We start from the raw sequence: 57,671 nt of genomic DNA, 5'->3' as shown, positions 1-57,671 counted from the left end.
GTGAAGTAGCGAACCCCTACGGCATAGGGACCGTTGATGGCATACTTGGGCGCATCGAAGCGCAGGCCTTGCGGCGGTGATGGCTCCGGCGCTGCCGTCGGTGGAACTGGTGTTGGTTGGGCCGGCGCTGCCGTCGGTGGAACCGGTGTTGGTTGGACCGGCGCTGTCGTTGGTGGAACCGGCGTCGCTGCGGGCGGCGCCGGTGTGGCCGTCGGGCCGCTGCACGCGACCAGGAGCGCTGTCAGCAAGAGAATCGAGAGAACACATGAGCGATGGATGGGTGACATGTTACTTTCTCCTATACGAGACAACTTCGAGACTAAACTGAGGTGGCTTCAAAGGCACGTTTGGGCCGCGTTCGTTCAAGCGAGTCTAGATTAGCACAACATCGCGCGCAAATCGCGCGCAAAATGTCCGGACAAGTCACGAGAATTGTGGTACAATGAAAGCGGTTTTTGCATAACCTGGTTTGCTGTGCGGTTTTGAGGAGGGAGCCCGATGGCCCATCTCGACCTGACCCTGTTCGGTCCTTTTCAACTGACCCTCGATCACCAGGTGATCGAACGTTTCGAGTCCAATAAGGTGCGTGCCCTGCTGGCCTTCCTCGCCGTGGAGCACCGCCGTCCCCACTCGCGCGAGGCGCTGGCCGAGCTGCTGTGGCCGGGGCACACCATCGAAGCCGCGCGCGGTAATTTCCGCCGCGCCCTGGCCAACCTGCGCGCGGTGCTCAACGACCAGACCGCACAGCCGCCCTATCTCCACATCACACGCGAGGCCCTGCAGTTCAACCTGGCCGCGGATGTGACCGTAGATGCCGTGCGCTTTCTGGCGCTGGCGCAAACGCCGGAATCGCAGCCGGGGTGGGCGTCCAACCTGGAACAGGCGCTGGCGCTCTACCGCGGTCCTTTCCTGGAAGGGTTCCACGCCGACGATTGCCAGGAGTTCGAGCAGTGGATCACCGCCGCGCGCAGCGAGTTGGAGCAGCTTGCCGCCCGCGCGCTCTTTCGGCTGGCGCAGCATGACCACGTCCAGGGGGATCTGGCGCAGGCGCTGCCGCGTTACCGGCGCTGCTTGGCGCTCAATCCGTACGACGAGGCCGCGCAGCGCGGGCTGATGCTGGCGCTGGTGGACAGCGATCAGCATGGCGCCGCGCTGGCACGCTATGCAGCGTATCGGCGTGAGCTGCAGCAGGAGTTGGGCGCGGAGCCGGAAGCGCAGACCGCGGAGCTGGCCGCAGCCATTCAGCAGGGACGCCTGGCCGCGGCGGCCAAACCGGTTAGCGCGGCCGGGCCAACCATAGCCGCTTGGTCCGCACGGGGAACGCAGGATGCTCACCCCTTTGTCGGCCGCGAGCAAGAGCTGGCCGCGCTGCATGCCGGCGCCAGGCAGGCGGCGCTCGGTCGCGGCCGCGTCGTCCTGGTGATGGGCGAAGCCGGCAGCGGCAAGACGTATCTGCTGCACGAGATCGCCCGCCAGCTCGGCCGCACCAACCCGCCGTGGCTGGTCGTCCGTGGCAATTGCACGGCGCTGCTTGGGATCGGCGATCTCTACCAGCCCTTTGTGGATGGTCTGCGCCTGTTCGTGGCGCACGAGAGCGGCCTCCCCAACACCCGCCCATCTGCGCACAACCATCCTGCGGCGGCGCCGCCAGCCGGCGGCGAAGTCGTCCGCCTGCTCTGGGAGCAAGCGCCGGACTGGGCGCGCCGGGTTCTGGTTGGCGCAGGCGTCAATGCGGACGCGCCGCCGGCCAACCGGCAGGCGCTGCCGCCCATGTCGCAGGCGGCGCTGTTCGACCAACTGGCGCGTTTTATCGAGCAGGTGACGCGGCTGCGGCCGCTTCTGCTGGCGCTGGACAATCTGCATTGGGCCGACGCCGGCACCGTCGCCCTGCTCTTCCACCTGGCGCAGGCTTTGACCCACAGCCGCGTCCTCATCGTTGGCGCTTACCGGTCAGGCGCGCTCGCGCTGGCGCACAGCGAGCGCAGCCATCCCCTGGGCACCATGATCCAGCCGCTGCGAAATCAAATCGGCGCGACGACGATTGACCTGGACCAGACCGACGGCCGCGGCTTCGTAGACGCGCTGCTCGACCGCGAGCCTAACCGGCTGCAAGCGTCGTTTCGGGAGACCCTGTATCGTCACACCGAGGGTCACGCCCTTTTCACGGTGGAACTGCTGCACACACTGGCCGCGGCCGGGTGGCTCAGCCAGGACCCGGAGGGACGTTGGGTGGACCGCAGCGCGCTGAACTGGGACGCGCTGCCGCCGCGCGTCGAGGCGTTGATCCGGGAGCGCATTGACCGCCTGCCGCCGGCTGATCGTACGCTGCTGAACGCAGCGTGTGTTCAGGGCGACGAGTTCCGCAGCGAGATCGTCGCCGCGCTGGTGGGCGAGAGCGAGCAAACGGTCATTGCCCGGCTGAGCGGCGATCTGGCGCGCGCGCATCGCCTGGTGCTTCCCGGCGGCGTGCTGCCCCACGCGGGGACGCCCGGCGCGGTCTATCACTTTCGCCATCATCTGTTTCAAGCCTATTTGTACGGCGCACTGGACGAGGTGCAGCGCGGCCATCTGCATCGAGCCATCGGGCTGGAGCTGGAGCGGCTCTTTGCCCGGCACGGCGCCGCGGCCGGCGTCACCCTCCAAGCCCTGGCCTGGCACTGCGCGCATGGGGGCGAGCGGATCAAAGCACTGAATTATCTGCGCACCGCCAGCGAGCAGGCGCTGGCCTGGCACGCGTACGCCGAAGCCGTTGGCTATCTGACGCAGGCGCTGGCCCTGGCGCCGCCCGCGCAGCCTGCGCTGCGCTTCGAACTGCTGGCGGCGCGGGAGCAGGCGCACAGCCAACGGCGCGATCCCCAGGCCCAGGCGGCCGACGTTGGCGAATTGGAACGGCTGGCGGAGCTGACGCACGACCCACGCCAGCGCCTGGTCGCGGCCTTGCGCCGCGCGACCCTGGCCGAACAAACCACGCACTACGCAGAAGCCATTGTCGCGGCCAACGCCGCGCTGGCGCTGGCCGCGGCGCTGCACGATCCGGCCGCCGAGATCGAGGCTCATCGCATTGCCGGTCGCAGTCACTGGTGGCGCGGCGAGCTGGATCTCGCGCGGCGCTACTATGCTTATGCGCTGCGCAAGGCGCGTGCGCAGCCGGCGCCGGACGCAGTCGCCGACTGCCTGCTGCACCTGGGCATCGCCTGTTGGTCTGTGGATGATCTGGCCGGCGCGAAAGCGGCTTTCGGCGAGGTGCGAGACAGCGCCCTTGGCCGCGAAGCGCCGCTCTTGCGCGCCGTGGCGCGGATGGGACTGGGCATGGTGGCCTGGACGCGTGGCGACTATTCCGAGGCTGAGGGCAGGCTCGACGCGGCGCTGACCACAGCCCGCGATCTGCGCCATCCCTGGCTGGAGGGGCAGGTGCTGCTGAACCAGCTCGCGCTCTACCGGCTGTCGGCGGCCTACGACCGTTGTCTTGCGCTCTACGACCGGTTGGCGCCGCACTGCCAGGCCATCAACGATCGCTGGACCGCCGCGGCCGGCCAGGTGGAGGCGGCCGAGATGTTCGTGCAACTGGGCGCCTGGGCGCAGGCCAAGAGTCTCATCGAGGCCGCGACCGTCGCCGCCGATGCCCTGGCCGCGTCGCTGCTCAAGGTGCGGCTCCTGCTGCTCGCCGCCCGCCTGCACCTGGATGGCGGGGAGCCTGGATACGCCGACGCGGCCGGCCAGGCGCTGCCCATCGCCGCCAGGCTGGGCGTCGCCCATATTCTGGCCGAAGCGTGGCTGCTGACCGGCCTGCTGCGCCAACGGCAGGGCCGATGGGCGGAAGCCGGAGATGCCCTGCGCCAGGCGCGTGCGTCCGCGCACGGCGAGGTCGCGGCGCGGCTGCTGCCTGAAATCGTGGGCGCGCAGGCGCACCTGGCGTTGGAGAGGGGTGAGACCGGCGAGGCTTGCGCGTGCGTGGAAGAGCTGTTGACCGGCGCCCCTCTCCCCCTGATTGACCAGGCGGCCGACCCAAGCTCGCTCTACTTGATCTGTTATGCTGTGTTGGACGCTGCCGGGGAGCCGTGGGCGGAGCAGATGCTGGTGCGCGGCTGCCGCTGGCTGCACGAGCAGTCCGCCTTGATCGCGGATGCTGAGCTGCGACGATCGTTCTGTGAGGATCTCCCGCGCCACCGGGAGTTACGGGGGATGGGTGCGGGCCTCACCTCAACCCCCGGCCCCTTCTCCTCTCCGCATAGCGGAGAGGAGAAGGGGGGATGAAGTCAAAGATTTTTTCTCCCATGTTTCGGATTCCGGTCAGAGATAGCGCAGTTCACTACACAGGTAATTCCACCGACGAAATACTTCCAGCGCGTTCTGCTGTGTTAAGGCCAACGCTGTTCGACTTTTGGCGACGCGTTGAAAGAATGGCTCGACCGCGTCGGTCGGTTTGCACGCGGCCATGATACGCTGGAATTTCGAATGAGGGCGGCGCAGATTAGCCGCATCGCACAGCAGGCCGAGGACAGATAGATTGCCTCGCTTCCGCGTCTCTTGCAGCAACCTGTCTTCGTCTAACTGCTCGACATGACGGATCAACCAGTCGAGCACTACCCATGTGAGGCGGCCCGATGCGCGACAATGCGCCGTGCTTTCGGCGATCACCTGTTCGGAGGCGCGCGACGTCGAGGCGGCATGGGCTTCAGCCAGAAGCACCCGACCACCCAACTGTTGCCATTCCTGAAACAGCCGATCTACTGGGTCTGCCATCCTTGCTCCTGCAAGAAATACTCGATCCTTTGCGCCCAATCGGGCCGGAAACGGGCGACATGGTACATAGTCGCTACGAGAGTTGCCTTGTCGGCTTCGTTCATCGAAGGCAGTAACAACTCCAGGTCTTCCAGGTCTTGCTCGCGCAAGGCGACGATCTTCATCGCGGCCTGTTCTGGCCGCCCCAACACGTAGACATGGAGGCGCTGCAATGGCATCGGCAGGGGAGTGAGGCGATGGTAGAAGTCGGGCGGCAGGATGTCAGCGAAACCCTTGGCCGCATCGCTCAGCCAGTCGTCGGGGAGATCGTGCAGCCTGGCGACGTGCCTGACCGCCCGGCGCAACTCTCCGACGTCGCCGCGCAGCAGGAGCACGTCAATGTCGCGCGTGGCCCGTTGCGCGCCGAAGTGCAAGATCATGGCTGCGCCGCCGATCACGATGATGTCGCACGGCGCAGCCAGACTCACATCCAATTCCTGTAACGCCTGAACAAGCTCTGCTTTGTCCATGTCAACATCTTGTCTGAAGGTAAGTCATGTGAATGGCGAGGAATCGCTCCACACCTTGTCGTGATTGTAACAGGCCTGTAGAAGTCCGTCAACAACGGTCGCGCGGCGCCACATCTGGAATTCCTGAAGTTGTGCATCGCCGTTTGCTATTTCGGCGGCTCCGTTCTATGATAAAGGCGATGTCCTTTACCCATCTCGAAGTCCACTCGCATTTTACCCTGCTCGGCGCGACGCCCTCGGTGGCCGCGCTCGTGGCGCGCGCGACCGCGGATGGCCTGACCCACCTGGCGTTGACCGACACGAACGCGCTCTACGGCGCGGTCGCGTTCAGTCGCGCCTGCCGCGCCGCCGGCGTTCAGCCCATCATCGGCATGACGGTCACGGTGGCCGAGCCTGCTTTCCCCTGGCAGCCCGGCGATGCAGTCACGGCCGGCAAACTGGTGCTGCTGGCCAGGGATGCCGCCGGCTACCGCTCCCTCTGCCGCCTCTCATCGCTAATCCAGGGCAGCCCGCAGCGGGAAGCGCTGGCGGCCCGCGGGCTTGACCTGGACGCGCTGGCCGAACAGCGCGCCGGGCTGATCTGCCTGGGCGGCGGGCAGGAAGGGTGGATCGAACGCTACCTGCGCAGCGGCGACGCGGCCGCGGCGCAGCGTTACGCCGAACGGCTGGCGGACATCTTCGGGCAGAATCTGCACCTGGCCCTGGAACTGCACGCCCCCGCCGATGCCGCCATCGCGGATGCGCTGACCGCCCTGGGCCGGCGCCTGGGACTGGCCACGGTTGCAGTGCAGCCGATCTTCTGCCTGGCGCCCGCGGACGCGCCCCGGCTGCGCCTGCTGGCCGCGATCCGCGCCAATGCACGGTTGGACGAAGATGCAGGCAATGATGCGCCGAACGACGGCGCCGATCCCGATGAGGAATGGGCCGACGACGAGACGCGCTACGTGGCTCGAACAACCACGCGCCGCGCCGCCGCGCCAACGCCCATCACACCGGTCGCCTCGTTCCCACGCGGCCAGGCGGCTCACGGCCCGTCCCCGCACTGGCTCAGCCCGGCCCACATCGCCGAGCGCTTTGCGCGCTTCCCGCAGGCGGTGGCGCAGAGTGGGGAGATTGCGGCCGTCTGCAGCGACTGCCTGCCCGACGGCCGGCCGATCTGGCCCGGCCTGGCGCTGCCCAGTGGACAGACGCCGGACGCGGCGCTGGCCGCCCTGGCACAAGCCGGTCTCGAGCGCCTCTTTCCCGCCGACTCGCCCCGGCGCGGCCAGGCGCAGGAGCGTCTGGCCGCAGAATTGAGCGCCATCAGCAGCCACGGCTTCGCGCCGCTCTTCCTGGTGGTGGCTGACATCGTGCGCTTTGCCCGCAGCCACGAGATTCCGGTCAGCACGCGCGGCAGCGTGGCGAACTCCCTGGTCGCCTTTTGCACCGGCATCACCACGGTGGACCCCATCGAGCACGGGCTGCTGTTCGAGCGCTTTCTGAATCCGGCGCGGACCAACCCGCCCGACATTGACCTCGATTTCTGCAGCCGGCGCCGCGATGAGGTGCTGCGCTACGTGCGCGACGCGTACGGCGCGGACCGCGTCGCGCTCATCGGCACGGTCAGCACGATGCGGCCGCAATCGGCCGTGCGCGAAACGGGCAAGGCCCTGGGGCTGCCGGCCGAGCAGGTCAACCGGCTGGTAGGTCAACTGCCGCACCGTTGGCATCCCGACCCGCGGCGCCGCGATCAACGCACGATGGACGACGTCCTGGCCGCGCTGACCGATCCCCTGGAGCAGGAAACCGTGCGCGTGGCTTACACCCTGGTGGGGCAGCCCGATCATCTGAGCGTTCATCCCGGCGGTGTGGTGATCACGCCCGGCCCGCTGACCGACATCGCGCCGGTGCAGTGGGCGCCCAAGGGCTTCCTGATCACCCAGTTCGAACACGGCGATGTGGAAGCGCTGGGGCTGCAAAAGATGGACCTGCTGGGCATCCGCGCGTTGACCGTGCTGGCCGACGCCGCGGCCTGGGTGCGCGAGGGTCACGATGCGGCCTTTGGCCTGGCCGACATCCCACTGGACGACGCGGCCACGGCCGATCTGCTGGCGCGCGGGGAGACGATTGGCGTCTTCCAGTGCGAATCGGACGGCGCGCAGCGCACCCTGCGCAAGCTCAAGGCCCGCAGCGTACGCGACCTGGCGATTGCCAACGCCTTTTTCAAGCCCGGCCCCGCGATGGGCGGCATGGCCGGCGCATTCGTGCGCCGTTACCGCGGCGAGCAGGCCGTGACCTATCTGCACCCGGCTCTGCAGCCGATTCTTGGCCCCACCCAGGGAGTGTTGATTTTTCAGGAGCAGATCTTGCGCCTGGCGCGCGAGATCGCGGGGCTGACATGGGCGCAGGCCGATCAACTGCGTCGCGGCATGAGCCATTTCGGCGCGCAGGAGATGGCGGCGCTGGCCGGGCAGTTCATCGCCGGCTGCCAGCGACCGCCGCCGACCGGCCCTGGCTTCACTCCGGCGCAGGCCAGCACGCTTTGGGAGCAGGTGATGCCCTTCGCAGGCTACGGCTTCAACCAGGGGCACGCCACCGCGTACGCCGAGGTCAGTTTTCGCTCCGCCTACCTCAAGGCGCACTACCCCGCGCAGTTCCTCTGCGCGCGGCTGGCCGACTACGGCGGCTTTCATCACCCGGCGATCTACATGGCAGAGGCGGTGCGCCTGGGGCTGACCGTGCGCCCGCCGCACATCAACTTCAGCGCCGAGGCGTTCAGCCTGGCGGAGGGGCGATCTGGGCCGGTGCTCTTCATGGGCCTGGGCCAGGTGCGCGACCTGCGCCAGGCGGCCATCACGGCCATCTGCCAGGAGCGCGGCGCCGGCAAATTCAGCGATCTGCGTGACCTGCTGCGCCGCGTCGCCCTGCGGCCGAAAGAGATCGAGCATTTGATCCGCGGCGGCGCGCTGGATGGACTGGCGCCGAGCCGGGCCAGCCTGCTGGCCGAGGCGCAGGAGTTCCGTCACGGTTCTGCCGGCCAGATGATCTTCGATTTTGGCCGGCGTGCGGTCCCCGCGGAAACCTTGCGCCAGCGCTGGGACTGGGAGACCGAATTGCTCGGCCTGCCGGTCAGCGCGTTGACCGATCCGCTGGCGCTGGTGCGCGCAAGTCTGCCGGCGCATGTGCCCCTGGCCGAACTGTCCGCTTTCCCCGGCCGGTCGCTCCTGACCGCGGGCGTGCGTCTGCCCGGCTGGACCGGCGGCCCCGGCTTTTTCCTGGGCGACGGCGCCACGTTCGTCATCGCCCGCGGCGACAAGGCGGCCAAGTCCCCGGCGCCCTGGCAACCGCTGCTGGTGCAGGGGCGCTGGGTTGGGGATGAATGGGGCACGTCCTGGCTGCAGGTGGAGGAGGGGGGAGAAGTGCAAAGTGCAAAGTGCAGAGTGCAAAGCGCAGAGAGCGGAGATTCGTGAGCGAAAATCGAAAATCGAAAATCGGAAAGGAATGAGGGATGACAAAGAAGAAGGATGATTTGCTGGAAGCGCATGTGCGGTTTGAGTTGGAGCGGCTGCGCGGGGAGAAGTTGCCGGCGACGCTGGCGGAGGAAGTGGCGGACGTTTTTGCCTGGCTGGGGCACGTGCGGCTGCACGAGGTGGTGAGCGCAGACCAGGTGGTAGACTGGATCGGGCGCAATGTGATCGAGAGGCCGATTTCGCCCGAACTCGTGGACGAGATTCGGGAAAACGTACTGTTTGTGCATGAATTCCTGACGAACGATGACGCCCGCGTCGCGTCGCTCCTGCCGCGCGGGGTGTTCGATCAGCTCGTTGACAACATCATCGGCCTGGAGGACCTGCGCCGCGAGATCACCCACCAGGTTATCTCAAGCTCCGTTTATGGGGTGCTGATCTCCAATGTCCTCTACCGCGGCATCAAGGCCTTTGTGCTGACCGAAAATGCCCTGGCGAAAAACATCCCCGGCGCATCGTCGCTGCTCAGGATGGGACAGAATGCCTTGAACGCCGGTGCGCCAACCCTGGGAAGGAGTATTGATAAGCAGTTACTCGCTTTCATCAGCGCGAATGTCCAGGAGACCATCCTCGAGAGCGAAACCTTCCTGAACACGACCCTGGATGCCAGACTGATGCGCAAGTGGAGCGAGGAGGTGTGGGCGGCAAATGCCGAAACGGAGATGGCCGAACTGGCCGGCTATGTGGATACCAAGTCCCTGGAGGCGATGGTGCAGATTGGCCTGAACTTCTGGCTGCACTTCCGCGCCACGCCGTTGTTTGCTGAGCTGATGGCGGGGCTGGTGCGCAACTTCTTCCGCGTCCATGGGGAAAAGGACGTCCGCGCGTGGCTGGCGGCCATGGGCGTCACGCAAGCCATCGTCACGCATGAGGTGACGCTCTTGGCCGCGCCGGTCGTGGAAACTGCGCTGCAGAGCGGTTATGCCGAAAAGCGTATCCGGCGCCGGCTCGACGCCTTCTACCGCGCCTACTTCGCGGCCTGATCGCGGCGCATCGGCCTGAGACCATCGTTCTCCCCCCAGTGCTCTGCTGCCAGCCGCAGCGCGGAGTCCGAACGATAGCCATGCAAAACTTTGATTAGATCAGGGACCAGGCCATCCAACTCGCGCAGGGTCCGGACGCGCTGGTCGGCGTCAATCAGCTCGCGTGCTTCCAGGAACCTGAGCCAGGCCGGGAGCATCTCGAATAGGGCTGCGGCTCTGTAAGGCTGCGAGCTGAGGAAACTCAACAGACGAGCCAGAAAACGATCCATCGTGTCGTGGTCGGGGCAGAGGGGATGCACTGGCGCCGATGCGCGCGCTTTGGGCCTGGCCCCCCTCCTGCCGTTCGCATCGTTCAACTCCCCGGCGTGGCGCTTCAAGATGTATCGCTGAATCTGATCGCGCGCAATCTCCCCTTTGGCATACGGCATGCCTTCCGCGCGGCGCAGGTAGCCCAGGAATTCGACGGTCAGGTAATACAGATTGGTTCGGCCATCGTCCGCCGAGAGTCCCGGTGCGCCCTTGCGCTGCCGGTGCGGCGTGAGGGTGAAGTCGTCCAACCTCCAGCGCCGCTCGGCCTGCCCGGTGATATGCGCCAGGAATTGGGCCGCATCCCCTGGCTGCAAAATTGCGCAATCAAAGGCGGCGCTCAGCGCCTCCAGTTCGGCGGCGTGCGGGGCTGCGGTGCGCTCCAGGTAGTCGAGCCTCGCGTACGTCAGCGCACGTTCGGCAAATGCAGTGACCGCCCACTCGAAGTATTCGCCGGCATCCCGCACCAACGGACAGGCGCGGCGCATGGCCTCAGTAACCACCGACAGGTGGCCGTGGTAAGCCAACTGGTCGAGGGTGCCGCTGACGGTGTCGAGATCTTCGCCGGCTGTGTCGGCCAGCTCATGGGCCAGGGCCGGCAGCGCGTCCATGCGTCCGGCGGCCAGGGCGTTCGAGATCAGCCAGCCGGCGTAGAAATGGGCATCGTGGGCGTAGACGTCCGGCTGGCGCTGGCGCAACAGGGCGAGCAACGCATCGAAGCGATCGCGCTCGCCGCTGGCCACGCTGGCTTGGTAGATGACGTTGAGCATCTCGAAGGCGCTTTCGTTATCCATCGCCCCCTCATCCAGCGTCGCCAGGAAGATGGCGATTTGGTCTTCGTCATTTTCTGCCGCTTCGAACTCTGCCCAGCGCGTATCGAAAAAGGAGGAGTCGGTTATGGCGTCTGCCTCAGCTTCCGTCTCTGGCCCATCCCCCAGCGCGTCGTCCGTCCCGGCAGCGGGCGGGAGGTGTTGCACTGCGGGCAACGGTGGCGGAAGCGATGCGGCGGCCGCCTGGCGCACCGCGCGCTCGGCCTCCACTTGAGCCTGCCGGGCCTCTTCATCCTTCTTCAGACAACACTTCTTGTACTTCTTGCCGCTGCCGCAAGGGCAGGGATCGTTGCGACCGACCATGATCCACCTCTTTCGCGCTTGGTATTCTTCGTAAGGCTTCGTGTCTTCGTGATCCAACGGCTCACAGCGCCCAGGCCGGGATGGACTGGGCCGTAGCCGTGAGCGGCAGCGACTGCTCCGCCAGACAGATGACGCCGCCCGGGCCGACAGGCAAACCGAGATGCGCCAGCGCTCCGAAATGCCGGACATCATCCCGACCCGGCGCGGCGGTTTTCTTGATCTGCAGGGGATAAGCGATGCCATCCTGCACGATCAGCAGATCAATCATGCCGCCATGTCATGGGCAAAGGCAATCATTTCAACGCTAACTCCCTCTTTCGCGCTTCGCGATCTTCGTGCTTCGTATGCTTCGTGCCGCTTCGCGTCTTCGTGCTCCAAACACCCCGCGCTCCCCGCCGCTAGGCTGCCCTTCTCAGCCTCGACGCCAAACCTGGTGGAACTCGCCTAGTGTAGTGTTTCTCTCTTGACTTCGCAGCCACCGTTCGGTTATAATGACAGCAATCCAGTTATCTGGAGGTGGAAGGCATAACGCCTTCGGGCCCTTCGGGGCCTCTTTTTATGGCAGCTTCAACTCCAGCTTTTGGCGTCATCGTTTCATTTGCTTTCCGGTAACTGGCTCACATTCCCCAGGTACATCACGATTCTGGAGTCCTCTTTGACGCGCAACCAGACGTCAGTCAGGTCAGGTGACACATCAAATGGCAATGCGATGCCCAATTTTAGCCCCGGGTTAATGTCATCGTACAAGTGCCCAGCCTGGAACTGCCATGCGGCGCCCAGAACCGCATCATCGAACGGATCGAACTTGTAAGTCCGCCCCCGCGTATCTTGCAGGTAGAAATTGAGACTGCGCAGGGGCGTCGCAGTTCCGGATCCCGTATTCCGAAACTCAACGAGCGGAATGAGGTAGGTGCCTTGGGCAAAGCGCGCGTTGCCGTAGTGATAGACTGACTTGGCGCGCTTCACATCGTAAAGGCGCAGTCCCCAGTTCTTCACCGTGAACTCTTGCTCGGGCCGCGTGAGTGGCAGGGACGTTGGCTTGGCCGGCGGAGAAGTTGGTGCAGGGGGCGGTGTTGGAATGTTCTGTGCTACAGCCACCTGCGTCAGCGGACCGCTCGTCTTGACAACCGAAGCCGCAATCCATCCCTGTTTGTCACCATACGAGATTTGCCACCACGACGAATCCGCGTTACGCCCCAGAATATCATAGCGCTGTCCGGCGCTCGCCTTGCCGACAATAGGATAACTCGTGCCTGGTCCCGACCGTATGTTGCTCGCATTGGATGCAACCGCCGCCGGTTTGTCAGGCGTATTTGCCGGCCGCGGGTTAGACGAAACGAGCGAAACCCAAACGCTCCATATCTTACCGCCGATAGCATCGGTCTCTACCCTGACAGCATAGCCATTTACATTGGTCCATGCGACTGCAATTAGGGCTGATTGGTCCGGTGGTTTGGTAATAAAGTCAACCCCAACACGTCTAAGCGCCACAGGCCATTCAGACAAGGCGTAGTTATGCTTTTCCAGCCCACTGAACAACTGCACGCCTTTGGCAATACCGGTCTTGTCGTAATCAACGTAGAGAATATATGTTTGTGCTATGTACATGCGAGACTCGCCACCGTCTGGAATCGCGGGCACCGACCCTCGATCAATTTGGGCAATATCCAGGGGTTCTCCCAGGGTACCCTCGACCTCTGCAACTTTAGCGCCCAAAATCGCTGGTGCATTGACGATCAGGTCGTTCGTATTGTCTGCAGTCGGTGTCTCCGTTACGGTAGGTGTATCAGTCGGTACGGGGGTATCGGTTGGGAGAGACGTCGGAGTGTCAGTTGCCGTTGGCGCCGGCGTCTCGGTGGGAGCAGATGTCGCCGTAGGCGCTGTCGTTTCAGTCGGCTTAGGGGTGTCGGATGGGGCAACTGCGACTGCCGTATTTGCTGCCGACCTTTGAGCTTCAGCGGTTAGGGTTGCCCGCACCTGCTTGGCGACTGTGGCCGCGATGCTTTTTTCGTCACTGGTGCGCGATGTTTGTCCACAAGCCATCTGGAGCAAAATCATCATGCCGAGGGCGATCATAATCGGATAACGCTTTTGGGACAGCATACTCTTCCTCCGTTTCCAGCTACTACTTCTGCACTCGTTCTTGTGATCCGGCAGCCAGCAGCTCGGCCAGGTTGACGCCTTCGACGGCCCCCTCACCCTGGCGCTCCGCCCCGACCCACAGGGATAGCACCAGGCTATGCACTGAGCGGAAGCTGCATAACCCGCTGATCGAACGCCTGCGCGACGCCGTGTGGGCTGCGGTGGATCGCCTGCATGAAGGACCACCGCAGCGCTGAGGCCCTACGCCGCCCCTCTCCGTAAAGCCAGGATGTGGGGGAGCACCACATGACTAGCGCGAGATCCGAACGGTTTCACAAACCTCTCGGATCTCGCAATCTTGGCAGCGCACAGCGGGCAGCGTTCCTTATTTGAGTTCTCGCGCGCCGACATGGTTTCCCCGGGGAAGTGATGCTGTCAGTTTGCTGCCATGGTATCCAAAGCCAGGATTTCCTTCTCCACATAGCTGCGAAACACCTTTACATCGGTGAAACAACGGAAACCCGCTGCGCTCGCCAATTCCAGAGTCTTCATCTGTTCATTCAACAAGAGGGCGACCGGTTCGCTGAAGCCGGTCTGGATGCCCTCGGGCCATGCCAGGTCGAGCAGCGCCTTGAGAGCGCCCGTCTCGGCATCAACAATCTCATAGAGCATTTCGCCTTCAGGCAAGCCCTGTTCTGTCACCCAAATGTTCTCCTCCAACAGCACGGCTTCTTCGCCTTCATCGTCAATGCCACCCGAAACACTGATGATTTCGACGGCGGGCGGCACCGCGACCGACGGCACTGTCTCAAGTGGTCCCACATGGCTGCTCGTCAGCAAGCTATCGAGGAATACGTTGGCCGCTTTCGCCAGCAGACGCTGGCGTTCGGCCAGAAAGTCAGCGTAGTTTTCAATGCGCCACAGCTTGGGGTCCATAGGCACCCACTGCGACGATAATGCGCCAGGGTGGCTGGCCTCAATCTGCGGGAAGTAGACTTCGGGTAGGGTATTGCTGATGTCAAGATTGGTGGCCTGCGTCAGGAAGCAGTAGTTTGCCAGTGAGTTGACCTTAGGGCGGTCATGCCCGCGCGCATAGAGCTGCGACTTGGGAAAGATGTGGTGAATCTCCAGCCGGCTGGTTTTGCCCAATAGATTGGCCTTGAGCGGCAGCCCCGTGTCCCAGTCCCGCGCCTCCCCGACGCGCGTCAGCATGTAGAGCATCGGATAAAAACGGGCGCCCACGCTCCAGTTGGCGAAGTTGTTGGGACGCACCTCGAGATCACCGCGCCAGGTGCGCAGTTGGTCTATGAGCCGGTCCAGGGCCTCGGCGTGATTCTCCATCGCCGTCAAGTCCTGCATCAACATGGATTCGGTGGAACCGGCATAGCGCCCCCACAGCAGTGTATGCACATACCAGTAGAGCAGTTTGTCGCGTTGCTGTGCGCTGGATAATTTGCCGCCGTTTTCCACGACGTAGCGGCTCATGATCGGGAACGCGTAGCGCCCGCCCAGTACTCGCTCGTGATCCAATCCCAAGCGGCCACTGACGATATTGAGCAGATAATCAATGGCCTTCTTCGCTTGCTTCAAGCCCTGCTGGAATCCAGCGGTGTCGACGTCCTTGAGCGCCGAGAAGAGCGCCTTACCCGTCACCACGACGTTGACGTTGCGCAGCAGCCAATCCAGGCTGAAATCAAAGCCGGACCTGGCCCACTTGCCAAGCGCTGAACGCAGTTCTTCGCGCGCGGGAGGCCATTCCGCGCAGACGCGCGCCAGCGCCAAATCACCTTTTGATAGCTTAGTGCCTCCGCTATTGACGCGGTTGAAGATGTCCACCACCACGTCCACCGTCTTGTCCGGTCCAGCGACTTTCTCGATGTGAACCTTGATCTCTCCGATAGTGTAAAGCCGGTTGAGACGGCCGAGGTATACTTGGGCGTGAGGCTTCAGCGCCTCGTTCTGGTAGATGCCGTCGATGAAGGGGCCCATGCTGAGCTTCATCAACTCGGTGACGTTGATCCAGCGTGGGTCGCTGCCCATCTTCACAGGTCCATAGAACTCGAAGGATTCGTCCTCGAGATTGAAATAGAGACCGGTGAAGGCGCTGGCGTTGCCCTCGAAAAAGGAGGGTGGCGCCCCCCGGATGATGCCGTAGAGCGTCGTCACCCGCTGTTGTCCATCGAGGATCAACTCGACGGTGCCGGCGGACAGCGGATGGTCGCCGCGCGCATCGGCGCTCTCGGTCTTCGTGATCCACACCAGCAGCCCACCCACAGGATACCGGCGGTAGAGTGACGCCATCAAGTCACGCACCTGATTGCGGTTCCACACATAGCCGCGCTGAAATTCAGGCAGCGCCATCGCACCAAGATCAATCTGATTAAGAATCGTATTGATTTCCATCTGATCTTCCTTTCACACCAGGCTGGATATTTGTGCCTATACCGGCGCCCAAAACGGGCTCGCCAGCACGTCGAACGTCATGTTCTCCACCATCTCATCCTGCGGAATCAGTGCGATCCTGGTCGTCACCCATCTTGCCCGGCAGGCATTATCGGGTAGCGATCAACTTCGGCGCCTCGTCGTTGGTCATGACGGTGTTTTTGCCCTGGTCTTGCGCTCATCCGCCAAACGCCTCCAGCTTCCCCAACACCTTCTCCCCCTCCTCCCGCGCAACCGCGGACGGCGCCTGCACAATGAACGCCTGCAGCGTCGCGATCACCGTGCTTCCCCCCATCCCCAGCAGCGACAGGCTGGCCAGCCAGCGCAGTTGCTCGTCCTCGTCGCCCAGGGCGGCCACCAACTCGCCGATGGCCTCTGAAGTCTGTTTGCGGCCCAGCGTGAGCAGCCGGCCGAGTCGTTCGCTGCGATTGCCCTGCGGCGGCGTGGGGATCATGACCGGCTGGGCCGCGGGTTCCGGCCGCGCAGCCGGGCGCACGGGTTCTGCCTTGAGCGGCGTGGTGGCAGGGGCAGCCGCTACGCCGAACAGGTCGGACTGCCCGGCGCTCGCCTGGGGCTGCGCCGCAGGCGCCGGCCTGGCAGGTGATCCGGGAGCCGGGGGCCTGGCGGGCTGGGCGATTGCCTGGTACGTGCGACCCGTTTCGGCGACCCGGCCAGGCGTCGCCGCCATTTCCTCCCGGTAGTTGCGCACAACGACCGGCCCCAATTCCGCCTCCAGCCGATCCCACGCCTCCAGCACCAGCCGCCGCGTGCGGTACTCGCCGAACGCCTTGATTTCTTTCTCCTTCAGCACCCGGAACGTCTCGCTGGGGAAATCCGGGCCGTAGACATCCTTGGGGTCGAGGATGTAGCGCAGCTCGTCGCGCGTCAGGCCATAGAGCCGGGCGTAGTAGGCGTCAAGCTCGGCGCGCAGGAGTGCGCGGCGACCGCGTCCCATTTGGCCGGCGCAAACGGCGCGGGGCACGCGTCGCCGCCGGCCCAGTCAGGCGGGTTCCAGGGATGTCCGCCCGTGGCCTTGAGCCAGGCTTCGTGCTGCTCTTCCAGCTTCGCCCGCAGCGCCTCGTCGGCATCGGCCCACAGGTCGGCCGCGAACGGCGCCATGTCCCAGGCGGTGTAGACGGCGCCCATGCCGCCCTGATCAGGCCGCTCAAAGCCGACCATCATCATCGCCCGCCGCCAGCCAAAACGACCGGCCGACCAGGGGGCAACGATCACGGCGACCTGTGCAATCTCCATGCGCCCCATCCGCTTGTTAATCTTCTGAATCACTCCATCGTTGAGCATGGTCTGTCTCAGTTCAGATATCAGCCTCCAACCAAGATCACAGGCGAGTAACTCTGAGGTCGTTGCAACGAGTGCATAGCCGCCCTGCGACGGCTAGAGATATAGGCCCTGGGTCGCCCCGCCTCCTACTCCCACGTCTTAATCCTAAACCCCAAACTCGCTGCATTCTCGGACACCGCGCGCTTGATTTCATCCGATACGCCGCTGGGGAACTCGGCGCTGATCTCGACTGTCACCTTCACGCTCGCCTGCGGATCATTGGCCAACACCCTGATGATCTCATCCGCGATCAGCAGCAGCCGCACCTTCGCCGCGGTTGCGTTCACGTCAACGGTCCCGATGAACGCGTGCGCCTTTGCCGACCCGCCCGGCGTGGGCCCTGTGGCCACCCCAGGTGTCGAGCTTGGAGCTTCGGAAATGATTCCTGGCCCCGTTCCGCCTGTGGCAGTCGGGTACCTGATGCCGCCGGCCGGCGCTGCCGCGGGAGTCGCCTGCGCCACCTCATACGCCTGCGCCGCCTCCGGCTCGATCAGCAGCAGCGTGTCATCGAACTGCACATTAGCATCGCCCAGCTTGAACCCGTCATACTTCCCCTCGTGCTGCCCGTAGGCCGTGCCGAAGAAATCCCGGCTGGCCGCGCCCTTGATGATCGCTTGCTCAAGCACCTTGCGCGTCTTCAAGCGCGGCAGATAGAGGTAGCGCAGCGTATCTTCCCAAAAAACCATGGCGCCGACAGCCGGCTTATCGGCCTTCCAGTACAGTCGCTGCAAGTGACTGCGCAGGTGGATGGGCGACCAGGCGCCGATCACCAGCTCATTGTCCACACAGACGCGCTCGATCTCGCTGCCCAGGGATGAGCCGCCGCTGTTCAGCGGGAAGACCTCAACCGTCGGCTTGGGATCCGTGGCCGCATGTTGCGCGGGGCAGAGCAGCCACCTGTAACACTCGCGGGCGGTCCCCGGCAGCACGTTCTCGGCCGTCTGCAATTCTTTCTCAGCTTGCCGCTTCTGAAGTTGGTCAACGTTCAGGCGGCCGTCCCTGATGTCCTCCACAATCGAACCCCAGGCCAGCGCCACTTTGATGCTGTCGCGCAGGTGCGCCAGCACGCCGTGATCGGGAGCCAGAAAGATCAGCCGGTTACCACGGTAGCGCGGTTTGGCGCCGTTGTTGCGGGCGCTGTCCAGCACCGCGTCGAACGCCACGCGCGGCTCCTCGCGCGCATAGAAAACCTCCGGCGTCAGGATGATGAGACGCAGCGCGCTGTCGTCCGGCACATCCGCATGCGGCGTGAAGATGTGGATGCCGTCGAAGAAGGTGGCGCCGGCGGTCAGTCTCTTGAGCACCTCGGCCAGTTTGACGCGGACGTCAGCCTTGTCGTCGAAGCGCGACTTCCGGTCCTCCATCTCACGCCGCAGATTGGTGCGGGTGTCGAACCAGAAGCGCGTCGAGGCCAGCGCTGTTTCGCCGGAGCTTTTCAGATAGTGCAGTCGGTCGGCGAGCCGGTTGAGCGCGTCGGAGTACGTGGAGGAGGTCTGGCCGGGCTGCAGGCAGCCGAGCAGCACACGCGCGCGGTCAATGCCGCGGATGCCGGCCTTCGTGGACACTGAAGCGGGTGCGCTCCCCAGGAAGATCGTGCGCGCCACGCGGCGGGCCGCATTCACCGCGCCGAAACGCGGCTCCTTGTTTTCCAGTTCGGTCGTTTCGGCCCGCTCGCCGTCAATGTCCTTTTCCACCACCGGGTCCCAGCCCGCCGGCAGGTAGTACATGAGTTCGTTGCGTGTGCTGCCATCATACAACGGCAGGCTGCCGGGCATGATCATCAGGTCCCTGTTGTCGTCCTTCCACAGCCGGTAGATCAGCTTGGCCATCAGCTTCAAAACGCCGCGCGTGCGCTGGAAGCCTTCGATCGTCGTCCAGTCTTCGTAAAGCCGATCGAACACTTCCGGGTGAATCGGGTACGCCTGCGCCAGGCGGTCGAAGTAACGCTGCTCCTGGGTTTCGCTGGGCAGCCTGGCCCCTTCGGCCACATACGCGTCTGCGAACGCGCGACAGACCGCCGCGCGGCCCTGTTCGTCACGGATTGGCTCGAACAGGCGTCGCCGCACGATCTCGAAGGCCTCTTCGGTGGCCACGGGCTTCCACAGCGCCTGCACACGTCCGAAGGTTTTTTCCAGTGCCCGCAGGGCGGCCATGCCGCGCTGGCTGCCTGCTTCCACCTCCGATTCGGGCAAGGAGGCCAGAAGAACGGCGTTGGGCACCAGCTTGCACGCTTCGGTGAGGGCCTGGACGAAGGACAGGTTACTGTCGAACGTGCCGCCGCTCAGCGGCTGGCCGGCCTGAAACTGACGAATATAGGCGAGCAGCTCGTCAACCAGCACCACGCAGGGCGCATAGGCGGCCAGCAGCGTTTGGAGCACAGCCTTGCCGGGGGAAGTGCCGGTGGCGTCGGCGTCCTTGAGCTGGTCGAAGGCTTCTTCGCCGCCGAGCTGCCAGGCAAGCTCGCCCCACAGCGTGCGCACCGTGTGCTTGCCGTGCAGCCAGGGCTGGCCGGGGGCGTGAGCCTGGCCGTCCAGCACCGCGACGCGGGCCTTCGGTACGTCCATCAGGCCGGCCTGGTCGAGCAGGGGCGGGATGCCGGCCAGATCGCCCAGCGCGCAGTGCCGCGTGGCGAGATGGTAGACGGCCAGCATCGTGTGCGTCTTACCGCCGCCGAAGGCCGTCTGCAACTGGATGACCGGCTCGCCACCCTGGCCGTTCAACCGCTGCGCCACCTGGATCAGCAGCAGGCGCATGCCCTCGGTGATGAAGGTGCGCTGGTAGAAGGCCGCCGCATCCTGGTACTCCCGCGTGGCCCCGCCCGTGCGCACCGCGGTGATGTCGGCGGCAAACTCCGATTGCTGAAACGTGCCTTCGAGCACGTCGGGATGGGGAACGGCTACTTCTCGCCAGGGTTTCATAGGCAGTGCTCCTAGGTTTAAAACTCCCGAACTGGCTCGGTCGGAGACCGGCCAGAGCGGGAAGTTATTGTTTGACAAGCCATTAGGCTACGCTCCACGGCACTCCGGCCGCGGGGGTGTTCGCGATATTCAAGACCAGCGGGTTTGGATCAATGGTATTGACCAATTGTTTGAGTTGCTGGAGCACGCTGGCCGAAAATCCGGCCGGAAACAGCACCGAATGAGGCCCCACGTGAGGCTCCAAATGCAGCACGACCCGTTTGGCAGGCGCTGCCAGCGCGTTGGTCGCATGGTTTTTTTCAGCGGCGTCAGCCGCATTGAGCGCAGCGTCTGCCAATCCAGTCACAGTATCCCGCACCTTGTCCGCCACGGTTTTTGGCAGCCCCGCAATGTTCGATGGCCTTGGCGGCTGGGTGATAACCCGGAAGTCTTTCGCTTCGATCAGCCACGTGGTCGTCGAAGCAGCCACACTTTCAACAGCCACCACATCAATGCCCTTTTGCCTGCCGGCTGCATTCCAGACAGTCGTGTAGTGTTGCCAAGTGTCATAACGTTGCGCTACGACTGTTGGTGCGAAGGTGAACCGTAGGGAATCAACTTGAAGATGCGACACGCTGGGTTTACCTTTCGTTCTCGTTGATAGTAACCATGAGGCCCATCTCGGTGTCAATGTATCGCTCCGATTGGACCAGATCTTCATCCAGCGCCGTGATGCTCCCAATTTCATCCAGACTGTCGGACACTTTCACTACGACTGCATCGTCTGCGGCATGAAGACCAAAGTAGCGTGTGTCCAATTTCGAAAATTCTTGGGTGTGCAGAATGTGCAGCTCGCGTAAGAGAAAGAGGCTGTGGGTGGCGACAAAGACTTGAATGCCGTTCCGGCTGATTTGCAGAATTGTGCGCGCAACCAGCCGGATCAGTTTAGGGTTGAGGTTAGCCTCGGGTTCATCCCAAAAAAGAAAGCCCGTGTCCAAGAGCGAACCAGTGGCGACCAAGCGCGCCAGCATTGCCAGCTTGCGTAGCCCCTCGGCGACAAGATGCACCTCCATGCTTCCCGTTTTGGTATTGAGGTAGAACCGCCCTGATCTGTCGAGTTCGACACTGCCGCCCATCGCCATCTCCAATGGTTCCAGCAAATCTCTAATGCGCTTTTCACGAGGACCTTTAGCCAAGAGGGCGCCGAGCAGAATGCAGGTGTCGCGCCATGTGTCATCAAATTCGTTATAGGTGGTTTCATAAAGCGACACAAAGCCTGGATAGACCGTCAGTAGTTCTCGCGTTGGCAAGTAGACCGGCAGTTTGTCGAGCCAGGTCGTAGGCGTCTGCTCGACGCCCACCTCACTCTTGCTGGCCGTGTTGAACGACACCTTGCAATCCAGTTCTGGTCGGAAGAAGGCCCAGCTAATCTCACAACGACTGCGACCAGCCTGCCGTCGCGCCAATCGTCCCAGCGCATCAGGTTTGAATACGTCACGCAGTTTTTTGGCGATGGCACTTTGTAGATAGGCTTTGGTGGGTGTACTGGAAGCAGATTCTTTTTCACCCCGTGCACTGACATACGCCATGACATAGGCAGCCTTCAGAATCTGCGTCTTCCCCAGTCCATTTTCGCCGACAATGACATTTAGGTTTCGACCAAACTCCAACGGCGTGTCTGGAAAAACGGTGAAGTTCTTGAAGGTAAGTGATTTCAACATAGTTCCTCTCCGGATTACTCGAACAGCCTGCCCTGCTTCGCACCGGTTTCCTCCCGGTTGACCGCGGCTTCGATCCCACTCCAGCTCGTGATCAGCTCGTTATACGCCCGCGCATCCTCCGCCCACCCCTGGCGCTCGCACAGCGTATACAGCCGATACGCCAGTTGCCGGGTCGCTTCCCCCTTGCCCCTGACCGCGCCCAGCAGACGGCCCGCACCGGTGTCGCCCTCTTGCTTCAGCGTGCGGATCAGGTGGTGCAGCGTCTCCCACACCGGGTTGCGGGTGTCGGTCTGTGGATCCCACCCGGCCGGATATTCCGACCACTTGCGCAGACGCACGCTGCCGCCGCCGGCTTCCAGCACGCCCGCGGCCTTCATGCCGTCCACACTCGTACCCTTCGCCCGCGCCAGCACATCGGCCTGCCCGAATACTCCATCTTTCCAACCGTACTGCTCGAACCAGTGCAGGCAGAACTGCGTGTCCACGTCGAAATCGTCCTCGGCCAGGAAGCGGTTGATCAGTTGCAGCGCCGTGCGCACGCTCATCGGCGTGCCGTCCGCCTCCAGCACCGCGACGTACTTGGAAAAGACCGCCATCCCCGGCCCGATGATCGCCTGCGACAGGTCCACCGGCGCCACCGGCGAACGGTCGTCGCCGGAGCCTTTGGTCATCTCGTCGAGGGCCTCGGGTAGCACCGCGTTCAACTCACGCAGGAACTCGCGGCGGGAAATGGTCGGCGCATCGTTGGGGCGGTTCCGGCACACGAGGACGATGCTAGATGCGAGGGCATTTGTGCCAATGCCGACTGAACGCGCACTCCGTTCGGTCCGCATCGGCCAAGTACCGGTAATCGCAAAGCCAGCGCGAAGCACTGCATCGAGAAAGGTCTCCCAACCAGCACTCGTTGTACCTGCCCCGCTATCACTCTCGGACTGCTTGAAAGCGTAGTAAATGGTGACTGGGAAGACTGGGTGTGTCTGCTCGGCGAGGCGCTGCATGGCTTGCGTCATTCCTTCCAGGAAGAAGGTTTCAGCCATCTCCTTGCTGCCGTGACGGTAGGGTGTTGCCACCAGTTCCTCTGCCTTGGGTACTGCTAACGTAGCGAACAAGTCAGGAAAGATGGGCTTCAGCGCACGACGTAGCCAGACATAGAAGAAATCGGATAGATCGGCGTAGCCAATGTTGTCGTAGTAGGGTGGATCTGTTGAGAAGACATGTCCGGCACCCGTACGCAAGGCAATGGCGTCAGCCTGCCTCACATGACCTGGAACGCCCGTTTCCGGGCAGCCACTAAGAGCATCCGCGACTATCTCATTCGAAGCCGCGAATGCACCTCCGATCTCGCTAAACAGATTCAGTTCGGCGAAGTCCCAGACCATTGGGATAGCCTGCCTTGAGAAAAGATGGCCGGGACGATCTTCCTTCGTGTACCAGGGCACGAGTGTACTGTTGTAATCGGTTGTCTTGGACAGGATGAACGCTAAGTAGACTACCATGCCTTCGGCATAGGCCGACGCATCTACACCGCCGGAGTCGAGGCCGCGACCGTCGTCGTGCCATGCGGCAACGAGGGCGTCAAGACGGACTTTCTCTCGCGCCTCCGTAACCAGATCACTGAACGTCGCTAACGCCACCAATTGGCGGGGAGTGAAGAGGTCACCCCATTTCAGCATGCCGTATTCCCGAACACGAAAGCCCAATGCTCTTTCAGGGAGCGATGTCTCGGGTTTCCAATTCGGTCTGGCAGTTTGAGCGACTTCTTCCATCTCCGGTGTTGGTGACAGATAGATACGACCCCTTGCTGTGTCGGCCACCACAGCCATGAGCTTCTGTCCCATGCGTCCCTGTTTTGCCTCTTCCCGTAGGTAGGAGAAATCCATTGGAGATCTTGAAAGCATGCACAGAAAAGGACTCCCGCTCCCACCGGATTTTGTGCCGTTTTTTGCCATTGCTGGCGGCGTACCAATCTTGACGGTGAACCGATAGCGGTCACCTTCCACGACCGGCTGCACGTACGCTTCTTTGCCCGCCTTGCTGGAGAGAATGAAGCTTGCAACCAGCGGTACATCCACATGCGAGAATACCGGGTTGGGACTCTTCACCGTGCGCGCCCACAGCCACGCGATCACGGTGAGTTTCTGGCCGATCAACGGCTTCAGGTCGGGCCGTTCACGCGCCATCTCCGCCGTGATCTCTACCGGCGGATACAGGTGCCCAATCCGCTTCTGCGCCTCCTCCCGCATCCACGCCCCGTAATACCGCACATCCTCCGCCAGCCCCGCTGCCCCCTTCCACTGCTCCCCCTCGCCCGCTGTCGGAGAGGGGGCTGAAATGAGGGCCGGATGCACCGGTTTTCTGCCCGCAAACTTCGGCGGGATCTCGATCAGCGCTTTGTTGATCAGCACGGCCACCGGGTTCAGGTCGGAAGCGTACGCTTCCAGCCCTAGACGCTGCGCCTCCAAGGGGATCGTCCCACCGCCGGCAAACGGGTCGTGCAGTGCGGGCAATTTGTCCGGGTCGAACAATTCGGCGGCCTGTGGGTGGTCCCGGTTCAGCTCGCAGACCTCGCGCCACGAGCGGCGAATCTCGGCGCGAGCACGTTCCAGCACATCTTCTTTGGTGGTGCTTTCCCACTGCACGAGATCCTCGATGATCTTGAAGAGGCGATTGCGGCTGGCCGCCCACGAGGCCTTGAGATGCCCCGGTGGGACTTGGCCGGGGTTTTCCATTTCCCATTTCCACGACGGATCATTTACTAACTGCGCAAAGATTACGGCCCGCGCCGCGGCCAGGGGCCTCTGTGCCCACCACTTATGTATGGAAGAGGGATTCCCGCGATAGATATAGCCCTCGCGTATTGATGCCGTGTTGATCGCGTCCAGCGGCAGCGCCACTTCGATGAGTTTCTTTGGGGATTTGACGGGATAGGTCATGACATTGTCCTATTTTGGGTCATCCGGCGTAATTGAGCGACTGCAGATGGGCTTCTGCTGGATCGCCCAGACGCCAGCGAACCAGGGAGAAGTACTGCGGCCACGGAGAATCGGCGTCTTGTGAGAGCAGGCGGCGCGCCAAGTCGAGCATCACGCTCTGCGGAGGAACGCCAGGCGCCGACTGCTGCGCTTTCCTAATCTGCTTTTCGAGTTGGGCTTTGGCGATACAACGATTTCGGTTGAGTCGCGGACACCCGAGATTGAGATGCTCGATGGTCTTGGAAACAAGCGTGGTCGTGTTCGGGTAGTGGCTGCCTGGTAGAGCCAGGGCCCCGCAATTCTGTGGGTGAGGCTCTGGAGTTCCATTCGGGGCAAATTGGAAGAGGAGCGGGAAAGCCGGGACTTCGTCGGACGCCAGAAGCCAGCCCTCCGGGCTTGCAGGCAGCTTGCCAGCCTGAATCTGATGATCTTTGAAGGCGTCGCAGCTCAGATTCGCTGGCAACGGCGGCAGGTAACGGCTTGGGTCAAAAGGAATGCCGTCGGGAGGGCGTTGAGAGCCGCCGGGACAAACCGCCCACAGGTTGGACCAGTGGAGCGCCCAGTTAAGGGTACCACTTCGATCTTCCTTGGGATGAAAATGCTCGACGCGTTGTTCATGTTTTTTCGCATTGATCCCTGCGTCGTCCATGCCACCAGCGATCTCGATTTCGCAGTATGCACACAGACAGCGTTGTCCCCTGACAAGAGTGCGCTTGACATCGGTGTACGCCTGTTGTCCTCCGTAAAACGAGTCATTTCGCATCTGGTCCCAAGAACCCTGAGGCTGAGCCAGGCGGTAGGCCTCAAGTGTGGGTGGTTCGGAGAGTTTCCTACATTTCTTCATTCTCCGGCCTCCCACTTCATGTTGGCGATCTGCAGATCGGCTTCGAAGAGCCGCGGTTCGTGTCCCTGACTCCACTTATCAAGCACTTGCCGGAGTTCCAAGGCGCGTGGACCCGCCCATTCACGGGCATCCACCAGTCGAAGATACTCGTCAAGCGCGTCAGACATGCGAGTTTTCGGGCGCGGCGAAACCTGAAACACATCCTCCAGGATGCGCTGCGCCTCGGCGCCGTCCGTGCCGGGTGGCGCGGCGTAGACAGTACCTTCCTTGATAATGCGGATGCTTTCCATCGGCACGGTGCTAAGCACCTGGGGGCTATGGGTGGTGACGATGAACTGCGTTTTGGGAAAGGCGCGCATGAGGTCGCCAAGCACACGTTGCTGCCAGGAGGGATGCAAGTGCAGGTCTATCTCGTCTACGAGCATGATGGCCGGCGCGTCTGCCGGAGCAGGCAGATGGCTATTCGCGAGGGCGAGACGGCGAGCGAAGTCCATTCCTAGCGCCAGCATACTTTGGTAACCCTGGCTGAGTTGGGAGACCTGGAGTACGCTGCCGTTCTGCGACTCGACGACGAATTTGTGCTTCCTGTTGAAATGTGGGGTCTCGTAGGCGCCGCCAAGAATTGCGCTGATGGCCGAACGAACTCCTGAGAGCGCAGCAGACGCATCGTGGTCCGCCGATCTAAGCCCCTTATTGGCTCGCAGTTCGGCGGCTTCCTCCACGTCAAACCACTTGAGCATCTCTTTGAAGTCGCTGAGCGATTCCAGCGCCCCTACCAGTGCAGAAGTTGGGTGGGTGTAATTCACCTTTGACTCCCGCAGCCGCTCCGGGATGACAAGCCAACCACGACGTGCGCCGTAATAGGCAAAGACGGGCAGCAGTTGCGGAGTTGCGGTCTTGAGACTGTCAAGAACCCCGACTGCGTAAGCAGTAATCTCACTTTGCCCAACCTTGGATTCTGGCTGTTTTCCAAGGGCAGAGGCGCGCCAGTTATCCCATTTTGGCCCGGTCAGGGTCTCGATCACCACCTGGGCGTAATCGCTCACCCCCCAATCGTCATCCCCGCCGAATTCGGGCATCAATGGGAGCGTAGAACGCTTCAATTCGAGGCGGAAGTCAGTATCTTCGATACCGGGACCGGAGAGACGCTGGTTAGCGGAGGACAGATAGCGCAGGACTGGAGAAAGGCCGATGGCGATACCATCCAATACGGCCGTCTTGCCGCCGCCGTTCTCCGCCACCAGCACAGTCAGGCGCGGATGGATATCTATCTCGAACTCCTCAAAGCAGCGAAAATCCCTGAGGACAACCTTCTTTAGATGCATAGTCTTGGTCTCCGGATCATCGTCTCACAACTGCTGGACGGGTTTATCACGTATAGGAACGACTTCATCAGTCTGCGAATTTCTGGTGCGCACGCGCCAGCAGCGCACCCAGATCATAGTTCACCGACGCCACGCCCCAGCCCGGCTCGGCGTCGAATGGGTTACGGAGATAGTAGGGGCCATCAACCGAGTCATCATCGCCGACCAGCACAATCGCCAGCAGAAACTTCTCGGCCTGGTTGAGCGCGTACAGCATCTCGTTGCGGGTGATCGTAACAGTACTCGCCCCCTTCGCCCGGCCTTTCACTTCGATATGCCGCACATCAGGCAGAAGGTTCATCCTTCCCCCTTCATCCTTCACCCTTCCATCCTTCCACGACGTGATATCCCAGCCGCATTTCTGGGCTGACACATCCACCACGGTGCATCCGTGCGCCTGCTCGGCCCGTCGCACCGCGTCCATCGCCAGCCTTTCGATGCGGGCGCGGGCCGCGGCGTCTGCAGAAAACGTAGCCGCATCCTCGGCGGGTGCTTCCCCGCGCAGCCGGCGCAGCAATCCCGCTGGCGCCACCAGCGCGCCTCCCAACGCCACCGGCGTGGCCGAGGTGACGTGGCGCATGGTCATCAGTTCCCGTTTGCGGTTGTCCAGCCGGCCTTCGAGGTCGGCGACGGTGCGGCGGGCGTTTTCCAGGTTCAGACGCACGTCTTTCCCGGCGCCCTGGTCATCCTTCAGCTTCAGCCAGCGGTCCGACCAGAAGTTGATCTCCTTACTCAGCCGCTCATGCACCGCAACCAGGGTCTTGTCCACGTGGGCGATGCGCCGGGCGGCCACTTCCGCGTAGTGCTCCGGCACCAGGGTCGCCGCGGCCAGCGCCAGGGCGCGCTGTTCCTGGTCCGCACGAATCCAGGGCGCCGTCAGCAGTTCACCCAGCAGAGGCCGGTCGGCGGGCGCCAGCGGTTCCAGGTCCAGGTGCGGCGCCCAGCCGGCAAAGCTGGCCGAGCCATCGAGCGCGACGCGGACGAACTGAAGACGTTTGGAAAGCACCTGCCCGTCGCCCGATTTGATCTCGTGCGTCAGCATGAACAGTAGGTGCGGTTCCTCGCCGTCGTCGGCCGGGTCCACCAGGAGCGCGCCCTGGCGCAGCAGGTTGCCGTGCTGTTCCAGCAGGATGTCGCTCAGGGCCAGCAGCAGCGGATGGCCGGGGTGCAGCAGCGCCGCGTAGGGTAGGCCCGGCTTGTCCAGCGGGCGAATCGCTTCCCTGGTGAAGCAGACCCGCTCGTAGCGTTTGAGAACGGGGGCCAGATCGCGGCGGTTGCGGCCGGTGATCTGGCGGTCGCGCTCGCGAATGGTGGTAGGCACGTGCGTGATCTCGAAGCGGCCGGCCTCGCGCGCATAGATCGAGCCGCCCAACGCGGCAAAGGCCCTCATGAAGAACGCGCGCACGAAATAGGGTTGCAGGCGCCGCGCCTCGGCCTTCTCCATCTCCTCTTTCACGGCGAAGAGCCGTTCGGCGCTCATCGTCTCCTGCGCCAGCGCGTCACGGTCCAGGATGGCGCGTAGCTTGTCATGATCGAAGGCGTTTTCAACGCGCTGTCCAAGCCGGGCGCGCACGTCAGGCTGGTCGCCGTAACGGATGGCTTGCAGCAGCAGTTCCTTGAGGCTGACTTCTTCGAAGACCTCACCCAGGATGTCGAAGACCCGACCGTGCAGAGCTTCGCTCTCCACTTCCAGTTTCTTGAGCAGTCGGTGATAGACAGCGCCCTCGCGGGTCTCCTTGGCAACGAGGTTCCAGAGGTGGCACACCTCCTGCTGGCCGATGCGGTGAATGCGGCCGAATCGCTGTTCCAGGCGGTTGGGGTTCCACGGCAGGTCATAGTTCACCATCAGGTTGGCGTTTTGCAGATTCACGCCTTCGCCCGCAGCATCCGTGGCGACCAAGATCCTCACGTCGGGGTCGGAGAGGAACAGGGCTTGCAGCCGCCGGCGCTCATCGCGATGGGTGCCGCCATGGATGGTCACGATCGCATCGGAATTGCCCAGCACGCCAGCGATTTTCTGATGCAGGTAGTTCAGCGTGTCGCGGTGCTCGGAGAAGACGATCAGCTTGCGCAGATGGCCGCCGGCATCGCGCATGGCGGGGTCGTTCTGCAGGATGCGGGACAACTCCTCCCACTTTCGATCCTGGCCGGAGACCACCACGGCTTTGGCCTGCGCTTCCAGTCCCTGCAGGATGATGATCTCCTGCTCCAGCTCGGCGATGGTGCGGGATGCAGTCGCCTCGTCAATCAGAATTTCCTCCAGGTTCTCCTGCTCCTCGGCATTCAGGTCGTCGTCGTCCTCCGGCAGATCAACCAGCGTCTCCGCCAGAATTTGCTGCCCCCGGATGCCCAGCTTCTCCTCGCGCAGCCGTGTTTCCAGGCGTTCCTTGCGATGCTTCAGCGATTGGAAAATGGCCTCCGGGCTGGACGCCAGCCGCCGCTGCAGCGCGGTCAGGGCAAAACCGACCGATCCCTTGCGCGCGCCGACGAGCTGGTCTGCCTTGCCCATTTCCGTCTGCACATAATGGGTCACCGATTCGTAGAGTGCGGATTCGAGGTCGGACAGCGTGTAGTTGACCGTATACGCCCGGCGTTCGGGAAAGAGCGGCGTACCGTCGAACCGCACCATCTCCTCTTTCACCATGCGGCGCATCAGGTCCGACGTATCTACCTTATGCACGCCATCACGGAACTTGCCATAGAAGCGATCGGAATCCAGCAGCGACAGGAAGAGCTGAAAGTCCTCCTCCTTGCCGTTGTGCGGCGTGGCCGTCATCAGCAGCAGATGGCGGGTTTGGGCGCCCAGCCGTTCAGCGAACTGAAAACGCCCGGTCTTTTCCAGTTTTGTCCCGTAAAAGTGCGCCGAAAGCTTATGCGCTTCGTCGAAGACCACCAGGTCCCATGACGCCGCGCACAGCTTGTCCTGCAATTCCGCGTTGCGCGCCATCTGGTCAAGGCGGACGATCAGTTGATCGTGGTCCTCGAAGGGATTGCCGCTGGGTGAAGCGGCTTCGAGCTCCCTTGAAAAGATACGAAACTCCAGGCCGAACTTCTCATACAGCTCATCACGCCACTGCTCCACCAGGCTGCCCGGCGCCACCACCAGCACCCGGCGGGCATCCGCACGCATGAACAGCTCACGAATGTAGAGGCCGGCCATGATCGTCTTGCCCGCGCCCGGATCATCGGCCAGGACATAGCGCAAGGGCTGCCGTGGCAACATAGACTCGTAAACCGCTGTAATCTGGTGCGGCAGCGGGTCAATGTTCGAGGTATGCACCGCCATCATCGGGTCAAACAGAAAAGCCAGATCAATGCGCTTCGCCTCGACCGCCAGCTTGAAATTCTCGCCGTTGCCGTCGAAAGCCCACGGCCGCTCCTGAGTTGCCACCGCGATGTGCGTCTCAGTCTCATCCACCCGGCCCAGCAAGCGATCCTTGAGCGTGCCGTCCGGCGTCCGATAGATGACCGTCACCGCGCCCTCAGCGATGGGCACAACAGCCACAATCGTAGCCACAGCCGCAGGCTCCAGGCCAGTCAGCGAACTACCGGGTTTCAGATCTTCAAGGCGCATACCAGGTTCCTTTCGAGTGGCTCTCAAGCGCTCAGAACAGACGCCCGTTCCCCGTTTTTCTCATTCCCTGTCTCGTCCACACCCCTGTCATTCTGGGCCGAAGCACTGAGTCTGCTGCAGAGGATCATTCAGTATAAAACAGGATGCTTTACCTGTCAATGTGGCCGCGCCGCGGACAGGGCCAGCCCGCGCAAGAGGTTTCGCATCATCATGGGTAATTTCCCACAGTCGGCGCGGCCGGGTATACTCTGATGGCTTGGAGTGAAGCCATGAACATCTCGAAGCCGCGGCCGCCCTGGTAAGACATGCGCTGACCAGCTGGGGCAAGCATCGGGTGGTCGCCCACTGCAACCCGGACAACATCGAAAGGAAACCTACCTCATGTCAGTCAACTCACCACGCGTCGCCATGATTACGGGCGGGAATAGTGGCATTGGATTTGCCACCGCCAGCAAGCTCGCGGCGCATGGCTTTCATGTCGTCATGGCCTCGCGCAACCAACAGACCAGCGCGCAGGCCATCGCGCGGATGCACGCGCGCCACCCGCACGCCAGCGTCGAGTCCATCCCGCTCGACCTGGCGTCATTCGCATCGGTGCGGCAGTGCGCTGCTGCCTTTCAGGCCAAAGGCTATCCGCTGCACGTCTTGATCAACAACGCTGGCGGATCAATCCCAGGCAAGCAAGCCAGGTTCACGGCCGACGGGTTCGAGCTGACGTTTGGCACGAATCACCTCGGGCACTTCCTGTTCACCAATCTCTTGCTCGACGACCTGACGCGCTCAGCCCCGGCGCGCGTGATCACGGTGTCTTCGCAACTGCACATCCCTGGATACGCGGGCGGGAAGCCGCCGGATTTCGATTACGATAATCTGAAAGGGGAAAAGTACTACGACGCCAATGTCTTCTACCGGAACTCCAAGCTGGCGAACATGTGGTTTACGTATGAGCTGCAGCGCCGGCTGACGGGTACGGGCGTCACCTCGAACGCGGTGTGTCCGGGCTTCGTGCCCGCAGCCATTGCCGAACGCAGGACGTCGCTGGCCGATCGCTTCCTCTACAAGCAAATCCTGGCGCGCATGCCCTTTGCACGTTCACTGGAGCAGGCTTCCACATCGTACATGGTCGCCGCCACCGATCCTGACCTGGAAGGCGTCGGCGGCAAGTTCATCGTGGATGGCAAAGAGAGACGTTCAAGCGAGGAATCCTACGACGAACAAAAGGCACGGCGTTTGTGGGATTCGAGCTGGGCCTGGTGCGGTGTCGGTGCCATTGATCTCTGATCATCTGAGTGCTTGATGTCCTCCTCCAGCCGGCCGGGCAGGTCGCGCAGCGTCCGGTCGCGCGTCCACGGTTCGGCTGCATCCAGAAGCCACGGCATCCGACTAATGTACGACCGGCGGTATTCGTTATCAAGCGCGGGTGAAGCCTGTGGTCTTGTTTGGGTTATGGCGTAGTGTCAAGCCCACGAGAATGCGCGGCGCCCTTTCCAGGCGCCAGAGCCTCAAGCTCTGCGGGTGTCTCGCCGTGCCAACTACCCGGAGCATGTTCCTTACGAAGTCTGCTTTCCGTTGCTTAGTCGCGTCATTGGAGGCACATCAGGGAGGTTGGAATCCCGACACGAATCCCGACATTTTTTTGCGAATCCCGACATTCACGTGGCGACATAGAGAATTTTGCGTCCTTCTCCGACCCGCCGCACGTACTTCGTAGCTACGAGAGCGGTAAGGTCACGCAGCGCAGTGCGGTCGGTGACTCCAAAGAGTTCTCTAAACGTCTGGTTATTGAACTCTTTTCCTTCGTTCACCATCAACGCCAACGCCTGTACCTGGCGCTCGTTGAGGCCCAGGGCGCGCAGGTCGGTGACGCCGGCTTCGGGGATCAGGTCCAGGATGTTGTCGCCTGGTCCGAGGAAGGTGACGCGGAAGGTCTGGCGCCGCAAGCCTCGCCTTTAGCTCGTGGCTCAGAGCGCCCAGACCGGGATGGACTGGGCCGTAGCTGTGAGCGGCAGCGACTGCTCCGCCAGACAGATGACGCCGCCAGGGCCGGCGGGCAAACCGAGATGCGCCAGCGCTCCAAAATGCCGGACATCATCCCGACTCGGCGCGGCGGTTTTCTTGATCTCCAGGGGATAAGCGATGCCATCCTGCACGATCAGCAGATCAATCTCGCGCTGATCCTTGTCGCGGACGTAGTAAAACGGCGCCCGCCGTCCGCTGTGCCAGTAGCTCTTGAGCAGCTCGACGACCACCCAGGTCTCCAGAATCGGGCCGGACATGGCTCCAGCTTCCAGGGTCTCCGGACTGGCCCATTCGGTGAGGTAGGCCGCCAGGCCGGTGTCAAGAAAATAGAGCTTGGGCGCCTTGACGAGTCGTTTGCTGAGATTGGTTGAATACGGCTCCAGCAGATAGACGATCTCGGCGGTCTGCAGGATAGCGAGCCAGTTTTTGGCCGTGTTTGGGGCCACATCCGCGTCGCGCGCGAGATCGGCCAGATTCAGGAGCTGGCCGGTGCGCGCGGCCGTCGCCCGCAGAAAGCGCACAAACGCCATCTCATCACCGACGCGCGCCAGGTCGCGCACGTCGCGCTGCAGGTAGGTTTGCACGTAGGAACCGTAGAACAGATCGCGCTCCACGGCGTCGTCGAGGGCGATTGCGGGCAACGCACCGCGCCAGATCAGCCGATAAAGCTCCCTCAGCGTGAGTTTGCCCCCGGCGCCCATTCGCTGTTGAATCTCTGCAGGCGTTGGCAGGAATGGACGAATTTCTCGCCCTTGCCCCAGCCGCTCTCTTCTGGAAAGCCCCAGCAGGTGCAGCACGGCCACGCGCCCCGCCAGCGACTCGGACACCCCTTGCATCAGGTGGAACTGCTGCGAGCCGGTGAGCCAGAACAGCCCCGGCCGTTGGGCGCGATCGGAGGCCAATTTGATGTAGGGCAACAGGTCGGCCGCGTACTGCATCTCGTCTATCAGCACCGGGGGCGGAAAGCGCTGCATAAACAGCGCCGGCTCCGCCCTGGCCAGACTGAGGACGAGAGGATCGTCCAGGGTCACGTAGGTGCGCTCCTCCTGGCAGAGATGCCTGAGGAGGGTGGTCTTGCCAACCTGCCTGGCCCCGGTCAGCAACACGACGGGAAACTGCTCCGCCGCGCTGAGCACCCACGGTTCGAGTGTGCGAGCGACATACATGCCGTTCTCTCCTGGATTTATCGTCCAATATGCAACACGCTTGCATTATAGACGAGACCCGATTGGTTGTCAACCGCTTGCGTGTTCACTCAGGAGTTCCAAATGTAGCACACATTCAACCACCCGAGAATACAGAGAACACAAAGAAACGGCAGATCAGACGCAAATTGGTAGCCTCTCTGCGTTCTTTGTGATCTCTGTGGTCAAAAACCCAGCCACATTTGGAACTGCTGGAAGCCCGTGGTCTTTGTTCCGGCTGTGGCACGGTTTCAAGCCCACGAGAATGCGCGGCGCCCTTTCCAGGCGTCAGAGCCTCAAGCTCTGCGGGTGTCTCGCCATAAATTGAGACTTCGTGTATAATTGGCGCTGGACAAGATTCGCTGCTTGAGGAGGTGTCACCATGGAAGCCACGATGACGGCCATCGAATTGACCGGAACTGTGAATGAGCGCCGTCAACTGAAACTGGATGAGCTGCTGCCTATCTTCGGCCCCAAGCGGGTGCGGGTGATCGTGCTCTATTCCCCCACAGACGAGTGGGAAGAAACCGAGTGGTTGGCCGCCGCAGCCCATAATCCGGCGTTTGCCTTTCTCAAGGATGCCGAGGAAGATATCTACTCTTTGAGCGATGGGAAGCCATTCCGTGACGAAGCATAAAGTCATTCTCGTCCCGTTTCCATTCGATGATCTTTCCAGCAGCAAGGTCCGCCCTGCCGTTTGTCTCACCGATCCCATTGGGCCGCATAGACACGTGATCCTGGCTTTTGTCACGAGCCGTATTCCAGACAAACTCCTGGAAACCGATTTGGTTATTGACGCACGTAGTACGGACTTCAGAGCAACGGGACTCCAGGTTTCATCCACCCTTCAACTACACCGTTTGATGACAGCCACAACCTCCCTGCTGCAACGTGAACTGGGTGTCTTGTCGCCTGCCATGCAGGCTCAGGTCAAAGCGCGCCTTCGTAAGGTGTTTGGTTTGGCGTAACCGTCACGCTCACAGCTCCCCGTACACTACCCTCCCATCCAGCACCGTCGCCGACACGCGAGTCTGCAAAATCTCCTCAGCCGGGCAGGCGAAGATGTCGCGGTCGAGCACCACCAGATCGGCCAGTTTGCCGGGGGTGATGGAGCCTTTGCTCGCTTCTTCGCCGCTGGCAAAGGCCGCGCCCAGGGTGTAGGCGCGCACGGCTTCCGCCGCGCTGATGCGCTCCTGCGGCTGCCAGCCGGCCGGGCCGGGCGCGCCGTCCGCGCGGCGCCGCGTCACCGCGGCGTGGATGCCGGCCAGCACGTCCGGCGCCTCGATCGGCGCGTCGGAGCCGAAAGCCAGGGTCACGCCGCTGGCGAGCAGGCTGCGCCAGGCGTACGCGCCCTGCACGCGCGGCTCACCCCATGAGCGATCGGCGTTGAGCATATCGCTGGTCGCGTGGATGGGCTGCATGGAGGCGATGAGGCCCAACTGCGCCAGGCGCGGGGCGTCGTCCGGATGGATGATCTGCACATGCTCGATGCGGTGGCGCAGCGGCGGCCAGGGTCGCGCCGGCTGGGCCTGGCCGGTCTGCCATTCTGGTTCGGCCGCGCGCACCAGGCGCAGCGCGTCCAGCACATGGCGGTTGGCGCGGTCGCCGATGGCGTGAATCATCACGCTGAGGCCGGCCGCGCTGCACGCCAGCGCCTCCTCGGTAAACTCCTCCGGGTCCAGCGTACAGATGCCGCGCCAGTCCGGCCGCCCGCGATACGGCTCCAACATCCAGGCTGTCTGCGAGCCGAGCGCGCCGTCGGCAAAGAACTTGACGCTGCCCAGGCGCAGCCAGTCGTTGCCGAAGCCGCTCTGCAGGCCCAGATCAATGGCCGCCTGACGCTGCGCGCGCGGGATGGCTTGGTTGACGCGCAGCCCCAACTCGCCGCGGCGCAGGAGAGCCTGATAGGTGCGAAAGGCCAGCATCTCCGCCGTGTCGTTGGCCTCGTGGATGCCGGTCAGCCCGTTGGCCCAGGCCAGATGGATGCCCTCCAGCGTGGCCGCACAGCTCTCGTCCAGGCCTGGCTGCTCGATGACGCCATCCAGCAGCTTGACGGCGTTCTCGCGCAGGATGCCGGTCGGCTCGCCCGTCTGCGGATCGCGCTCGATCATGCCATCGGCGGGGTCGGGCGTGGATGCCGTGATGCCGGCCCGCGCCAGCGCCAGGCTGTTGACCCACAACGAATGCCAATCTTTGCTGTCCAGGGCCACGGGATGCAGGGGCGCGACCTGATCGAGCGTCTGCCGCGTGGGCAGGCCCTCCGGCCAGACGTTGGCGTCCCAGCCGCCGCCGCGCAGCCAGCGGCCAGGCGCCATCTGACCCGCCTTGCGCGCGATGACGGCCAGGGCCTGCGCCGCGCTCAGCACGCCGGCCAGGTCAACCCAGCGCCGCTGCAAGGCCCAGCCGACGAAGTGGATATGGGCATCAATGAAACCGGGCAGCATCGTGCGGCCGCCCAGATCGTGCGTCTGCGTATCAGGGCCGGTCAGGTGGCTCAGATCATCACCCACCGCCAGGATGCGATTACCGGCCAGCGCGACGGCGCGGGCGGTTGGGCGCTCCGCATCCTGCGTGTAGATGCGGGCATCGGTCAGGAGCATGGTTGCATGCATGGTGGATCACCTCTCCGCGGATAGGGGGCAATGCAGCCGCCGCCGGGCGGCTTGCCCCAGTCGGCGAAGGCCGACTTTGCAGCGGTTGCAGCGGTTTCAACCGCCCGGCTTCACTCCGCGCCGGCGATGGCTTCGATGACCGCCTGCAGTTCTTCGTCAGAGTAGAAATGAATGACCAGGCGCCCGCGCCCGCGCGCGCTGCGGCTGATCTCCACCTTGGTGCCCAGGCGCTCACGCAGGTTGTTTTCCAGGGCTTGCACGTGCAGCGCCTGCGAATCAAGCTCGCCGGCCGCGGCTTCCGGCGCCGCGGCCAGGGTCAGGCGATGTACGAGCTCTTCCACCTGGCGCGCGGTCAGGTGACGGTGGCGGATGATCGCCAGTGCCTCGGCCTGCAAGTCGTCATCCAGGCCGACCAGGGGCCGCGCCTGCGCTTCTGACAGGACGCCGGCCATCAGCGCCTCCTTGACCGGCTCGCTCAGACGCAGCAGGCGCAGCAGGTTGGTCACGGTGACCCGCGCTTTGCCCACCCGCGTCGCCACCTGCGCCTGCGTCAGGCCGAATTCCTCGATCAGGACGCTGTAGGCGGTGGCCTCTTCCAGCGGGTTGAGGTCGGCGCGCTGCACATTCTCGACCAGCGCCATTTCCAGCACAGCTTGCGCGCTGGCCTCCTTGACGATGGCCGGCACCTGGTTGAGACCGGCCAGGCGCGCCGCACGCCAACGGCGCTCCCCCGCGATCAGGTAGTAGGCCGGGCCGCCCGCGTCTGCCTGCCCACCCGCGGCGCGGGTCACGATCAGCGGTTGAATCAGGCCATGCTCACGGATCGAAGCCGCCAGTTCTTGCAGGGCTTCGCTGTCGAACGCCTGGCGCGGTTGACGCGGATTGGGAGCAATGGCGGTGATTTCGATTTCGACCAGCGCCTGGCTGACCTCCGGGGAGGTCGTGGGCGTGGTGGGGATGAGGGCGCTCAGGCCGCGGCCCAGACCGCGTTTGATATGGCTCATGGCGTTTGTCCTGGGTTGACTGGTTTTTCTTGCCGCATCAATTCCTGCGCCAGCGCCTCGTAGGCCTGGGCGCCCGGCGAACGCGGCGCGTAGGTCAGGATCGTTTCACCGAAGCTCGGCGCTTCGCTCAGGCGCACGTTGCGCGGGACGAGGGTGGCAAAGACCGGCGCCGGCGCGTTCTGGCGAATTTCGCTCACCACCTGCTGCGCCAGGTTGGTGCGGCCGTCGTACATCGTCAACACCAGCCCCTGCACGGTCAGCGCCGGGTTGAGGCTCTTGCGCACCAGGTCAATGGTGGCCAGCAGGTGCGCCAGTCCTTCCAGGGCGAAGTATTCGCACTGAACGGGGATGATGACCCCGTTGGCCGCGGTCAGCGCGTTGATGGTCAGCAGGCCCAGGCTGGGGGGGCAGTCCAGAAGGACATAATCATAGCCTGATGCTACCGGCTCCAGCGCCCGGCGCAGCACATACTCACGCGCCCACAGCCCAACCATCTCGACTTCAGCGCCGGCCAGGCGCGGCGCGGAGGGCACCATCTCCAGTCCGACGCGGTAGGTCAGAGAGACCACTTTGCCCAGCGGCATTTGGCCGATCAGGCTATCGTACAGGTCGTAGATGACGTGCTGAGGGTTGATGCCGACGTGGCTGGTGGCGTTGGCCTGCGGGTCGCAGTCCACCAGGAGCACGCGCTTGGACGCCTGTGCCAGGTAGGCTGCCAGGTTGACGGAGGTGGTGGTTTTGCCCACGCCTCCTTTTTGATTGGCAAAGGCAAGGATACGAGTCACAGCGAACTTTGCGCCTCAATTGGGTGTTGGGTTAGCCACGTTTCGACCTGGGCCAGGCTCGGAATGGCATGAGTGGCCTGCCCTTCGACCGAAAACGAGGCGGCAACGTTGGCAAAACGGGCGGCTTGCAGCGGGTCGCCGCTGGCAGCCAGGCGAATCAGGAAGGCGGCGGCAAAGACATCGCCCGCGCCGGTTGGATCCACCTCGTGCGCGGGGCGGGGCGGCATCGCGGTCATGCGGTCGCCCTGCCAGACCTGACAGCCGCGTGCGCCCAGGGTGAGCACCACCAGGGGGCAGAGGCGCCGGTAATGCGCCAGCGTTGCGGTGGAGTGTCCCAGGTCTTCATCGCTCAGGATCAACGCCTGCGCGCCGGCCAGGACTTCGGCCGCGCTTTCCCAGTCCTGACGGCTGACATGGCCCTGCGCGTCCCAGCGGCGCATCCAGCCTTGCGGCACGACGCCGAGGAGGCTGCCGGGAAAAGCCGACGCCAGGGCCGGGTCCACCTCTTGGGCGATGGGGCCGAGCAGCACGATGGGAATTGTGCGCCAGGCGGCCGGCACATCGGCCACGGTCAGCGGCGGGGCCACGGTATGCACGACCTGGCGGCGGTGGCCGTCGAAATAGCGGTTCTCGAAGGTGGTGGTGTCGGCCGAGGGCAGACGTTCCAGCGTGATGTCGTCCAGGTCAGGAGTTAGGGGGAAATCGGGTGCGGCGCGGGTGAGAATGGCGGCCTGTACGCCCAGACGTTGGGCGGTGACGGCCGCGTAGGTGGCGGTGCCGCCCTGGGCAAATCCGCCGGCCGGCAAGACATCGCGTGTGATATGACCAATGACCAGAAAATTTAGCATGACACTCTACTACAACCAGGATGCTGCTGATTGTAGCATAGGCGTCGCGAAAACCAAAAGACGCCTGGGGGAGTCACAACTCCAAACATAACCGCATTTTTTACCGCGGAGGTCGCAGAGCGCAGAGGAATCGCACCCTACTGCTCAATCTCCCAAGGCCTTGAGCAGGGCCTCGCGCGCATCGGCGTAGAACAGGATCGTCAGTTTCATCGCCATCTCGTCCGACAGCTCGTTCAACTGCCGGCGGGCAGAAATGGGAATGAGCAGCATTGCGGCGCCCTTCTCGACGGCCAACTCCGCCACATTGACGGCGTTGTAGATCGGGTCGAGGCCGCCGCCCAGGTTGAGCGCGCCGACCGCGATCAGGCCGCCCTTGAGGCTCTTGCCCAGCAGCGCGCTGCAGAAGGCCAGCAGCGCGGGCAGGCCCAGGAATGCGCCGCTCTTGGCCGCATCGAAGGCGCGTAACTGCACGGTGAACTCGTGCTGCCGCGGGTCGCGGTCGCCGACGAGCTCGCGGGCGCGCATGACCAGGTTCTGTTCGCCGTACTTGATGCTTTCGCGGAATGGCCCCGGCGCGGGAAAGTTGACGATGCGCACGCCGCCGCCCGGCCCCACGTTGACATCCACGCGGTACAGCCCGGCGCCTTCATCCGAGCTGCCAGGGCTGATGGCCCAGACCTGGCCCGGCGGCAAGGGATCGCTGCCGATGGTCTGCGTGCTCTGCAGTTCGGGGGTCACGACGAACTTCTCAACCCCTTCGACGCCGAGCTGATAGCTGAAGTGGGTGTTGCGGAACTCGGCGCTGCCGATGCGCTTCTGTTGCTCTTTGACCCGGCGGCGGCACTCTAGCGCCAATTCCACCGCCCAGGCGAGATCCTCATCGCTGATCACCATCTCGCGGTCGGGATAGAGCAGCTTGAGCAGGCCGTTGACCGTGTGGTTGATGGCGTTGGCGTCGCGGCCGCTGATCGCGCTGCCGTAACGCACACGGCTGGCGACGGCCGGCAGCCGGTTCTCGCTACGCAGTTGTGACCATCCCTCCGACAGGAAGTCGCTGACCAGGCCGAAATGCTCGGTGAACAGGGAACGGTCGAGCTTGGGTATGTCCCAGCCGGGCAGGTAGGCGTGGACGCGGTCCATGAACGCGGTATCGTTGCGCATCTCCGGCGGCAGCGGGCCAAGCAGATGGCCGATCCGCTGCTGATGCTCGACGTCCACCTCGAAGTTGCCCACCATGACGATGCTGCCCGTGGCGCGGATATTCTCGCGGCCGCGGCTGAACTCCCCGGACTCCATGTAGCCCTTCATGATGTTGACGCCGTCCTTCTGATCGAAGGAGATGCCGGACACCTCGTCAAAACACACGACGTCGTAGTGGCACACCAGGCCGCGCTGGCCGGTGGCGTTGTTGACGAACATCTGCGCCACGGTGGCCTTGCCGCCGGAGACCAGGTGCGAGTAGGGGGAGATCTGCTGATAGAGGTGCGACTTGCCGGTGCCGCGCGGGCCAAGCTCGACGATGTTGTAGTTGCGCTCGACGAACGGGACCATGCGCAGGAGCAGGATGTCCTGGGCGCGCGGTGTCAGCCGCTCCGGCTCGAAGCCCACGCTGCGCAGCAGAAGCTGTCGCCACTCCGCGGTGGTGAACGCCGGCCGGCCGCGGGCCAGGTCATCGGATACGCCGCGCTTGGAGAGCTGGATCGGGCGCAGGGCGGTGATGCCGAAGGGGCGGCCGTTGCGCTCCTGGGCAATGGCCGCATCATATTCAAGCTGGATCTCGGCATAGAAACCGCCGGTGAGCATGCGCTCGTTGCCCGCGACTGTCTCCGCAGCGATGCGCACGTCGCGCAGGCGCAGGCTGGGCAGCGTCGCCAGGTAGGAATCGCTGGCGGTGTCCAGCCGCGCAGTAATCAGGTCAATCAGCTTGACCGAGCCGCGCTCGCGCGCGCGTGACTTGAAGAGTTCCTCCTCGCCGGGCCGCACGGTGCGCTCGCGCATCTGCCGCTCGACGATCTCCAGCCCCTCCGAGATCTCGGCCGGGTTCGTGCTGGCGCAGTAGCGCCCCAACAGGAATTCGCCGACATAGGTCGGTACGGGATACTGGCCCCGGAATTTGAGCGCCAGGTCTTTGCGGACAATATAGCCCGTGAACACTTCTGCTGCGAGTTGGTCCAGCCTGTCCAGTTCCATCTTGCCTTCCTGAGAATCGCCTTCGCTGCTCTGGATTTGAGGCTTCAGCCGGTTCGTGTTCCCACCGGACCGCCTGAAGGCTCTATTCCGGTCCGCCTTATAGCGCAATTTGGCAAATTGCGCAGCCAGGCAGTGAGAATGGTCTCGATAGCGCCCGGAGTGCCCCCCTGCCCCCCAATCCTGGGGGAGCCGAATGCTTTTCCCCCCAGGATTGGGGGCAGGGGGGCCGCCTGAGCAGTTACGTAATTTGCCAAATTGCGCTACATCTGCCCGCCCACCGTGGTCGGCATCTGCGCTGCGAGCGACCCGTCTGCCGCCAACACCACGGCGAACGCGGCCGCGCCCAGTTGGTCATCGTCTGGGACCAGCAGCGACGCGGCGCCGGTCTCGATCGGTTTCGGCGCGGCGAGCGATGTCGCCGCGTTGCCGGCCTTAGTGCGGATGTCGGCGGTCATACCTGCGCCGGCCCCAGTCATGTTGACTGTGCAGCGCAGCCCCTTCCAGGTCACACCCGTCACGGCGACTTCCTGCGCGGCTGCGGCAACCGGCTTGGAGACCGTGATGACCGGCACGATGCACTCCTGCGGGCTGATGCCGCCGTGCTCGTACTCTTTGCCGGCCTCGTAGCAGGCGATGCCCGAGGCGACCGCGATCCGCACGTCCTTGTCCCAATGCCAGGGGACCGTATGCTGATCGGTCTGGGCGTTTGTTTTGAGTACAGCGCAGCGGCCTTTGCGCAGGACCGTCAGATGCTGCGGCAGCTCGACTTTGGGCAGGCCGCCGGGCAGTAGGAGCCAACCGTGATCGGTGACAACGATTACCCGCTGCCAGCCGTGACCCAGCAGCGCCTCGATGCGCCTCTCCAGGCTGCGCAGCTCGCCCGCCAAGTGATGCGCCACTTTCCAGCCGTGCTCGTGACCGTACTGATCAATGGCGCCCAGCTCGGTCCACGCCATCCCGTGCGGATCGCCAAGAGCGTCCCCGGTGAGAATCTGAAAGCCGGCGCCTTCGAGCAGCTTGCGCAGCACGGCAACGGTGCTGCTGGCGCCGGTGGCTTCGACCACCGGGGTCAGGCCCGGCTCGCGGCTGCCGGTCATCAGGCCAGCGACGGGCGAGACCGCGGGCTTGGCCGTCGGCGTGACCGTCGGCAGGGCAGCCAGGCGCCATCCGGTCGCACATGACAGACCCCGCCGCTCCAATGCTGCCACCAGCTTCATGCCGGCGTCGAAGCGCAGCGCATCGCTGAACAGGATGCACGTGCCTGCATCGGCTGCCGGCGGCGGACGGTTTAAACCGTCGGGCGCGTAGTTGGCGGCCGGGTTGCCGAGGACGGCGGTTTGCAGCGCGGTCGCGGCCCCTTCCAGCCATGAGCGGTAGAGCGTCGCGATCGCCGACTTGACCGCGGCCACGTCCTCAGCGGCTTCGACTGCCGCGAGCGCGTCCAGAGCCGCAGCATCAGCCTGCCAACCCTTTTGGGTGTACGCCGTTGCGATATCACCAACGGTCGCGCCGCTCAGCGGCTTCTCAGTCGCTTGGGTCAGGGTGACCAGGCGCTGCAGTGCTTTCGCCAGCGGCGCCTGTCCTAACTTGGCCCAAATCCAGCCGCGGCGCGGGCCGTGTTCGGCCTCGAGATGCGCAATGCCCCGGCGCGCGGCGGCCGGTGACGCCGCGGCCAACGCCAAAAGCGCCGCGCGCAGGTCTCCTTCGGCCGCCTCGGTATCCTGCGGCCAATAGGGTTGGCGGGCGTCGAAGAGCGCCAACTGCGGCCGCGCCCGGCGCAGCAGAGCCGGCAGGTTGGGATACCCTTCGGGGTTTTCATTGTAGCGCGCCCAAACGGTTGCCCAGGCGCCCTGCGCCGCGCCCAGGCGTTCGGCGGCGGTCAGCGCGCCGTCGTCCACAGGATGGAAGCCGTACTTGCGCTTGCAGAGGTCGCAGAATGAGTACCACTCGGCCGGCGCCAGCCCGTGGGAATACCCCTCCGGGTCGTTCAGCCAGAGGAGCAGCCGTCGAGCCTGGTCTGGGTTCAAGAGTTCGTCGAAGAACGCGGCCTTGAGCGGCGCTTCTTTTTTCAGGCGCGCGAGCGGTTCGTATGCCAGCTTGAGCAGCGCCCGTTCCAGCGCCTCCCGCGTGGCTGCGTCGCCGCTCACCGCGATGCCCAGCCCGCCGTCGGCGCTTTGCAAGAAGCCGGCCACTGTCCAATCGCGGCCGTTCTTGTGCGTCCACAGTACGCCGCGGTACTGCAGCTCGGCCAACGGCTGCAGCGGCTTGGGGCACTCCTCGATGGCCCGGATGTCGGCGCGGCTGATGCCCGGCAGGTAGATGATCGGCACGACGCCGGCCGGCAGCACATCCTGGGGCAGCGTGGCCGCGATCATGCAGCGCAGCCAGTAGGCCGGGCCGGTGCGCTGCGCGGGCGCGTAAGGTCCCAGGGTCAGCAGCGGCAGGCGCTCGCGCAGCGCCGGCAGCAGCGGCTCCCACTGGCGCTCCTTGTCGGGCCAGAGGATGGCAGCCGGCGGGCATTGGTCGTTCTTGTTGTACTGGCCGGCGCGCGCCAACGCCGCGGTCAGGGCATCGAGGAGTGTGGTGGGTTCACTCATGGCAGGCCTGTTGACGGTAGTTGCGCCAGGATACGGTCAAGTAAGGCAGATAGGTCGGGAGGCGGCAAGATCGGCGCGTCGCGAAATCTCTGCTGCCAGTCGTCGGCACCCTTGCCCGCAAAGAGCCGGTCCAAAACCTGCACAACGACCTGGTTGAAGAACTTCTTGCCGTGGATGTGCTGCCGCAACTGTTCCGGCTTGGGCGACGCACGACCAACGGCCAATTCCACCTGATAGCGCGCCAGGACAATGTCTGGCGCGATTTGTTGATGCCACGAAGCCAGGATCTGGCGAATCTGCGCCTCGTCCGTGATCGGGTGTTCTTCGAGTTGGCTGGGGAAGCGGCTCGTTTCGTGGATCTCGCGTAGCACGCGCCACATGGCGCCGTGAGCCACCCAATCCGGGATGTGCTGGCGAATGACCTCCGTCCAGGCGTCCGCGTCGGTGACTCGGTTCCGCTGGGGCGCAGGCAGGGCGTTCCAAAGCTCGGCTGGATCACACAGGTAGGATTCGATGCAGAACCGCGGCAAGATATGCAGGCGCGACGATCTACCGGCTGCGGCGACAACATCGGCTTCACGCCATTCATCGCGGTCAATGATCCCGATCCACGAAGGGCGGTGGATGGTTGTCCCCTGGATCACATGGCGCTTGCCCTCAGCCGCCGCGAGAAACGTGCGGCTCCGCCAACCGGCCGCGTGCAGGTCCAGAAAATGGCCGAACCACATCACATCTTCCTTGCCCTCAACCAAGATGACCGGCAAACCGCGCGCCAGGTTCTCGATCTCAACGATCCAGGCCGGCAGGGCGCTCATCGCGCCACCTCTTTTCCCGTTGCATCCAGGCGGACGGTGTGCGAGTCCGTAAATAGCTCCCACAACTCCGGCATGTGCGAGGCGATGATGAGTTGGCCGCCTTTATCTGCGACCATTCGGCGCAGATGGCTGACGAACGCCGTCGCCAGGGAGACGTGCAGGTGCAGGTCTGGCTCGTCCACAAGCACGATGCCGCCCGGCCGCAGCCAGCGCGTGATCGTTGCCAGCATGAGCAGCACTTGCTTCTCACCACTGCTCAATTCCTCGATGGGATGGCTCTCGCCAGTTCCGACCTCCACCAACAGGTCGCCGGTGCGCCGGTCGAAGCCGTTCAGCCGTTTACCGACCAGGAACCGATTGAACTGCGCCGCGATCTCGTCGAAGCGGGCCTCATCCACCACCTTGAGGTTGTAGAGATAGTTCTGCAAGCTGCCCCGGCGGCTGGCGACCGGCTCGTAGCGGGCCAGCCATTGGTATTCCTCCGGCTCGGGCTGCACGCTGAACCGCTCGCTCAATGGGCGGAGCAGCCGGCTTTCACTGGCCAGATAGACGAGGTTGGGCAGGTCGGCCCGCTTGCCGAGCTGGTTCTCAGCCAGTTGATCGGCTAAGCGGTTCGTCCAGGCCTCGCCCTCCTTTTGTGTCTCTGCTTTGCTGCGATCCGGGGGGCCGGGAGGTGTGTAGATACCGGTGACTTGTGTGCCGCGCACATCTTCCGGGGATGAGGAGAGGTGGCGCTGTAATTCAAAGCGGTGCGCATCGGCATGAGCAGCCGCAAAGCTCCGGGTGGCATCCTGCCCGCCCGCATAGATCCACATTGGCGCGCCCTCGAAACCGATCACTTCCAGGGCAGCCAGTCCCGCCGACTGCAAGAGGCGCGCCCCGGCCGCGTCGGTCACCGGGTTTGCCCCAGGGAGCGAATCTGCCATGCCCCGCCAGAGGGCCACAATGACCTCCAGCAGCGTACTTTTGCCGCTGCCGTTCGGCCCCATCAACAGCAGCGCGTCGGGCACACGGTTGGTCCAGCCATCCTCGAAGGCGCGGCTAAAATCACGAAAGTTGCGAACTTGCTTGAGAATGATCCTACTAACGTGCATGTTGGGCCTCCTTCCGTGGCTGTACAGATGTCTTGAAACTCGCTTCGGGCATCGCGCCTATTCTACCACAATCGGCAGCAGCGGCTCCCATTGGCGCTCCTTGTCGGGCCACAGGATAGCGGCCGGCCGGCATTGGTCGTTCTTGTTGTACTGACCGGCGTGCACCAACGCGCCGGTCACAGTCTCAAAAAATGTAATTGGTTTGTTCATGGCCAATGCCACTCTTCCTGCTTGAACGGCGTCAGGTTGGATATACAGCAAAGTACACATCTTGCGCGGGCCCACATCAAGTGCCTCAATGCTACCTAACGAGAACATGAATCACGGGGTGCATCTGACTTCGGAATCCATGTATGAGGCAGTCTCAGAATACTGGAGGTTTCGGCGGAGTTGGAGATTATGTGCAGAGCTTGAGGCCAAGGTTTGTTCGAGATGCTGTTTTGCTTCATCGATTTCCTCCAAATGAGTCGAACCAATCCGGCGCAGAATAGTCACACACTGTTGGTAAAATTCTCGCGTATCTTCTGCTCGTCCTTCCAGGGCTGCCACATAGGCAAGGTCATAAAGATTTCCAGCGTACGATTCCCAGTCTCCGGTCCGTGCGTGTATCTCGGCGCTGGCGCTGAACATGTTGACGGCTAAGTCGATATCCCGCAAGTTGATCAACACATGACCCAGGTTACGCAGCGCAAGCGCCCGTCCCTCTGAATTTGTCATATCATTGGACACCTCCAGGCATCGTTCGTAACAGTGGCGGGCTTCGATCCAATTCTCTCGCTCCTCAGCAAGTTCTCCAAGGCTCTGCCAGGCCAGGGCCAGCAGTTCTTGGTCTTGTATTTGCTCCGCAAGATTACGGGCTTTCTCGAACTGATCCTGCGCCTGATCTGCTTTGCCTTGTTCTTGTGCAAGCGTCCCAAGTTGGATCCATGAACGGATCATGCCAGCATAATCACCGATATCGCGACTGACTGAAAGACTCTCTTCAAGCAGGCTATCAATACTCTGGCCCAACTCTTCAGCCGCAAAGACCAGGAGTCGCAAGGTATTGGCTATGGCGGGTTTGCTCTTGCGCTGACGCGCCATTGCCAGGATCTCGCGATAAAGATCACTGGCGAGAGGATAGTTTTCCTGTTTCAACGCAATGGCAGCACGTTCACGCAATGCCTCAGCGTAAGCTTCGGATTTCTGATTGATGGCACTGAGTTTCATTACTTCCTGCAGACAATCGTCAGCCAAAGCGTCTAGTCCGGCAGATCTGGCTACCGAGGCCAAAGAGCATAGCGTCTCGCAAATGGCGTAAATGTCATGCCGCTGGCTGTCAATCTCCATTTTCTCACGCAATAGCTCAAGGCTACGATTCACATCTCCCTGGTCGGCCAGTTGCCTTGCAATCAAGTCGAGCGCGGCACCCCTCATGGATAGGTTCTCGATCTCCCTGATCCTTACCAGCCATTCGTCGTAGAGCACGTTCAGTTCGCGTGACTCTTCCTTTGATTGATTGACCAGGCCTGCAAACAGAAGCAACAGCAAAGACGCAGATTTGTCTTCGAGGTGCAGTTCGCGGAGGAGACATTGAAGAGATTCACGAGCTTCCTGATGCAGGCCCTGTAAAAATCGGGCCATCACAGCAACCACCTGCACTTGCCCCCAGCCGAGTTCTACCTGCTGATTGCCAGTGCGCTCTGAGTGCCAACGATCCAGAAGCGGTCGTGCATGATCAAAGTAGTCCAGTGCTTCCTGCCAATAACCCTGCGCAAGCCAGAGGCTACTGAGAGATGAAATCATCTCTGCTGTCTGCACTGGGGATTGTTGGCGAATGAGCAGGTTAATCGCAATTCGCAAGTTAGGCAACTCACGCTGCAATACATCGTGCTCCTGCCAATGAGTCTCGGCATAGGCTAAGAACTGTTGAGCAAACCGCTGCTGGCTTTTTCGTGAGTGCTTTTCAGCCCAGCCTGTAGGTTGAAAAAAACTCATGTGCCTGCCTCCAAAGCCGCTTCAAGCCTGGCAAGAGCTCGATCCACGTCGGTAACGCGCTCTTGGTCCATATGCATAAAAATCGCACGCGCGCGCAAGAAGCAGTCTTGTGCCTCTTCGATTCTTCCTGTGTTAGCCAGCGCATATCCAAGCCAGTATAGATTCTCAGCCAGGATCCGAGTTTCGCCCCACGCGCTTTCGAGCAGAACGCACTCACGTAGGTTGGGAAGAGCCAGGCTATACTGTTCCTGATAGAGATACAACCGTCCTAAACTGGCATAAATGCTGGCCAGTCCAGTCTGGTCATCCATGCGGCGAGCGATATCTTCACTTTGATGGAGATAGTGCAAAGCCTCATCAATTCTGTCTTGCACGCGAGCAATTTCACCCAGATGGAACATGGCCAATGCCTTACCGCGTTCGTCAGCCAAAGTTGTAGCCAATTGGAGCGCCTCGCAGTACAAAGTGCTGGCATGGGTGTATTCTTTCCTTTGGAAGTGGCGCATCGCTTGCATCTGACACCAAAGATACCGTCGCCAGTTTGCAGACTTGGGTTTGCGAGAGAAGGGCGCTTGTTCGAGACTAACCAGCACATCCGAGTGATTGTCTGGTTCCCCCAGAAAATAGTTGGCCAGGGTTACTATGTCTGGCGCATTGCACTCCTGAGCATTGGCGCGGGCTTGCAGCCAATGATTTCGTGCCAAATCTATTCGACTGGCACCTAGTTGGACGGCACCCAATCCCAAATGGGCAAAGGCTTGCAGCAACGGATCTCCTTCGGTCTCACTAAGCAACCGTTCATAAAGGATCAACGCACGACTGCGCTCACCTGCCGAGTTGAGAGTATTTGCATAGTCATCAATCAAGGCCAGTAGAAGGTCGCGTGTGTTGGTATCAGCAGCAATGGATGTATCTGAGAGTATGAGCTCAAGCCAACGCTGATATTTGTCTTTATGCCCGGCACCCAATAACATCTCTCCAGTAGAATGGATCAGAAATCCTAAAGAGATCAAGTTATGCTGCTTCTCGCAGATCTGAATCGCAATAAGTATATTTGGCAATTCCGTGCCAAGCGTATCCGGAGATGTATTGTGTTCTTGAACATAATTCTCACAAATAGTCACTAAACGTTCTTGAGCTTGTGCAAAGACATCTCTGGCATAGGATGAAGAAACGTAAACATGATCAGAATGTTGTCAATAAATCCCTGCGCTTTACTCGCGGTACAGTTTCAGTCTTCTTTTACGATATCTGATTTGACAAAGTATTGTGTCAATGGGTGAAGGTAATAGCGTGTCTGTTGGAGTGAAACGTTATCTACCTCGACCAGTGAGGCGCGCCATAATTCATCGATTCGCCTGGATACCCGGTTTGTATTTATGCCACTGACACCAGTCACCATGTCCAAGGTACCGCCAAGCCCCGGAGAAAAAACGGCCATTGAAATCAGTAATCTCTGCGCCTCTTCTGAAAGTACACGCCAAGACCGCCAGAAGACACTCTTGTAGAAACCAACATATTCGTCACCCTCTCCTGGTGTAACCGCATCTAGACGGACTGTCTCCAGTGCCTTCAAGACATGTTCAAGAGGTAAGTGATGAAGCTGCCCAACAATTAGTTTGATTGCGAGGGGAGAGCCGCCCGTCGCACTCGCAATCTTGCGTAGCTCGTCGGTGGAGGCCGCTATCACGCGACCTATCCCCTTCATCCTGGCCTCATGACGCGTCAATTGCAAACTGCTTTCTTCATCCAGTCCCGCCAAATGCACTGCATAGACATCGCCTGTGAACCGACGCCGGCTGGTTAGGAGTGCTTTGCAGGAAGGCAGCAACAATGGGGCCAGTCGTTGTGCGAATTCGGCCTGATCAGTTGCCGCAGTTTCTAGGTTATCTAGCACAATCAGAATCCTGGCAGTCTTCAGCAATCCCGCCAGATATTGCATTTGTTCGTCAGCCGACAGACGTTGAATATGGGGAGCACCAAGCTGTCGCCCGACTGCCGAAATGAACGCCTGCCAGGTCAGACGTGTTTCTGCGGCGCCTATCATGCCAGTAGCCCGTGGTTCCCAGATCACGGTATCGAAAAGATGTTCACTCAGGCTGCGCTCGACGAGCTCACGGGCGACCGCGGTTTTGCCGATACCTCCCAATCCGTCAATACCAATCATCGGCTTGACGCTTGGTTCGCGTAGTACCGCCATCAATTCATCCAACAGTGCATCACGTCCCCAGAATCGGGCATAAGGTGCAGGAGGCGGAGCTCCTGCACGGACGGAATCCTTACTGGATGACTCCCGCAGTGAGAGATAGATAGCGACAGGCAAAGAAACGAGAAAGGTCGCTACAAGAGCGCCCCACACCAGCACTTGTCTGTTGGCAACAGCAGGGGTCAGGAATTGGGCTGCCAAATCCGATAGCAAACCAATTATCAGAGTAAACGTACTCGATAAGACGATGGCCACAGCCAAACGACGATTTTTATCCATGCTTTGCCCCTTCGTCTCGCGCCGCCACCTTCTCGGCCCGCGTCAGGTGGCGGTCGTTCAACCGCTCGCTGCCGTCGGGGTTCTTGCCGCGGTCCTTGTTCCAGTTGATCGTGAACTTGCTGCGCAGCACGCCCGCGGTGACAAACGGCCGGATGTTGAGCCGCACGCCGTCGTTGAGATCCGGCGCCCAGCCGATGGGCTGCTGATGCAGCGGCTTCCAGCGCACGTAGATGTCGTAGGGCGGCTCGCCTTCCAGGATGGCGACCAGTTTCTTTTGCAGCGCCAGCGCGGCCACCAGCCGGCCGTCCGCGCCGCCGATGCTGGCGCCTTGTTCGTCCCGCTGCCGGCTGATCCACGCGCCCAGGTACGTGTAGGTCAACTTTTCCAGCCGGGCCCGGTCGAGCTTGTGGTAGTTGACCAGCGCCGCGAAGCCATCCTTGCGGCCATCCCAGATGTGCCAGATGAAGGGCCGGTTGTGGAACAGCCTGCAATGCTGTGAGAAGAAGCCGTCGGCCAGCCAATCGTCCAGCGTTTTGCCCGCGTAGCCCACGGAGGCCAGCAGCCGCTCTTGCTCCGCGGCCGACCAGGCGGGGGATTGCGGATTGCCGATTGGCGATTGCCGATTGCGGATTGCCGATTGCCGATTGGCGAAGGCTGCGGCCAGGAGTGCGCGCAGGCGTTCGGCCGCGGGTTGTTCGCCGGCGACCGCGGGCAGGCAGACGATGCCGTCCGCATCGGCGAAGGCATCCAACGTGTCACCCTGAGGCCCGGCAGGCCGAAGGGTCTCGGCTTGCTGCGGCCAACGGTAGCCCAACAGCCGCGCGACCGCAACCTGCAGCGGCTCGGTCGCGCCCGCGGGGTGGCCGGCGAAGAGCCATTGGGTGGGGTCGTTGGAATGGGGTTCGGGGAGGGGACCGGCTGTGTCAGCCAACCGTTGCCAATGGGGTAGGTCGAACGGGATCTTGACCAGGGAATCGTTTGTGACTGCGAGTGACTTGTCTACCCGACGAACCGCTTCATGATAATCAGGTGACTGGCAAAACGTCCAGATCGCCGCCAAGTGTACAGGATCCTTGGGCACTACGGCTCCCGTATTGTTATCGTATAGCTCCCCAGAATAAAGCGCACACGGCAAGTCACCCATTTGGCTCACAGCAACGCCATGACGACCGTACGCCGGGTTTTCGAGGCCTGGACGCAACATTCCTTGTCCGCCAGATGACCAGTTGATGATATGCTCACGGCCACCAAACTGCTGCGTCGTCTGGACGGTGCTCTGTAAGAATCGCCATCCCTCGCGCGGCAGGTTGATCTCCCAGAAACAGTGAATCCATCGGGCACCATCTCCAGTAACGACCCCACGGGGTGACCAAACATAATCCTGAAGCAGCTTCGCCTGTGTTTGAGTTTTCAGTAGAATCCTGGCGTCTGGATTTTGTGCTTGAGCAGCCTGTGGAACAACCTCAAGGTCCGCGCTCTGAAGCAAGTCGGCCTTCTCTGTAGGCGTTTTTCCGAACGACACGTCCATACCGAAGATTGCTTGACCTGATGGCGCAAAGTCCTTGCTGAAGAGCAAGAGGGCCGGCTGTACAATCTCACCTGTGATCGTCTCAAATGCTCTGGGTCCAAGCCAATTGACAGAGTGCCAGCACTGTTCTCGGAGCATTTTCCGTCGCAGTTTCATGTAGGAACCAAGGGAGAGCCAGTTCTGAGGGGTTACTAGCGAATAGGATCCTCCTGCCGCCGTGTAGCCACGACATCGCTCCACAAAAACTGTCGCAAGGTCCATCTTGCCATCGGGATGATGTTGCTCGCAGAACCTCTTGAGTATCTCTGTCTGCTTTTTGAACCCGATGTACGGCACATTCGTGGCCACCAACATATACCGTCCCGCCAGCAGCTTCGCCGCCTTCGTCACCCCCTCGGCCGCCGCGCCCAACACGGCCGCGGCCGGATCGTCGCGCTCCTTCGCCAGCGCCTTTTCCAGCAGCGGCGCGACCTCCTCGTAGTCGGCGGTGAACATGCGCTCGGCCAGCGGCACATCCGCGGGGTTGATCAGGCTGCCCAGGGTCGGCGCGTTCGTGAAGAGCTTGTGCAGCCGCTCCAGCGCGATGCGCAGCCGCTCATCCCCGCGGGCCAGGCGCAGCCAATCCTCCAACTGGCCCGTAACCGCGATGCCGGAGCAGGCGATGTTCGGGGTCGGCAGGGGCCGGTAGCCGCCGCTCTTCCACGCGGCCAGCGCCAGCGCAAAGGTCGCGATCTGCGTGCAGCGCGGGTCCAGCTCCAGCATGAACAGGTTGTCGCGGATGGCCGCATCGCCGGCCGCGGTCGCATCCAGCCCCTCCTCTTCCATGCGCATCCGCCGCAGCATCTCGAACTCGGCCACGACGAAGTGCCCAGAACCGCCGCAGGGATCCATGCACGTGATCGCCGCGGCGCGGTCGGGCCAGCCGGGGAAGACGCCCGCTGCGGGGATTTTGGATTGCCGATTTTGGATTGCCGATTGCGGATCCCCGTCGCTGACTCCTGACTCCTGTCCCCTGTCCCCTGATTCCTGACCCCTGTCCCCTGACTCCTGGTCTACCCACCGCAAATACTGCCACTCCCGCACCAGCTGGCTATCGGGGTGGCGCGCCGCCCACCAGGCGCCGAGGGAGTTCTCCAGCAGGAAACGCACCATGTAGTCTTCGGTGAAGAGCTGGGTCACCGGCGCGAGGTCAGGCCCCCCGATCTTGCGGCCGCTGGCGTTGACCTCTTTCTTCTTGTCGGTCTGCCAGAACTGGTAAACCCAACCCAGGCCGTCGTCGGCGGTGAAGACCGCAGGCGGCAGGCCGGCCAGGATTGCTTCCAGCTTCTGCCGGCCCTCCGGCGCAAAGACCACCTGGACGGTCGGATCGTTCGCGGGGAAAATGCCGGGCAGCATCGCGCCCGCGTAGCGTGCGGCCAGATCCCAGGCGTCGGCTGCTCCTTCTTCCGGCGCCAGTTCCGCGCACTCTGCCAGCGACACCGGCACGCGGAGGGTGGGGTGCATCAGCAAATGATTCTCGGCCAGGAAGCGAGCGAAGAGCATCCGGTGCCACTGCTGGTAGGCGACCTCATGGGTCAGGAGAGGCAGCGCATCGGACTTGGTGTCATCGCCCAGTTGCCGCGCTTTCGCGCGCAGGCCGCGACGGAGCTGGCGCTGCGGCTCGTCCATGGTGGCGAACGGCTCGCTGCGCGTCACGGCCAGGGTGGTCAGCGCGGCGCGCGCCGCCTCTTCCGCGGCCCGCCGCGCGGCGATGATCGCGTTTTCGAGAGTTTTGCGCAGGTCGGTAGGTAGTGGTGGCATGATGACTTTATTCCCGCAATGCTCAGCTCACGTCTGCTATCTGGCGCATCAGTGCAAATAGATCGGCGATGGGTTCCGGAATCTCAGCGCAGGTGCAAGTCTCGGCAAGTTTTCTACCAAACTCAGGCTTGCTCCATCCTGCGAACGGCTCTCGCCGGTTCTCCCATACAGCTTTGCCGATAGCATCTGAGAACTTGCCCTGCCCGCGAATCGCGGCGATGTCTGAACTCTGCCAGTTGCCTGCGGCCTTGGGCCAATGGCCGTCAAGACAGCGTGCAATGAGTTCATCGATAAACACATCCTCGAACTCGCACGATCCGATGAACCTTACATGTGTTTCTATGAACGTTGGGGAGAAGCCTGCCTCTCGAAGTACATCAGCAGTCAACTTGGCGGCTTTCTGTGTCTGGGTGTCGCTATCGGCCAGGACAATCGTCAGCTCTTGGCGGTTACGGCTCCACAGCTTCAGGAATTCTTTGAAGGCACCATTACCACTGACATTCACGATTCTTATCCCGTCCTCGAGAAGGCTTCGTCCAAACGCCTTGCGATACAGGATCGGAAGCGCGTTCTCTTCAGTCGGGCCTTCGATCAACACGTAACATCGTTCATAGAATATGAGCGAGTTAGTGATACCCAGCTCGTGCGCGATATTGCTGAGGAAGGACTCGATCTCGGGATCGCCATCGGTTTCAAGGAATGAGACTTCGGTGCAACCCTCGCCGCACATTCGGAAAAGCCGGATGCTCTGTGCTGGTGCTCGGTCGATCATGGTGAGCGAATGCGTGCAGAGGATCGCCTGGACGCGAGAGTGCGGCGCGCTCACGATATCGGATATGACCTGATACATGAACCGTTGTGCTTCGTAATGCAGGTTCGTGTCCGGCTCGTCGTAACCGCGGATAATGGAGGGCAAGCCGGCCGCGGCCTTTGCCTCCCGTCGAGTGACATCCCGATCCCAGTCCAGGATGCCCATATACATGCGGCGGCGCGTACCGGCTCCGGTTTTGGAGAGCATGCGCAATCCCCGACCAGTGGTGTCAACTGCGAGCTCGCCAGTTTTCAGGCTGGCGGTGAAGTCGAATTTGGGTTCGTAGCCTATGTCGCAGACCTGCTTGTTATATTTTCGGATATAGGCTTCGAGCTTACTGACTTCGTCTCGTAGGCGTTGGTGTGCCTGTGTTTCTACCTTGCGAAGCGGTTCAATCCACTGGCGGGTTTTCGTCCCGTCCTCGTGGTCGACCTCTTCGTAGATGGTCTGCTCGTAGACCTGTTTTAGGGTTCCGGAAATCAGGTTTTCAGGTGCGTTGTAGTCCAAAGTGTTGTAACGCTCAAACCTTGGCAGGAACTCGCCCCACTTGCCTTGCGTTGGCACCCATTTTTGAACCTTCAAGGCGCTGGCTTTGTACTCTGCCAGCCAAGTAAGGCGCTTTTCGGCGTTGCTGATGTCGGCTTGCGGCACTGTGGGGTTAAGCGTCGCGATCAGGTCTTTTTGATCCTGTACACTGAGCTTCGCGAAATCCTGGTCAAGCCGGTTGTCCTGCGGCACCTCACCCCAATAGCAGCATTCTCTTGTCGGGGGGGTCCGGCTGAAAGTAAACTGCACGCGCAGACAGTCGCTCAGAGCGAAGGGCCGCGCATTGTCATCGCCATCTTCATCGAGCTGGAAAGCCAATTCCGCTTCGGCCGCGTCGACCGTCTTCCCGTTTTCGTCTTGGTAGAAGTCGGAGCTGTCGGGCCGCCCTCCGGATAGACACATGCTGATCAGGTCAAGAACGGAGCTCTTACCGGAATCATTCTCGCCGATCAGTACAGTGAGCGGCGAGAAATCCAAGTCAATTCTCTGGAGTGACCTGAATCCCGTGGCTTTGAGGTTGGTGAGACGCATGTGCCCTCAGTCTCCTGTTGTTATAGAATGACCGGGTTTCCGGTTTCAATGTGCTTGAGGATTTCAGCCCGTAACCCTGCCAAGTATTGATCTACATCTTCTGTAGTGTGTAGCGTCGCCGGCTTCGGCCGCACGCGCACCGCCTTCGGCTCCAACATCTTCGCCGCCTGCTCGCGCGCCTGGCGCAGGCGCGTGGGCACGACCAGCGCCTCGGTGACCCAGGCCTCCAGCGGCTTGGCATCCAGGCTGGTCAGGAGCAGGTCATCGGCGCCAATGCGCAGTTCGTCAATCGGGCCAAGCCCCTGGGCGTGCAGGATTTGACGCCACTGGGCATCGCTCAGCTTCGTCCACTCGGCCGTGTCGTGCAGTCCGGCCAGCTCCCGGTCGCGGCCATCTATCACGCGCTGCCGGGCGTCCTGCAGGGCCCGGCGCAGGTCGCCGGTCATGGCGTCCAGCAGCGGCTTGACCGGGTCTGGTTCAGCCAGGAGCAGGCGTTGCGCGATGATCGCTTCGACCTGCGGTCGCACGGCAGCGGCAATCGGCCGGCTGCCGGCGTGAGTCAAGAGTCGCCGCAGCACGTCCCAGCGCGGCAGGCGCTCATCTCGGGCGGTCCTGGCTTGACCCCAGGCGCGCTGCTGCGCCAGGAGCGTCTCCCGCGCCTCGAAAACCGCGGCGAACTGCTCGTTGCCGCCCAGGGCCTGCAAGTCCTTGATCGCATCTATCGCCGGCTTCTCGGGCAAGGGCGGCGGGCCGCCGGCCTCGGCCGCCAGGCTGCTCAGCTTTTCCAGCACGAGTGGGATCGCCTGTGCTTCCTCGCCGCTCTTGACAGCCAGCCCCAGGTCCTGGATCAGCTTGCGCACGCCGATTCGCTGCGCCGCGGTGATGATGACAGCCTCGTTCTTGAATTCGGTGATGCCGATCTGCGACTGGACGATCTGCCTGGCGGTCAACGGCTGGACGTTGCGTTCGGCCCGCACCGTATTGGCGGCGACCAGCGCCAACAGCGCGCCGTCAATGGCGTCGCCGCCCCAGCCGTAGCCCGCGCCGCCGAACTGCTTACGCACCTCCGCGCCCCTTCGCTTTTGGTTCCCCAGGAAACTGCGAATCTCCTTACACACCGGGTGATCCTCGGCGTTGCCGGCAAAACCGAGGGCCGACAATGGATCTCCCGCACCTTCGCCGGCGCGCCGGACGACCTTGCCCCAGTTGGCGTCATCGGCCATGCCGAAGTTGGGAAAGAGCCGCGCCAGCGCGTTGCCGATGGCTGTCTCGAGCGAGGCAGTCAGGGTGTCCCCGGCGATCTCGTTGCCGCCGCCCTGGTAGACACGGGCCTGAGCGATGCTGGCGCCAATGCCTGCAGCCACGCGTTCCTTTTCCGAGGTCAAACGCGAAAGCATGGCCTGCTGCGCGGCGGCGCCTTCTTGGGTCGTCTTGGGGGTCGGTTCGGCATCCAGGGTTGCCGCGGCCGCTGCGGCCGCGGCCAACGCGGCCTTGAGCATTTCATCGCCCGCTCGCGGCAGGAACACGAACACGATGGGGCTGTCGGCGCCGGCGACCTGGGCCTCGTCTCGGAATGCCTTTTCGGACGTTGACCAGCCGTCGCGCACCCACACCGGCACGGCATCCGATCCAGCCGGCGGCGCGTCTGCGCCAAAATGGGTCTCGAAACGCCGGGTGGTCTTGCTTTGACCCTGCGTCGGCCGGATCCTCTTCAACACCGCCTGCATCGCGTCGCGCAGTGCGGCGGCCCGGTCTGCCGCGATGCGCGCATCATCGGCCTTGATGCGGCTGAAATGGGTGTTGTAGACGCGTGTCCACTCACGGCTCTCCTGCGTTTGTAGGCGGAAAGCGCCTTCGACGGCCATCAGCACACCGCTTTCCACCAGTTCTGCCAGCAGTCCGGGGATCTGCCCGCGCAGGCCCGCGCTGCCGGCGGTCAAGTCCTCCACCAGCAAATCGGCCAACGTATCTGGAGTGGCGCGCAGCCCGGTCGCCCGCAGGCCGGTCCCCGGCAGCTCGCCGATCAAAAAGATCAGGGCGCATAGCCGCGCCTTGAGCACGCCGGCCCCCGAACCATCCTTGCGGAGGTCGTCAATCGCCGCTGCGATTTCCGGCAGGAGAACCCGCCCCAGCAGCATGGCCGACTTCTGTTGGTCGTACAGGGTATCCGCTCCAACCACGACGCCCAGCGGTCGATCGGCCACGCCCCTTGTCGCCTCATGAACCACACGCAATTGGGTACGCAGTTGCGCCGCGGCGCCCGCGCGGTCAATCGCCCGTAAGGTGCGTTCCCAAAAGCGCCGCCGGGTGGGCAGCAGGGGGTAATCCGGCGCTAGATCGCCGCTATCCCCGCTGGCGGCCCCGATCTTACTGCCCGCCAGGTGTCGGTTGATCTCACCGCTGGCCGCGTCCAGCACAGCCTGCAAGG

Annotated in this window: 37 protein-coding genes and 2 pseudogenes (2 of these 39 only partly in view); 6 read left to right on the top strand and 33 right to left on the bottom strand. The window is 62.6% G+C overall.

What is annotated here, in order from left to right:
- A protein-coding gene (locus IPM84_12205; protein ID MBK9093511.1) for a serine hydrolase crosses the window boundary here: on the bottom strand, positions 1–287 show its beginning. Its footprint begins 2,188 nt before the window's first position; only the first 287 of its 2,475 coding nucleotides appear in the window; the start codon lies at positions 285–287; the stop codon falls past the left edge of the window.
- A 211-nt stretch (positions 288–498) separates the two neighbouring features.
- Between IPM84_12205 and IPM84_12200 the strand changes: the two genes are divergently transcribed.
- On the top strand, positions 499–4,254 hold the full coding sequence (locus tag IPM84_12200) for an AAA family ATPase (protein MBK9093510.1): 3,756 nt from the start codon (positions 499–501) through the stop codon (positions 4,252–4,254).
- Positions 4,255–4,290: 36 nt separating this feature from the next.
- Here IPM84_12200 and IPM84_12195 read toward each other — a convergent pair whose 3' ends face one another.
- Together IPM84_12195 and IPM84_12190 are read right to left on the bottom strand one after the other, a co-directional pair.
- On the bottom strand, positions 4,291–4,743 hold the full coding sequence (locus IPM84_12195; GenBank protein MBK9093509.1) for a hypothetical protein: 453 nt from the start codon (positions 4,741–4,743) through the stop codon (positions 4,291–4,293).
- Positions 4,728–5,252: a hypothetical protein gene (locus tag IPM84_12190; GenBank protein ID MBK9093508.1), complete on the bottom strand. Its 525-nt coding sequence runs from the start codon at positions 5,250–5,252 to the stop codon at positions 4,728–4,730. The genes IPM84_12195 and IPM84_12190 overlap by 16 nt, the downstream gene beginning before the upstream one ends.
- A 179-nt stretch (positions 5,253–5,431) precedes the next feature.
- On the opposite strand from IPM84_12190, the gene IPM84_12185 reads away from it, so the two are divergent.
- Positions 5,432–8,701: a DNA polymerase III subunit alpha gene (locus IPM84_12185; protein MBK9093507.1), complete on the top strand. Its 3,270-nt coding sequence runs from the start codon at positions 5,432–5,434 to the stop codon at positions 8,699–8,701.
- A 38-nt stretch (positions 8,702–8,739) separates the two neighbouring features.
- Positions 8,740–9,741 carry a hypothetical protein gene (locus IPM84_12180; GenBank protein ID MBK9093506.1) on the top strand — a complete coding sequence of 334 codons (1,002 nt, stop codon included), beginning with the start codon at positions 8,740–8,742 and terminating at the stop codon, positions 9,739–9,741.
- A 1,361-nt stretch (positions 9,742–11,102) separates the two neighbouring features.
- On the opposite strand, the pseudogene IPM84_12175 reads toward IPM84_12180, so the two are convergent.
- The 13 genes and pseudogenes from IPM84_12175 to IPM84_12115 all read right to left on the bottom strand — a co-directional run bounded on the left by IPM84_12175 (position 11,103) and on the right by IPM84_12115 (position 30,417).
- A pseudogene (locus tag IPM84_12175) lies at positions 11,103–11,177 on the bottom strand (SEC-C domain-containing protein).
- A 64-nt stretch (positions 11,178–11,241) separates the two neighbouring features.
- Positions 11,242–11,448: a hypothetical protein gene (locus IPM84_12170; GenBank protein MBK9093505.1), complete on the bottom strand. Its 207-nt coding sequence runs from the start codon at positions 11,446–11,448 to the stop codon at positions 11,242–11,244.
- A gap of 326 nt (positions 11,449–11,774) precedes the next feature.
- Positions 11,775–13,283, bottom strand: a complete 1,509-nt coding sequence (locus tag IPM84_12165; GenBank protein MBK9093504.1) for an SH3 domain-containing protein — start codon at positions 13,281–13,283, stop codon at positions 11,775–11,777.
- A gap of 414 nt (positions 13,284–13,697) precedes the next feature.
- A complete protein-coding gene (locus tag IPM84_12160; protein ID MBK9093503.1) occupies positions 13,698–15,665 on the bottom strand; it encodes a DUF262 domain-containing protein in 1,968 nt (655 codons plus the stop codon).
- Between the two features lie 772 nt (positions 15,666–16,437).
- Positions 16,438–16,647: pseudogene (locus tag IPM84_12155) on the bottom strand (restriction endonuclease).
- Entirely contained in the window at positions 16,590–17,006 is a 417-nt protein-coding gene (locus tag IPM84_12150) for a hypothetical protein (GenBank protein MBK9093502.1), read from the bottom strand. Before IPM84_12150 ends, IPM84_12155 begins: the two are co-directional and overlap by 58 nt.
- 125 nt (positions 17,007–17,131) lie before the next feature.
- Positions 17,132–19,963, bottom strand: coding sequence for an ATP-binding protein (locus IPM84_12145; protein MBK9093501.1), 2,832 nt, complete (start codon positions 19,961–19,963; stop codon positions 17,132–17,134).
- An 82-nt stretch (positions 19,964–20,045) separates the two neighbouring features.
- Positions 20,046–20,576 carry a hypothetical protein gene (locus tag IPM84_12140; GenBank protein ID MBK9093500.1) on the bottom strand — a complete coding sequence of 177 codons (531 nt, stop codon included), beginning with the start codon at positions 20,574–20,576 and terminating at the stop codon, positions 20,046–20,048.
- Between the two features lie 7 nt (positions 20,577–20,583).
- Positions 20,584–21,663, bottom strand: a complete 1,080-nt coding sequence (locus IPM84_12135; GenBank protein ID MBK9093499.1) for an AAA family ATPase — start codon at positions 21,661–21,663, stop codon at positions 20,584–20,586.
- A 14-nt stretch (positions 21,664–21,677) separates the two neighbouring features.
- A complete protein-coding gene (locus tag IPM84_12130; protein ID MBK9093498.1) occupies positions 21,678–24,596 on the bottom strand; it encodes a DUF1156 domain-containing protein in 2,919 nt (972 codons plus the stop codon).
- Positions 24,597–24,615: 19 nt separating this feature from the next.
- Entirely contained in the window at positions 24,616–25,479 is an 864-nt protein-coding gene (locus IPM84_12125) for a hypothetical protein (GenBank protein ID MBK9093497.1), read from the bottom strand.
- Positions 25,476–26,804 (bottom strand): AAA family ATPase, encoded by a 1,329-nt coding sequence (locus IPM84_12120; protein MBK9093496.1) that lies wholly within the window; start codon positions 26,802–26,804, stop codon positions 25,476–25,478. The genes IPM84_12125 and IPM84_12120 overlap by 4 nt, the downstream gene beginning before the upstream one ends.
- A 67-nt stretch (positions 26,805–26,871) precedes the next feature.
- Positions 26,872–30,417 (bottom strand): DUF3883 domain-containing protein, encoded by a 3,546-nt coding sequence (locus IPM84_12115; protein ID MBK9093495.1) that lies wholly within the window; start codon positions 30,415–30,417, stop codon positions 26,872–26,874.
- A 381-nt stretch (positions 30,418–30,798) separates the two neighbouring features.
- Between IPM84_12115 and IPM84_12110 the strand changes: the two genes are divergently transcribed.
- On the top strand, positions 30,799–31,698 hold the full coding sequence (locus IPM84_12110; protein MBK9093494.1) for an SDR family oxidoreductase: 900 nt from the start codon (positions 30,799–30,801) through the stop codon (positions 31,696–31,698).
- A gap of 371 nt (positions 31,699–32,069) precedes the next feature.
- Here IPM84_12110 and IPM84_12105 read toward each other — a convergent pair whose 3' ends face one another.
- The gene (locus IPM84_12105) at positions 32,070–32,357 is read right to left on the bottom strand and encodes a hypothetical protein (GenBank protein MBK9093493.1); all 288 of its coding nucleotides are present in this window, start codon (positions 32,355–32,357) and stop codon (positions 32,070–32,072) included.
- Positions 32,358–32,378: 21 nt separating this feature from the next.
- Positions 32,379–33,602, bottom strand: a complete 1,224-nt coding sequence (locus IPM84_12100) for an ATP-binding protein (protein ID MBK9093492.1) — start codon at positions 33,600–33,602, stop codon at positions 32,379–32,381.
- Between the two features lie 412 nt (positions 33,603–34,014).
- On the opposite strand from IPM84_12100, the gene IPM84_12095 reads away from it, so the two are divergent.
- Both IPM84_12095 and IPM84_12090 read left to right on the top strand, forming a co-directional pair.
- On the top strand, positions 34,015–34,257 hold the full coding sequence (locus IPM84_12095; GenBank protein MBK9093491.1) for a hypothetical protein: 243 nt from the start codon (positions 34,015–34,017) through the stop codon (positions 34,255–34,257).
- A complete protein-coding gene (locus IPM84_12090; protein MBK9093490.1) occupies positions 34,229–34,588 on the top strand; it encodes a type II toxin-antitoxin system PemK/MazF family toxin in 360 nt (119 codons plus the stop codon). The genes IPM84_12095 and IPM84_12090 overlap by 29 nt, the downstream gene beginning before the upstream one ends.
- 9 nt (positions 34,589–34,597) lie before the next feature.
- Here IPM84_12090 and IPM84_12085 read toward each other — a convergent pair whose 3' ends face one another.
- The 15 genes from IPM84_12085 to brxC all read right to left on the bottom strand — a co-directional run.
- Entirely contained in the window at positions 34,598–36,232 is a 1,635-nt protein-coding gene (locus IPM84_12085) for an amidohydrolase (protein ID MBK9093489.1), read from the bottom strand.
- Between the two features lie 110 nt (positions 36,233–36,342).
- Positions 36,343–37,236 carry a ParB/RepB/Spo0J family partition protein gene (locus IPM84_12080; GenBank protein MBK9093488.1) on the bottom strand — a complete coding sequence of 298 codons (894 nt, stop codon included), beginning with the start codon at positions 37,234–37,236 and terminating at the stop codon, positions 36,343–36,345.
- Positions 37,233–38,021 (bottom strand): ParA family protein, encoded by a 789-nt coding sequence (locus IPM84_12075; GenBank protein ID MBK9093487.1) that lies wholly within the window; start codon positions 38,019–38,021, stop codon positions 37,233–37,235. The genes IPM84_12080 and IPM84_12075 overlap by 4 nt, the downstream gene beginning before the upstream one ends.
- On the bottom strand, positions 38,018–38,869 hold the full coding sequence (locus IPM84_12070; GenBank protein ID MBK9093486.1) for a ribokinase: 852 nt from the start codon (positions 38,867–38,869) through the stop codon (positions 38,018–38,020). Before IPM84_12070 ends, IPM84_12075 begins: the two co-directional genes overlap by 4 nt.
- Positions 38,870–39,013: 144 nt before the next feature.
- Positions 39,014–41,059 carry a BREX system Lon protease-like protein BrxL gene (gene brxL / locus IPM84_12065; GenBank protein ID MBK9093485.1) on the bottom strand — a complete coding sequence of 682 codons (2,046 nt, stop codon included), beginning with the start codon at positions 41,057–41,059 and terminating at the stop codon, positions 39,014–39,016.
- 260 nt (positions 41,060–41,319) lie between these two features.
- Complete coding sequence (pglZ, locus tag IPM84_12060; protein ID MBK9093484.1) at positions 41,320–43,656, bottom strand: BREX-1 system phosphatase PglZ type B; 2,337 nt, start codon at positions 43,654–43,656, stop codon at positions 41,320–41,322.
- Entirely contained in the window at positions 43,653–44,471 is an 819-nt protein-coding gene (locus IPM84_12055) for a DUF4435 domain-containing protein (protein MBK9093483.1), read from the bottom strand. The genes pglZ and IPM84_12055 overlap by 4 nt, the downstream gene beginning before the upstream one ends.
- Positions 44,468–45,565: an AAA family ATPase gene (locus IPM84_12050; protein MBK9093482.1), complete on the bottom strand. Its 1,098-nt coding sequence runs from the start codon at positions 45,563–45,565 to the stop codon at positions 44,468–44,470. Before IPM84_12050 ends, IPM84_12055 begins: the two co-directional genes overlap by 4 nt.
- Before the next feature lie 57 nt (positions 45,566–45,622).
- The gene (locus IPM84_12045; protein MBK9093481.1) at positions 45,623–45,775 is read right to left on the bottom strand and encodes a hypothetical protein; all 153 of its coding nucleotides are present in this window, start codon (positions 45,773–45,775) and stop codon (positions 45,623–45,625) included.
- Positions 45,776–45,886: 111 nt separating this feature from the next.
- Complete coding sequence (locus IPM84_12040; GenBank protein MBK9093480.1) at positions 45,887–47,542, bottom strand: tetratricopeptide repeat protein; 1,656 nt, start codon at positions 47,540–47,542, stop codon at positions 45,887–45,889.
- A complete protein-coding gene (locus IPM84_12035) occupies positions 47,539–48,666 on the bottom strand; it encodes a tetratricopeptide repeat protein (protein ID MBK9093479.1) in 1,128 nt (375 codons plus the stop codon). Before IPM84_12035 ends, IPM84_12040 begins: the two co-directional genes overlap by 4 nt.
- A 107-nt stretch (positions 48,667–48,773) precedes the next feature.
- On the bottom strand, positions 48,774–50,027 hold the full coding sequence (locus tag IPM84_12030; protein ID MBK9093478.1) for an AAA family ATPase: 1,254 nt from the start codon (positions 50,025–50,027) through the stop codon (positions 48,774–48,776).
- Positions 50,020–53,355: an SAM-dependent DNA methyltransferase gene (locus IPM84_12025; GenBank protein MBK9093477.1), complete on the bottom strand. Its 3,336-nt coding sequence runs from the start codon at positions 53,353–53,355 to the stop codon at positions 50,020–50,022. Before IPM84_12025 ends, IPM84_12030 begins: the two co-directional genes overlap by 8 nt.
- 22 nt (positions 53,356–53,377) lie before the next feature.
- The gene (locus tag IPM84_12020) at positions 53,378–55,243 is read right to left on the bottom strand and encodes an AAA family ATPase (protein ID MBK9093476.1); all 1,866 of its coding nucleotides are present in this window, start codon (positions 55,241–55,243) and stop codon (positions 53,378–53,380) included.
- Between the two features lie 20 nt (positions 55,244–55,263).
- A protein-coding gene (gene brxC, locus IPM84_12015; protein ID MBK9093475.1) for a BREX system P-loop protein BrxC crosses the window boundary here: on the bottom strand, positions 55,264–57,671 show its 3' portion. Its footprint extends 1,048 nt past the window's final position; 2,408 of the gene's 3,456 nt are visible here — the last part of the coding sequence; the start codon falls outside the window, past its right edge — the gene reads right to left on this strand; it ends in the stop codon at positions 55,264–55,266.

Source organism: Candidatus Amarolinea dominans (assembly GCA_016719785.1).
Lineage (GTDB): Bacteria > Chloroflexota > Anaerolineae > SSC4 > Amarolineaceae > Amarolinea > Amarolinea dominans.
This window is presented reverse-complemented; position numbering and strand designations above follow the sequence as displayed.

What these genes read in the sequence shown, in the direction of transcription:
- IPM84_12120 (MBK9093496.1), bottom strand. Translation starts at nt 26,804, where the DNA reads ATGCATCTAAAGAAGGTTGTCCTCAGGGATTTTCGCTGCTTTGAGGAG.
- IPM84_12110 (MBK9093494.1), top strand. Translation starts at nt 30,799, where the DNA reads ATGTCAGTCAACTCACCACGCGTCGCCATGATTACGGGCGGGAATAGT.
- IPM84_12195 (MBK9093509.1), bottom strand. Translation starts at nt 4,743, where the DNA reads ATGGCAGACCCAGTAGATCGGCTGTTTCAGGAATGGCAACAGTTGGGT.
- IPM84_12025 (MBK9093477.1), bottom strand. Translation starts at nt 53,355, where the DNA reads ATGCCACCACTACCTACCGACCTGCGCAAAACTCTCGAAAACGCGATC.
- IPM84_12165 (MBK9093504.1), bottom strand. Translation starts at nt 13,283, where the DNA reads ATGCTGTCCCAAAAGCGTTATCCGATTATGATCGCCCTCGGCATGATG.
- IPM84_12170 (MBK9093505.1), bottom strand. Translation starts at nt 11,448, where the DNA reads ATGATTGATCTGCTGATCGTGCAGGATGGCATCGCTTATCCCCTGCAG.
- IPM84_12135 (MBK9093499.1), bottom strand. Translation starts at nt 21,663, where the DNA reads ATGTTGAAATCACTTACCTTCAAGAACTTCACCGTTTTTCCAGACACG.
- IPM84_12045 (MBK9093481.1), bottom strand. Translation starts at nt 45,775, where the DNA reads ATGAACAAACCAATTACATTTTTTGAGACTGTGACCGGCGCGTTGGTG.
- IPM84_12150 (MBK9093502.1), bottom strand. Translation starts at nt 17,006, where the DNA reads ATGCTCAACGATGGAGTGATTCAGAAGATTAACAAGCGGATGGGGCGC.
- IPM84_12020 (MBK9093476.1), bottom strand. Translation starts at nt 55,243, where the DNA reads ATGCGTCTCACCAACCTCAAAGCCACGGGATTCAGGTCACTCCAGAGA.
- IPM84_12050 (MBK9093482.1), bottom strand. Translation starts at nt 45,565, where the DNA reads ATGCACGTTAGTAGGATCATTCTCAAGCAAGTTCGCAACTTTCGTGAT.
- IPM84_12085 (MBK9093489.1), bottom strand. Translation starts at nt 36,232, where the DNA reads ATGCATGCAACCATGCTCCTGACCGATGCCCGCATCTACACGCAGGAT.
- IPM84_12125 (MBK9093497.1), bottom strand. Translation starts at nt 25,479, where the DNA reads ATGAAGAAATGTAGGAAACTCTCCGAACCACCCACACTTGAGGCCTAC.
- IPM84_12095 (MBK9093491.1), top strand. Translation starts at nt 34,015, where the DNA reads ATGACGGCCATCGAATTGACCGGAACTGTGAATGAGCGCCGTCAACTG.
- IPM84_12040 (MBK9093480.1), bottom strand. Translation starts at nt 47,542, where the DNA reads ATGAGTTTTTTTCAACCTACAGGCTGGGCTGAAAAGCACTCACGAAAA.
- IPM84_12070 (MBK9093486.1), bottom strand. Translation starts at nt 38,869, where the DNA reads ATGCTAAATTTTCTGGTCATTGGTCATATCACACGCGATGTCTTGCCG.
- IPM84_12115 (MBK9093495.1), bottom strand. Translation starts at nt 30,417, where the DNA reads ATGCGCCTTGAAGATCTGAAACCCGGTAGTTCGCTGACTGGCCTGGAG.
- IPM84_12030 (MBK9093478.1), bottom strand. Translation starts at nt 50,027, where the DNA reads ATGGATAAAAATCGTCGTTTGGCTGTGGCCATCGTCTTATCGAGTACG.
- IPM84_12080 (MBK9093488.1), bottom strand. Translation starts at nt 37,236, where the DNA reads ATGAGCCATATCAAACGCGGTCTGGGCCGCGGCCTGAGCGCCCTCATC.
- pglZ (MBK9093484.1), bottom strand. Translation starts at nt 43,656, where the DNA reads ATGAGTGAACCCACCACACTCCTCGATGCCCTGACCGCGGCGTTGGCG.
- IPM84_12130 (MBK9093498.1), bottom strand. Translation starts at nt 24,596, where the DNA reads ATGACCTATCCCGTCAAATCCCCAAAGAAACTCATCGAAGTGGCGCTG.
- IPM84_12055 (MBK9093483.1), bottom strand. Translation starts at nt 44,471, where the DNA reads ATGAGCGCCCTGCCGGCCTGGATCGTTGAGATCGAGAACCTGGCGCGC.
- IPM84_12090 (MBK9093490.1), top strand. Translation starts at nt 34,229, where the DNA reads ATGGGAAGCCATTCCGTGACGAAGCATAAAGTCATTCTCGTCCCGTTT.
- brxL (MBK9093485.1), bottom strand. Translation starts at nt 41,059, where the DNA reads ATGGAACTGGACAGGCTGGACCAACTCGCAGCAGAAGTGTTCACGGGC.
- IPM84_12145 (MBK9093501.1), bottom strand. Translation starts at nt 19,963, where the DNA reads ATGAAACCCTGGCGAGAAGTAGCCGTTCCCCATCCCGACGTGCTCGAA.
- IPM84_12200 (MBK9093510.1), top strand. Translation starts at nt 499, where the DNA reads ATGGCCCATCTCGACCTGACCCTGTTCGGTCCTTTTCAACTGACCCTC.
- IPM84_12190 (MBK9093508.1), bottom strand. Translation starts at nt 5,252, where the DNA reads ATGGACAAAGCAGAGCTTGTTCAGGCGTTACAGGAATTGGATGTGAGT.
- IPM84_12180 (MBK9093506.1), top strand. Translation starts at nt 8,740, where the DNA reads ATGACAAAGAAGAAGGATGATTTGCTGGAAGCGCATGTGCGGTTTGAG.
- IPM84_12160 (MBK9093503.1), bottom strand. Translation starts at nt 15,665, where the DNA reads ATGGAAATCAATACGATTCTTAATCAGATTGATCTTGGTGCGATGGCG.
- IPM84_12100 (MBK9093492.1), bottom strand. Translation starts at nt 33,602, where the DNA reads ATGTATGTCGCTCGCACACTCGAACCGTGGGTGCTCAGCGCGGCGGAG.
- IPM84_12185 (MBK9093507.1), top strand. Translation starts at nt 5,432, where the DNA reads ATGTCCTTTACCCATCTCGAAGTCCACTCGCATTTTACCCTGCTCGGC.